This is a genomic window from Pedobacter metabolipauper, from assembly GCF_004362715.1.
In the GTDB taxonomy this organism is placed as follows: domain Bacteria; phylum Bacteroidota; class Bacteroidia; order Sphingobacteriales; family Sphingobacteriaceae; genus Pedobacter; species Pedobacter metabolipauper.
In genome coordinates, this window is record NZ_SNYC01000005.1 from 59,452 (window position 1) to 117,122 (window position 57,671).

Here is a 57,671-nt window from a genome sequence, read left to right on the forward strand (position 1 = left end):
CGTTCCGTTCCAAAGGCTTTGAATGGTAAATCCAGATCCTGCCAATGCAGTTTGATCCGTTGGAAGCACCAATGGCTGAAAGGTATTCTTAGGAATCTCTATTTCGAATTTTGGGGTTAGCGCTAGTTCTAAGGTGTCTGATTTATTGCTCCATCGGTCTCTGATAAACATCGCAAATTTCTGTTCCCGTGATTCCAGACCGCGCGCAGCAAAGTTTCCGCTAACAGCAGCGGTATAAAATGTAGTTAACGGCGCCCAGGTACCGTTGCCTGTCGTGTCCCGCATGACAATTATTGCAAGATCAGCCCTGTCTGGATTTTTAAATGATACATTTACGCCTCCAAATGTAGCGGCCATCACTGCCGTTTTATATACAGACAGTACAGGCGGAGTTTTTGGGATCACAGTAACCAGTGTAGCTTCTGAACTTTTCTCATTCTTACCTATACTGTATATTTTAACTTCGTGCGACAGCGTATCGCCAAAACCTACCAACTTTAGGGTATCGGTAAAACGCGATGATTTAGCTTCCCTGAATACGCCTGGCTGTATTTCATATACCGCCTTAACATAGGACATATTTTCATCAACCGGAAGCTTGTAGGTAAGTATTGCACCTCCTGGCGTTGAAGTAGATTTTACAGAGTTAACCTGGGCTGGTGCCGGCAAGTTTTCATCCACAAAATCAAGCCTTCCCTGCTTCGAACATCCATATAAACAAAGGATGGTGAAAATTACAGCTATTGAATATATTCTTTTCATGTTTTCTCTAATTTTAAGTCAAAAATTTATGCCTACCAACCAAGATTTTGAACCAGGTTTCTGTTACCGGTAATGTTATTGTCTGAAATTGGCCAGAAATAGTCTTTAGTTCCAAAGCTCTGGTTGAAAACTACTGTAGTTCTGTAATAGGCCGCATCAGTGGTCTGTGAAAGATCCCAGCCTTTGATTGGGTTGTTAAGTTCCCTTTCAGAATCCTTCCAGCGACGCAGATCCCAGAATCGTTGCGATTCGAAAGACAGTTCAATTAACCGTTCTTGTTTGATAATCGCCCGCATACCATCCTGGTTGTTGGGTTTCTCCGGATTGGTTGAATAGGTTGACCATGATGTTTTCAGGTCTTTAAGTCCGGCACGTGCCCTGATCAGATCTACATATTTGTAAACTTCAGTGCCAGGCCCCTGTGCCTCGTTAAGTGCCTCTGCATATAACAGGTATAGATCAGAAAGGCGCAATAACGGGTAAGGATAATCTATTACAGAGTAGTCGTTTGAATTATTAACAACATTCTGGAAATTGATCAGCTTTTTAATGTAGTAACCGGTTACGGTATTAAAGCCGTATTTTCCCTTACCATTTTTTTGCTTGAACTTGCCTTCGATGTAAAATAAGTTTGAAGCGTTTTTGTCATCATAGCGGCCTTGTCCATAAAAAACACCGCCGTCAAATCCAAGGTCTGCGTAAAAACGAGGTTCTCTGTCAAAATGCAGTTTTGCAGTTACATACCCGCTGCGGATATATAGTTTATCTGCGTTAACAGCAGTTCTCACCCCATATCTTCCTGAATAATCCCATGTTTTATCTTCATTAATTGGCACACCATTTTGAGAATAAAACATCTCCGCGATTTTTAACGTAGGTGAAAGCTCTCCTCTCGTGGTTGTTCCATCCAGATAAAGGCCATCCCACCAGGTAGACACTAATTGTTGTAAACCCACTGTTGTTGACTGTGTATTGGCCCAGATAATTTCACTGTTCCATTTTTCAGCTACACTGTTTCTAATGCTCAATTGCGTTATGATGGTATCAGTTAGTGCATATTGCTGAAACGCCGGGTTGTATTTATAAAGTTTGAGCCCTTGTGCCTCACAGAGGTCTATAGCTTCTTTACAAGCAGCAGCTGCTGCTTCCCATTTAGCCAATGAAGGCGTAAGGTTAAACAAAGATGCTCCGTCTGCACCTTTTAGGTTGGCCTGATCTGTATTTCCGTTAAAGAGCGGACTTGCAGCAGTTACTAAAACCTTTGCCTTTAGTGATAACGCAATGGGACGGGTTGTACGGCCCGCTTCTGTCGATGGACTTAATATCGTTAAAGGCAATGCAGGTGCCGCCTCATCAAGCAGCTGGGTAATGTAGTTGAAACAGGAATCTACAGGCTCACGGAATACTTTTACCTGGTTAACGTCTGCCGATATTGGCAGGTTTGTTTTGATGAGTGGAATTGGCCCGTACATTCTTACCAGGGAGAAATGGTAAAATGCTTTTAAGAATTTCACTTCTGCAATCCACCGTAACCGCTCTTCTGTTTTCAGATCCGGTACATTGTCAATATTTTCCAGGAAAATATTGCAATCCCTGATGCCCTGGTACATTGGTGTCCAGCGATCCCCTAACGGGTCAATTTTCCTTTGAAAGCCCATGGCCATATCTAAAAATGCGGCACGTTCAGGAATGGACCATAGTTCATCTCCCCCTACCATGGCAGGGTCATCGGCCAATGTCCCGCTTTTTGGCATAAATGAGTAGCAGGTGAATAAGAATTTCTGTGCCTGCGAACGCATCGTAAAGGCGTTATCTATGGTTGCGATGTTATCAGGAACGACATCCAAAAACTTTTTGCAGGAGCTGATGACGGTTAATACAACCAACATGCAGATTCCATGTGTTATAAATCTTTTCATATTATTTCATTGATATGTTTAATCCAATATTAAATACGCGCTGTACCGGATAGCCAAGTCCGCTACCGCCCATTTCAACATCCCACAAATCGAACTTACTGATGTTAAACAGGTTGCTTGCATTCACATATACCCTGAAAGCTGATGTATGTAGTCTCTTTTGGATATTCCGTGGAATTTTGAAGCCCAATTCTACCTGCTTTAAACGAAGGAAGGAACCGTCACGCATGAACCAGGTACTTAACTGGTTGTTGTTATTGTTAAGTGTAGGGCTTAACCTTGGCCAAAGGGCATAAACGTCTCTTGAATCTTCTGACCAGTGACTGTCTGCATAGGCCTTAAGTAATTGGGTTTGATTATTGAAAGGAGAAGTGCTTGATGGATCGATCCAGAATGACTCATTGGCTAAACCCTGAAAGAATGCAGAGAAGTCAAAGTTTTTGTAACCTGTTGAGAAACCAAAACCATATACTGTTTCCGGCACTGTTGGATTTCCTATTGGTACCATATCAGCTGTTGTAATCTGCCCGTCACGGTTAACATCAGTATATTTGATGTCACCACCTCCATATACCCCGAAGTTTTGTCTCGGAGAGTTTGCCGCTTCGGCATCATCTACAAATAGTCTTTCAGCAATGTAACCAAATTGCTGGGAAAGTGATTTTCCTACCCGTGTACGATAGTACTCGTCATATACCGGCTCTTCATAAACTTTAAACTTGCTCTTTGCATAGGTAAAGTTAGCGGTAGCCTGAAACCAGAAGTCCTGGCCAATGCTCTTCTGGTATTCCAGGGAAATATCAGTTCCTTTACTTGATGCTTCACCGACATTAGATCTAACATCTGCGGTAAGTCCCATGGTAACAGGAATTGACGCCCGGCTCATCAAAATGTTCTTGCGTTGTTCTGAATAGAAATCTGCGGTAATCTTAAACTGGTTAAACAAACCCAGCTCAAGCGCAAGATTTGTCTTGGCAGACCGTTCCCAGGTAATCTCATCGTTAGCATACCTGGATATATCTACTCCGTTTAATGCAAAAGGATTACCCTGGCCGTTACCGAAAATAGCATATCTTGAAGCCGCATTCATATCCACATTTGACAAGTAAAAGAACCTGTCAGCTGCTGATCCTATTGCATCATTTCCAACAAGACCATATGTTGCCCGCAAACGGAAGTTGTTTACTACTGGTTTAATGTTCTCAAAGAATTTCTCGTTAGATACACTCCAGGCTACACCATAGGAAGGAAAAAATCCAAAACGGTTTTTCTCTGCAAACCGTTCTGATCCATTGTAACCAAAGGTGTATTCTACATAATAGCGACTATCATAGTTGTAGGTAGCACGTCCGGAGAAACCGACATTTCGGAATGGAAGTGATTGCTGAAGATCTCCGGCATTGGCATTGATGTTGTTCTGCATCATATACACAAGCAAACCGCTAAATCCATGTTTCCCAATGTTTGTATTATAACTCAGATTGGACTCTACGTAAAAGGTGGTATTGAGTACTTTAGGTCCTTCCGTATATCCAAGATACTCAGTCGCTGTGTTTTCGTTGATATTTGTGATGCTATAGGTATCATTTGACGGATCATAACCGTTTAAAGTATAGTAGTAAGGATTGTATGACCTTCTTACATCAAAATATGAGGTACGGTTGGTGTTCATCATTACCCTGAAATTAAGGCCTTTCGCCAAAGCAGATAAGTTTTGCTTTAACTCCAGTTGTGCCAGCATCAACGATCTGGAAGAGTCTTTATAACCACTCGTCAGGTCTGCATAAGGATTAATATAACCACCATTCTCGTAGTTTCCATACATGATGTGCTTCACAAATGCGTGCTGTGCATCAACGGGATAGTATTGCGGAAATAATACCGGATTGGAACGCATCACTTTTTGATACATGTCAGCTCCTCCATCTACCGGGCCGGTATAATCGTCAAAATTACCGCTTAACCTCACAATCATCTCTGTTGATTTGGTTAGATTGATGGTGATGTTGGATCGCAGGGAATAACTGTTCAAACGGATATTACTATTAAAATTGTTCCTTTTATCAACCTTCATCATTCCATTATCCTGGTTCAATGCTCCGGATATAAAGTATTTAGCAACGTCACCACCACCTGTAACATTCAGGTTATAGCGCTGGTTCATGGTATAATCCTTAAATACCAGATCTCTCCAGTCATTGGCGGGATAAACGATAGGATTAACACCAGCGGCAGTGTTGGCAATCTTTTCTTCGCTATATAGAATAGTCCCCAATGGATTACGTGTCAAAATGGCTTCATTAGACTGTTGCATATAGGTAATGGGATCTGCAAGTTCAATGTTTCTGACTGCTGATGATACAGAATTTTCTGCACGGAAGCTAACTTCTGCCTTACCGGCTGCACCTTGTTTTGTGGTGACCAATATAATACCGTTTGCTGCCCTGGCACCGTAAACAGCAGTAGAAGTTGCGTCTTTCAGGATGGAAAAGCTGGAGATATCATCAGGCTGCAAACGTGCCAGATCTGTAGTGGTCAGTTCCACACCATCAATAAGTATTAACGGCGAATTTTTGTAACCAAATGTAGTTACCCCACGAATAAAAAAGTCGGCATTGTCCATACCCGGCTCACCGCTGCGCTGAAAGCCGATAATACCGGCTGCTCGTCCCGCAAGAGCTGTGGTTAAGTTACTTGAAGGGATTTTCAGATCGGATACCTTTATAGAAGTTACCGCACCTACTAAATCTGCTTTCTTCTGTGTTCCAAATGCGACAACGGCAACTTCTTCGAGTGCATTTTTGGCATCAGGAACTAATTTTACATCGAGTGTTTTACGTTCACCGATAACGATCTTCTGGCTTGTATAGCCGATATAAGAGAAGATCAGCACTTCAGTATCCGTATTGACCAGTATGCTGTATTTTCCTTCTTGATTACTCATAACCCCGCGTTTTGGCACGGAGCCCTCAACAGAAATTGTTGCATTTGGTATTGGTAAACCTGTCTCATCCAAGACTATCCCGGTTACTGTACGCGGAGGTAAATTTTTATTAAATAACTCTATTTTTCCGGAATTAAGTGCGAACACAAGGTTGCAGGTAATTGACAGACATAAGAGGATCAGTATTTTCTTCATACTTTGCTCAGTTTAAATTTTAACATTTTAAAGGAGTTCCTAAATTGATTGATTAGTAGCACATTGAAATAAGGACTGTGATACCTGATGTCGGCTAGCTTCTCCTTATCCGGTTCTAAATAAGGAGCGTACTATCGAGATTGCTGGATAAATTTTAGATCATATACGCCTTCCTTTCATTAAAGCAGTTTGTAATTTTTTGGCAATAGACAGTCCCTCCAATGAATTTCATTGGTATAACTGTCCTATTAAAATGTGGTTATAAAAAAGGTATCCGGGGTTTACGGATCTGGAAAATCACTTGTTCTCATCAGCACTTGGTTTAGTTTGTTTAGTGGTTTAGTATCACAAATATAACTGACAGAGAGAATGTTGATTTTAAATAACAGGGTGATTGTTTGTAATTTTTGGCATTTATCAATGTCCGTTTGCTTTACCCGGAACAAAATTTTATCATCACTGCTTTTTACGTTACTTTTGTTGGATTGAAAAAGCATTTGGGTTGTTAATTACCAAGTGTATCCCGGTATTCCTTTGGGGATACGCCTGTCTTATCTTTAAACACTTTGGAAAAATAGGATACCGTTTCAAAACCTGTTTGAAACCCGATTTCACTAATGTTTAGCAATGTTGTCTCTAATAATTGTTTCGCTCTTTCTATGCGAATGTCTATATAGTATTGATTTGGTGACAGCCCGGTAAACTTTTTAAATATTTTTCTAAACAGAGAATAACCCATTGGCAGCTGACTTGCAACAGTCTCCATATCGAGGTTCTCCTCTGTTGATTCCTGAATGATGAATTTTGCTTTGCTGATCAGTTTTTGCTTAATGTCGTTATCATTACACATCAGATTTCTTGACATGTTATGAATTACGCCTAAGAGCTGAATGGCTATTCCAGCAAGCTGCTGGTGGTATCCGATATGGGCATGTTTAACCGCTTGCATCAGATCAGCGAAAAGCCTGCGCACATCACTGCTAAATCCAATTTTCATAAGGGATGTATCCGGGGTAAAGATACCACTGCCCATGAGTTCTTTAGCGTAGCGGCCGTTAAAGCCGACCCAATATTCTTCCCATCCGGAATTAAAATCCGGCTTATAGCGATGCCATACTCCGGGATATAAAAAAAAGCATGATCCTTCGGTGACTTCCACCGATGGATTTAATGAAGATCCGTACTGGCCCTTTCCCTTCGAAATATAAACGATGTAAAAGTCGTCAAGGATACGTCCCCGGTTCCATGTTAAACCATGTGTTTGCGGATGGTCCATATTTGGATAATTCTGGCTGGGTCCTACTTTTGAATAACCCAGGCTGGTTACATACATTCCCCAAGACTCTTCAAAATCAGTAATATTTAAATACTTAAAATAATTTTCTACCATAACTAAAATTATATCCCTCCTTAAAATAATTTAAACTGCATTGATCTATTGATAGCCCGGGTTTTGCTGAAGGCTTCCACCGCTGGACTGAACTTCTTTAAATGTTAACGGAATGAGGTATAAGCGTTCATTCCATACTTTTTTCAACAGATCTATCCGGTTATAAGTAAATGTTCCATCTGCATTTTTTACCACCTGCATACCCTGTATGGGTTTTATCTCTGTTTGCGGTGCTATTTTCCACCTTCTTACATCATAAAACCTGTGCCCCTCCATAGCGAGTTCTATCTGACGTTCGTGAATGATCCGCTGAAATAGTCCAGTTCCCTTTTCGGTAACAGCAGGCATATTTACCCCCTGACGTTCCCGGACTTTATTTACATACGCTCTTGCTTCATCTTCGTTACCCAAATTATATTGGGCTTCGGCATAAGTAAGATAGATCTCTGCCAGGCGGAAGAAGTGCCAGGGATAGGTATAAGCAAACTGATCGGATATAACCAGTGTTTCATCTAAATATTTATAGTTAAAATAACCTGTTGGTGAAGCATCCCTGCTTGATCCATCGGCACCGCCGGAATAAGGCTGAATGGTACGTCCCTTGTAGGAAGAACCATTATACATCACGCTCGCATAAAATCTTGGATCGCGGTCTGCATAAGGAAGCTTTGGATCATACTTATTTTCAGGATCCGGATTTACAGCTCCATTAATGATTGGCAGGATGCCATTCTTCATTTCGTAGGCATCCACAAGATTCTGAGATGGTGCTCCGAACGAGTTTCCGCCGGAGCCCACCGGTGCAAACAGTTTACCGATAATATTTGAATTGTCTGTAGAGAAGTACCTTGAAAAAATCGCTTCGTTATTGGCATCACCAATGAACAGTCCATGATAGTTGGTATGAAGATTATATCTTTTGCTACTGATCAGTTCAAGAGCCTGATCGGCTACTGCCTGCCACCGTGATCTATCATTGGCCGCATTATTTTGCGGGCTTGCATTGTACAATAACACGCGGGTTCTTAATGCCCTTGCCGCATCTGCGGATGCGCGGCCGGCGTCTGCACCATTTTGTTGATCAGGTAATACGGTAACCACATCATTCAGATCCTTCAAAATATAAGCTACACATTCACTATAGGTTGCCCGTTTTATTCCGGTCAGATTGTCACTGAGGTTATAGACCTTTTCAATGATGGGTACCCCACCATAGTTCCATATTAGTTTGGCGTAGATAAAGGCCCTCAAAAATTTCACTTCCGCTATCATTTTAGCTTTAGTTGCTGCATCGATCGGTGTCTGGTCTATTTTCGCAAAAAAGATATTGATATTCTGGATTGCGGTGTAGCCGGTTTTCCAGTAATTATAATAGGTTGACAACTGGTCTGCATTGCTGGGGCTTATCTGATTTAAACCAATAATGTGATATCCACCCTCATCGTATTGATTATAGGCCTCATCGCCAAAATAGGTAATGTCATTGTTCATTCCATGCTGCAACGCGTTATACTGGGCGTTAATGAACAATTGCGGCAGTGCAGCATTTGACCAGATCTCCTCTTCAGACAGCCGGTCATTTGGCGTAATGTCCATGATGTTTTTCTCGCAGGCACTGCAAATCAATACAACCGTGATGATAAAAAATAGCTTTTTCATGTCGCTTGATTAAAAGGTTATACTTGCTCCCATATTTAATAGCCGGTTTTGGGAATATCCCCATCCGGAATTGGTCTGTTCCGGATCTATATTTACATTCCTGAAGTGGTCTTTGACAAAAAACAGGTTGGAACCACTCAGATAAATGCGCGCTCGTTTTAAACCTGCCTTTGCCAGGATACTTACAGGCAGGTTATAGGAGAACTCAGCAGTTTTCAGTTTTAGGAAGGATGCATTTTCCCAATTGTAAGTTGTTCCGGTGGCTTGCAACGCACTGGATAGGCCAGGTTTTGGTTTTGAGCCATTTGGATTTTCAGGGCTCCAGACATCCTGGGATAAAAAAGTTGGGAAGTTACCCCAACCCACGGGATCATAAGGATAAGGGTTAAAACGTGGACTAATGGCATGTGCCTGGCCCTGAAAGCCGAGGAAGAGTTCGAATGCTTTGTAACCGAAGCGAAAGTTTAGCCCATAGACGATCTCTGGGAATACACCGTATTTTTGGCGAACCATGTCAAGTGAATTGATGATGCCGTCATTATTTACGTCACGTACAATCAAGTCGCCAGGACCAGAACCATCCCTGTGGGGTGTAGCTGCCACTTCTGCTTCGTCGTTAAAAACGCCGGTTACTTCATATAACACCGGACTTCCCAGGGGTTTTCCTTCGGCTTTTTGCCAGGCTACCGTTCCAGGAACCTCATCCTGAAACTGTACCGTATTTTTAGCATAAGTAAAGTTACCCGACACCATATATTTGAACTTATCTCCAATATGGTATGTGTGTGACAAGCTGGCTTCAATCCCTTTATTTTGTACACGGCCAATGTTCTCATTGGGCAAAGTTAACCCGGTATAATCCGGTACGGAGGCGTTTCTCACGGCCAGAACATTACTTCTCGTCGTTTTAAACCAATCGATCTCGGCATTTAGCAACCCCTTCAACAGACCAAATTCAAGCCCGATATCTGTAGTTTTTGCTACTTCCCAGGTAATATTTGGATTGGAGGCACCGGTTTGCACCAGTCCCTGGCTTGTAATGCCGTTAAAGACGTAGTTATCACCATAAGTGTAAGAGGTTAAATACTGGTAGGCACCCACTTTATCATTACCCAGTTCTCCATAAGAGGCACGTATTTTTAAATAATCCAGAATATTCAGATGCTGCATGAATTGCTCTTTAGCGATATTCCAGTTGCCCGAAACACCCGGAAAAAAACCATATCTATTTCCCGGAGGAAAATTCTGCGAACCATCATACCTAAACTGAAACTGAATGTTATAGCGGTCATTGTAGGAATATTGCGCCCTGCCGAAATAATTATCACGACCGGTTTTTGCCGATGATCCATCATTATATTGATAGATCTTATTGGCACTGCCTGCGAATAGTTCTTCCAGCGTACCTGTAACATACATGCTACGGCCAGCTGAGAGGTTATACGCTTGGGTTGAGCTTTGCTCGTAACCAACAAATGCGTCAACCACATGCTTTTCTGAAATTGTGGTTTGATAAGACACTTTGAAATTGGTAGTGAGTGTGTTCATTCGCGGAGAATTTACCCCCAGATTTGGTGAGGCGGTTACGGCGTTTTGTTTTTGCTCATATACACCAGTTTCTTTGTTCAATAAATAATAATACGTGATCCCCGACCAATTTTTGATATAATGCTCATCGTTATCATACGCATAACTGCCCTGAAGTGTAAAACCTTCTAAAAAAGGGACTTTATAATCTGCCGTAGCTGTGCCAAAGAAGGTATTGTTTTGGGTGTTGGTATAACCATAATTGGGATCCCGGGCCATCAATACGGCATTGTTACCCCCTCTACCGGGGCCAATAAGTCCGTTGGGATAAATGGCATTTTCAAGCGGTACGCCGAGGTAAATGTGTGCCCAATCAAAACGGCTGTTTTCCAAGTCGCGCTTGCGCCCTGAAAGATCTAAAGATACCTTGAAGTCATCCGTTACATTAAAATCGAGGTTAGATCTGAAGGAATATTGTTTATTGTAAGTGAAGCCCTTAATAAACGGAGAATTAGCATCCAAATATCCTGCGGATATAAAATACCGGGTATCTTTCCCGCCGCCAGATATCGAAACATCTGCCTTTTTCTGTGTAGACCAATCTTTAAAAATAAGGTCGGCCCAACTGGTGTTCGGATGGTTTAACGGATCGCCTCCGTTCTTATAAAGTTCGAGATCCTGAGCAGTATAGGGTTCTGGCAAACCTTTGATCCTTTGTTCGAGGTTGGCCATGGTAGCAAATGTATAGGCATCTGCGGATTCAGGAATCCGCATCTGTTGTGACAGGCCATGGTTATAATCAAATGTGATTGAAGGTTTACCCTGGTCCCCCCTTTTGGTGGTAATTAAAATTACACCGTTGGCTGCACGGGAGCCATATATTGCAGCAGATGCATCTTTGAGTACGGAAATAGATTCTATCTCATTTGGGTTGAGGTAGCTAAACCCGGCATAATCGCGTACAATGCCATCGATTACGTATAATGGATTGCTATCACCAGTCGTACTTTTACCACGGATGAAAATTTCTACCTGTTCCGCTCCTGGTTCTCCTCCACGGGCATTAATCACTACACCGGGGATCCTTCCGGCAAGTCCGGCGCCAAGATGTGCTGACGGACTCATGGCTACATCTTTTGCGGAGACCCTGGAAATGGCCCCGGAAATGTTTAATATAGATTGTGTACCATAGCCTACAACTACAATTTCATCCAGTTTACCGATTTCAGGCTTCATAAATATGTCCAGAATTGCTTTCTTATTTATAGCCACTTCCTGCATCTTGTAACCAACAAATGAAAACACGAGGGTACCTGATGCTTCGGGAATACCGATCTGATACTCACCCTGAGCATTTGTTGATACTGAATTGCCGCTTTCTTTGTGCTTGATTGTCATACCTGGAAGTGGGTCATTTTTTTCGTCAACAACTATCCCCCGTATTTTTACTGATGCCGGATTGGGGTAGTTTCCTTCATCAATGGTATTGTCTTTATCTATAATAATGATCGTTTTGTTGTCTATTTTATAAGTTAATGGCTGGGTCTTAAATAACTCACTAAGAACCTCCTGAATTTCGCCTTGCGAGATCTTCAGGGTTACCCTTTTGCTTTGCTCAATTTGATCATCTGTGATTACAAAGTTGTAACCTGTCTGTTTACGTACTTCCTTAAGTATGCTGATCAAGCTGGTCTTGGTTTTATTTATTGTAATTTTTTGTGCAAACACGGATGCATTAATATGCATCAAAGCAGCAACCATGAACATGATGGTTAGTCTCATTATGAGCCTTATTTTAAGGTGAAAACTTATCAGTCATACCGGTTTAACAGTATTAATCTATACATTTGTTTAGTTTGGTGGTGCAATATGCCCTTACTTACCAGGGAACAGGCCATTGCGAAACAGTTGAATAAAGTAAATTGTGCTAAACAGAAACCAGGGCCCGTTTAACCGGGCCTTGGTTTGTTCAGGGTGGTTTATGGTTTAGTTTGCTCTCATATTTTACAGTTCTTTTGGTTATTTATTTTTCTCATTGTTCAATGTATATCGTTCGGTCTTTTAATTTAAAATGGGCTTTTCCGGTGGATTCAAGGATCTTCAGTACTGCAGAAATATTCTCAAACTTAGAGACCCCGCCATTAAAGCGTACATCCGGAACATTACTGCCATAAACAACATCCACATCATACCATCTTGCCAGTCGCTTCATGAGCATTCGGATCGGCTCACTGTCAAACATAAACTGGTCATTTTTCCATGCAAGCGCAATTTCCGTATCTACATCATCAATCTGCAGACGATTACGCCCGATACTGATCACCTGCTGGCCGGGATATATCAGGGCTTTTGCATTTCCGGATATTGCCATGATACTGCCTTCTATGAGCGTCGTTTTGCTTCCTCCGTCATCATGGTAAGCATTCACGTTAAAGTGTGTGCCCAGCACTTTAATATTTTGATCGTCTGTTTGTACAATAAAAGGACGGACGGGATCTTTAGCTACTTCAAAGTAGGCCTCCCCTGTTAATTCGATTTTGCGCTCTCCTGACTTTCCAAAGTTTATGGCGTATTTCAACGAAGAAGCCGCATTGAGCCATACCTTTGTACCATCAGGGAGAACCACTCTATACTGCCCTCCGTTCGGTGTTTGCAATATATTTACGCCATTATCTGATAAATGGTTCTGCTGCTGAACGCGATCGTATTCAATCTGGCCTTCTGCTGTTTTGCGTATATTCCGGCCAGCATCCGCACCAATGATACCGCGATCAATTTTGGCCAGCTGGATTTTCTGTCCATTTGAAAGCATTAAAAAGGCTTTGTTTCCACCCGGCCTCACCTCAGTCTCAATCTTTGCCGTTATGATTACAGGTTTTACATTTTGGTTGCTGATAAATAAGTAGGCACTTAGTCCCACTGCCAGCGTAATGCTCGCAGCGGCTGCAATTTTTAGCCATTTAAATCTATGTGGGGTTCTGTTTTGAGATATTTCCTGCTGCAGGTTGACTAAAATACGGTTATACCTTTTCTTATGGTCTGCATTTTCTGCTGCGAATGCTGTATTGTCTTCCAGTTTTTGATGGATCAGCTCTTCCAATGCAGTGGCATCTGCGGTACCGAATAACGCGATCAGTTCAAGCTGTTCGCTGGCATTACTTTGTCCGGATAAAAATTTTTCGTAAAGTTCCTGTAAGTTATTCCCTGTAGCCAAATCGTCTGTTTTTCTATGATTACGAACGAAAATCCGGAAAGGTCTGCTCTGTTACTAATTTTTTTTAAAAAAAGTTGTTTGTAAATGTATCCGAAATGGCGGCAGCAAGAACAATAACGGTAACCGACTTATTATTAGTCAGGTATATCTTTATCGTCTTTGTACCCTTTACTACATGGTCACGTACGGTAGATGTTGATATGCCAAGCAGTTCATTGACCTCTTCATAAGATTTTCCTTCCAGCTTGACCAGGGTCATTACCTTTTTCCGCTGCAGTGGCAGTGTATCAATTGCATCAAGGATTAACCGGCGGTTAGCTTCTTCTTCATAATACGCATCAATTGGATAATGCAACTCGGTTACCGAATTGATCAGATGGTCTTGTAATTTTTTATCAAGCGCAATCCGCCTGTACATATCCCTGGTGAGGTTTAACGCAATGCTATAGACAAATGCACGAAAAGATTTTTCCTGATTAATTGTATCCCGCTTTTCCCATATTTTTAAGAATACGTCCTGGGTAAGTTCCTCTGCGATGTCAGCAGATTTAACCAGATAAAGCAGCTTACGATAGATCGGATCAACATAATGGCTGTAAAGTGTTTCAAATGCCTGCTCGTCGTTATTTCGCAGTCTTTGCAACAGTTCATTTTCATTTATCAGCGGAACATAAGCCATCAATTGGTGTAATAGTTTTGCACTAAATTAGTAAAAATAATAGATATAGATTATTAACCTTATCTACGGGCCGACTTTAGCCGCCATCAAAAGTCGTTCTGTTAAAGCCAGATCTATTCATCAGGAAATTTTATAGAACTGCTGCATAGCGAGTTTTAGAAATGTAGGAATTACCGCCGGATCTGTAGTATACTGATCCCGGAGTTACGCAATAAATACCAAAAAAGACAAACAAATTGAAGATCATTACAACAATATTATAAGATGAAGGCATATTTTTGGATGTACTAATATCACACACAAATCAACTTAAACTATGAGTATGTTCAAACTTTCAACTGGTATTGCCAGCTTGAATTTATTAATGACTAAAAAAAAAACCAGGTTGCTCTTTTTGCTGACCACAATTATTTACAGCAACCTTCTTTTTTGCCCCGTAGCATCAGCCCAGAAAATTGTATATAAGCCAGTTTCCGGAACATTAAGCGGCACTCCTGTCCCGCTATCACCTGATCCTTTGATCAATATGAAGTGGGCATCGCCTAAAGCTACAGATGAGCTGGAGTATTATCATCTGCGTCCGGTTTCATTTACCACAGCTTCAGCCAGAAGTTTTGACACGAAAAATTTTAAGATAAAAAACGAGGTCGTTGTTAATGGCGAGGGAGATCTCATGTTCGATTTTGGAAGGGTTAGTGCTGGCTGGCTCGAATTTGAATCTGATGACCTGACTGACTCTGTATTGATGAGCATCAGTGAATATAATGAGCCAGCGATTGTTAATATCGGAACGGCTCACCCGTTCAAAACCGCTTCTGTCGTTAAGGATGGGAACACTTACCGCATACATCTGAACAACCTTTGGTATGAGGGCGTTCGATTCGGATGGATCCACGTGGTATCTCATAAGAAACAATGGCATCTTAAAAATTTAAGATTGGTTTGCCAGATCAAACCCACTAATTATAACGGCAGTTTCGCCTGTAGTGATCCTGAGTTAACAAAGATATGGTACACTGGTGCCTATACCGTAAAACTCAACTTGCTGAAAGATTATTTCGGCGCTATACTTATGGACCGGAGTGACCGTCACTCCTGGACTGGCGATGCCTTTCCGGCGCAGGCTGCTTCCATGGTGGCTTTTGGCAACTTCGATTTTGTAAAAAAGAATATCCATAACACGGCGAACCTTAGTAACGATATAGCCAGCTATGCACTTTACTGGGTGTTAAGTTTAGTAGATTATGTAAACTATACAGGTGATACCGACCTGGCAAAATATTACCTTGATAATGCCGGTAAAAAACTTGAACATGCCTATGGGCATTTCGGAAAATCACCCAGAATTGCATTTTATGGCTGGGACGAACGTTTGGGAGGTGGTTTTGAAAACCCAAATGCTGAGGCTCAAAATGCCTACTCCATGCTATCGATACGGGCATGGTCTGAATTTGGCAAATTGATGCGGACCATAGGTAACTTAAAAGAGGCGGACAAATATGAGGGTTATGCTACAGAAAAGATCCAATCTCTTAGAAAAGAAAACGCATGGCTTAGCACATTTGGATTGCACGCTGCTGCAGATGCGATCAATACCAACCTGACCACTCCGGAGGAAAACAACATATTATTCAATAAAAATTTTACCGATCGGGTTAACCGAATTTCTTATTCTTCCTTTAACGAATGGTTTATCATTTCTGCTATGGCCAAATCCCAGCGTTTTGATGAGGCGATCAGTGCAATTAAAGACAGCTGGGGCGGACAGATCCGTTACGGAGGAACTACTTTTTTTGAGGTATTTCGTCCGCAGTGGAATGAGATTCTTACTACTAATGATGCACCTCCTAATAACCAGGCCGGTTACACCAGCTTTACCCATCCCTGGAGTGCAGGCATTGTAAAATGGCTTTCTGAAGAAATTCTTGGAATAAAACCGCTTGAACCTGGATTTAAATCTTTTTCTATAGTGCCCCATTTGGGTAGATCATTAACTTCAGTGAATGGTGGAATTCCGACAGAAAAAGGACTTATTTCAGCTAGTTTCGATACTAAATCCGGAATCTCAAGAGTTAAGGTACCTGCCGGAACTATGGCAAAAACGATTGCCTTGCCGATAGGTAAAAATGTACCGTCGTCGCTAAAGATCAATGGAAAAACAACAGCGATCTCTATTGAGCATGGTGAAAATGAAGATTTTTTGATTCTCAATAATCTTGAGCCTGGAGAATATCTGTTTGAAGTGAAATATAAAAAACAGGTTAAACAAATAGCCCTTAAAAATACGCCATGGATATATAAGGTTCATGGTATTGGTCAGGACAGCACAACGAGAGGCAACTGGAAGGGAACTTACGGTGGTGATGGCTCGATTCTTTTCAACTTATATAAAAAAGGACAGCATGTTGAAAAATTACCGGCTTACCTGGGTAAGATAAAACTATCAAGATATGCAGATGTGCACCGCGATGTTCAGGACCCTAACATAGCACTGCTACAAGACAGCGCCCGAACCAATGACTTTGGCGCAATTGCCACTAAAAATTATAATGTCTGCGAACAATCCATGACTATTGATCTTCCGGTAACTGACAATGGTACTCACCGGGTTTCCTTATATTTTCTGGATCAGGATAATGTGGGACGACGCTCTGCCATCGAGATATTTGACATGAATACACTTAATCTGATTGGCCCAATGATCTATGTGAAGAATTACAGTAAGGGAAAATATGTAAGTTTTGATGTTCAGGGTCCAATTCGGCTCCGGATTAACCAGGTTAGAGGAATTAATGTGTCTTTAAGCGGGATATTCTTTGATAAGATAAAATAAGCAAGATGTTAAAAAAAAGAAACCAAGTTGCCCCGATCATGATCGTTTTGTTCCTGGCTATATCATCCTTCGCTTTTGGGCAAGGCCTGCGTATCGAACAAAGTAATTGTGAGTATCGGGTAAACCCTGAAGGTATCGATGTAATTTCTCCGAGGCTTTCGTGGGTTATGGCGTCTGATTTACGCGGCGACAAACAGACGGCCTTTCAAATTATAGTGGCTTCTAACCTGAATGCCTTAAAGATGAATAAGGGTGATATATGGGATAGCGGAAAACAGGTATCAACGGAAAACAATAGGGTGTATAAAGGCCAAAAACTTCTTTCAGGTAAACAATATTACTGGAAAGTAAGAGCCTGGGATAGCAAAAACAAGGTTACACCATGGAGTGCAAATGCGTACTGGAGCATGGGGCTGCTTACAAAAAAGGAATGGAAGGCGGTGTGGATCACAGATCCGGTTCTCGCTGATCCTAATAATTTCTCTTTAACACCAATAAATTGTTACAGAAGCCTTACCACTGAAAATCAGTACCAGGAAAAATGGATCATATTGGATTTAGGCACTGAGCAAGCCATAAACGCAGTGAATATAATCCCTGCACGTTCTGTTAATCAAAATATAGACTTTCTTAGCTTTATGTATCCGCTGAGGTATAAAATACAGGTATCGGCAAATAAGAACTTCCAAAATGCGAAAACAATTATTGATCATACTTCAGCAGATGTTCTTAATCCACGTGAAGCAAACAATATCATAGCGTTTCAACCCGTAAAGACACGATATATCCGGCTTTTAGTAACCAAACTGACCAGATGGGATGTAAATCTATATGGACTTGCGTTAGGCGGATTTAACGCGATTTACAATAAGAAAGTAATTGAAGAAAATGTAACGGCAGACTGCTCGGATGCGATTGAATCAAAACAGTGGTCTAAGAAATTTCTCTTGAAAAAAGAGAACTTGATCACAAATATACCCGATCCAATTGCTCTTGCTGTTGGCGTAAAAGAACTGTCCGATATCGCGCCGGTGAATAAGGTTTCCCGTGTACCGACACTGCGCCGGGAATTTAGTCTTGCGGCAAAAGTTAAACGCGCAAACTTATTTGTGACGGCACGCGGTTTTTATGAGTTTCATATTAACGGCAAAAAAGTAAGCGATCTTTACCTTTCTCCGGGGGTAACCGATTACAATAAAAGAATCACGTACCAGACTTTCGATGTGACGCAGATGCTTAAACCAGGAGGCAATGCAGTTGGGGCAATGCTGGGCTATGGCTGGTATGCCGGGCATATGAATCTTTTTGAGAACCGTAATATTTACGGACACTACCCCTTGTTGATGGCCCAGCTGGAAATAGAACTGGAGAATGGTAAACATATTACTATTGCCACCGATAAACAATGGAAGACAACGTTAAAAGGGTCTTTGCTTTGGTCCGACTTATTGGATGGCGAAGCCATTGATCAGCGTCTCGCGCTTACCGGATGGGACAAAACTAATTTCGATGACAAAGATTGGTCTATTGCTGAAGCCAAACAACTGGATGATACCAAACTGGTTGGGCAGCGCAATCAGCCGGTTAAAGAAATCAGGGAACTGAAACCTGTTGCGGTAAAAAAAATCAGCAAAGGTGTTTATGTCTTTGACTTTGGGCAAGAAATTGCAGGCTGGTGCCGTTTAGTGGTGGCAGGCAAAAAAGATACGCATATCCGAGTAAGACATGCTGAAATCCTTAAAAAGAATGGTGATATAGACATGAGTAATCTCTGGGGAATTCCGCAGCAAGAGGATTATATTTTAAATGATGATAAGACTCAAACACTAACACCACATTTCACGTATCACGGTTTTCGTTATGTGCAGGTAAGCGGCCTGGAAAATGAGCCGGATCCAAATACGATTACTGCAATAAGTATGCATAACAATGTTCCGGAGGCGGGTGAATTTGAATCCTCGAACCCGTTATATAACAAGCTGATGGAAACGGCCATCTGGACACAAAGAAACCTGATGTTTGATATGCCAAATGGTTGTGCGGCAAGATCTGAAAGATTAGGCTGGACAGGCGATCTGCGCCCATGTGTACAATCTCTTATTTACAATATGGATGCTGCTGCTTTCCTGGAGAAATATGCACAGGATATGCGGGATGACCAAACACCGGATGGGCGTTTCACGGATATTGCGCCGCAATTTCATTTGGAAAACACGAATATATGTGTCGGATCTCCAGGTTGGGCAGACGCTGGTGTTTCTATGCCATGGCAGGTTTACGTTAATTATGGTGATAAGAGAATACTTGAAGAGCACTATCCTGCAGCGCAGAGATGGGTGGATTTTCTAAGTTCAAAAAACCCTAATTTCCTTTGGGAAAATAACCGTGGAATGGATTGGGGAGACTGGCTTAGTACTGGTCCGGCCACGCCTCGTGTTCTTGGCTCTACGGCCTTTTTTGCACACGATGCAGACCAGTTATCTAAAATGGCCGGGGTATTGGGTAAAAAGGCAGATGAATTAAAATACCGGCAATTGTTTAACCAGATTAAGAAAGCTTTTATGAGCAGCTTTGTTAACCAGGATGGTTCTATTACCGAAGCTCCGGGTAAAGCGGATGTACAGGGCAGTTATGCACTTGCTTTATATTTCGATTTGCTGGATGAGCCTATTCGCTCAAAAGCAGCAAATCGCCTTGCCCAGATGATCGGCGAGAGCAAAGGTCATTTAACTACCGGTTTTTGGTCGAGCATAGAAACGCTTCTTGCTTTATCAGAAAACAAGCAGCACCAATCGGCTGTGCAGGTAGCAAATACAGAAACCCAGCCTTCATGGGGTTATATGCTCAAAGCCGGTGGTACCACCTACTGGGAATCTTTTGATGCAGACAGACGAAATCTTTCTCTCAATCACTGGACTTACAGCTCCATTGGAGAATGGTTATGGCGCTATATTGCCGGGCTCAATGTAGATGAGAATAATCCGGGTTATAAACATTTTACGGTAAAACCACATGCTACATCAACAAACGACTCCTGTAAAGTTGCCTATCAGTCTATTAACGGCGCAATCAAAATTAACTGGAAACGTTCAGTTGATAAATTCACTATAGAAGTTACTGTTCCACCTGGTTCAACAGCGACCGTGTATATTCCGTCAAAAGGATCAAACATTACGGAGTCGGGCCTCCCTATTAGTCAATCAAAAGGATTGAAGTTAGTTAAACAAGAAAATAATGAGGCTATAATGAATATCCAGTCAGGAACTTATTATATCTCGACTGCACTTTAGCGGGTAAATTAGTATTTCAGAAGGCCAGCTAAGTTATGCTTTAGCTGGCCTTTTTGTATTCAGCAGGAAAAGGCTATCCGGCAATAAACAACCATGATTCGCTAACGATCGGCAAGTTTGAACTTCTGAACAAAGTAAAGTTGAACTTCCGAACAAAACATCCAGCAGATTTAAACCGCACCTTTGATGTAAATAAATTCATTTATGGAAAGTTTAACAAAAAATCAAACCGTACTGGTAACGGGCGGTACCGGTTTTGTCGGAATCTACTGCATTCTTCAATTATTACAGCAGGGTTATACTGTAAAAACAACAGTACGCTCATTGAACAGAAAACAAGAAGTGATCAGCTTGTTACAGTCTGCCGGGATGACGTCCCTTGAGCAGCTTTCGTTTGTTGAAGCAGACCTTGGCGCGGATGATCACTGGAACGACGCGGTTGAAGGCTGTATGTATGTATTGCATGTGGCGTCGCCTTTTCCGGCCGGTGAACCTGAAGATGCGGACGAACTGATTATTCCGGCCCGTGACGGTGCATTGCGTGTACTAAAAGCTGCCCGCAATGCTGGTGTAAAACGTGTGGTACTCACTTCTTCTTTTGCGGCCATTGGCTACAGTAAAGACACTAAAGACCATGTTTTCACTGAGCTTGACTGGACAGATCCTGAAATTGCTTCCGGTGCTTATATCAAGTCTAAAACCATAGCCGAAATGGCAGCCTGGGATTATATGAAAAACGAAGGCGGAGATATGGAGCTAACGGTGATCAATCCGGTCGCCATTTTTGGACCAGTGATGGGACAAGACCATTCTACGTCTGTAGGGTTTATAAAGTCGCTATTAGAAGGCCACATTAAACAGACCCCTGGTTTTACCTTTGGAGTGGTTGATGTACGTGATGTCGCTGCCATTCACCTCCTGGCAATGACCCATCCCGAGGCAGCTGGCGAACGCTTCCTTGCTACTGCATCTGATGTTGTGAGCATTTATGATATTGCGCAGTTCATCAAAAAGGAACGGCCTGCAGCAGCGTTGAACATTGCTGAACTGGAGCCGCTTGATCCATCGGCATATACCGCGATGTCTAATGAGAAAGCGAAAAGGATATTGGGCTGGAAGCCGCGCAGCAAAGAAGCTGCAATTCTTGCCAGTGTGGATAGTTTGGTAATTTGATGTATTTTTGAGTCTAAATCTAACATGCCTTGAATACGACCCTCCTTCAATCCTGCCATTTGGGTCCGGGGATTTCTCCGGAACAAGTGACACCGGAGCATTTCTTTTTATACCTTTTAACAGGGTCGATGGTGGTTTATAATGGCGACAAGCATTACGAGATTAACCCTGGCGATTATGGTCTTGCCCGTAAGAACCATTTGCTGCGGTATACCAAACATCCCGGTGATGGCAATTTCAGGACGATCGTTGTTGCCTTTGATGAACCTTTTCTGAGAAGATTTTTAAAAAAGCATCCTTTCCAAATTGGAATCGCCGGGAACGACGATTCCATCTTGTTCATCCGGGAAAACAGGCTATTGAGCAGCTTTATCCAATCTCTAAAACCTTACTACCTCGGATCTTCTGAAATTGATGAAACTTTTGCAGAACTTAAAAGAGAGGAACTGTTGTTGATCCTGCTTAAACAAGACCCTGGCCTTGCGGCCATCTTGTTTAACTTTGGTGCGCCTCAAAAAATAGACCTGAAGGCATTTATGAACCGTAACTTCAGGTTCAATGTAAGCCTGGAGCGTTTTGCGTTTTTAACAGGCAGAAGTTTGTCTTCCTTTAAGCGCGATTTTCAGCAATTATTTAATGATACACCCGGACACTGGCTAACCAAAAAGCGGCTGGAAGAAGCATACTTTCTGATCTATAAGCAAAGCCGGAAGCCGAAGGATATTTATATGGAACTGGGTTTTGAAGATCTGTCCCATTTTTCTTTCGCTTTTAAAAAGCAATTCGGGCATGCGCCTACTGCTGGTTTGTGATTAAATCTGTGTACGTCCATAGGTTGGATTGTGACAACTTTGACGATAAGGCAGGTAAAACGAAAGAGCAGCCTTTTTCAGACCGCTAAACTCCGGATAAATTAGATAACTCAATAAGGAGCGCGTAACCGAACGTATTTATTTAACGCCAACCCAATGCAGGTGCAACATGCTCCAGGATAGCGGATAGTATATGTACATTATAATCAACACCCAACGTGTTCGGTATGGTCAGAAGCAATGTATCTGCTTCTTGTATAGCTTCATCCGCGGCTAGCTCCTTAATCAGCTGATCAGGTTCGGCTGCATAGCTTTTACCGAAGACCGCCCGTTTATCAGCTTCGATATAACCAAAACTATCTGCCCCTTTCCCCTGCTGTCCGAAATAATACCTGTCCTGATCGTTAACCAGTGCAAAGATCGAACGGCTTATTGAAACCCTTGGTTCGCGCTCGTGCCCAGCTTTCTTCCAGGCTTCCTTATACAGCCTGATCTGTTCTGCCTGCTGGATATGAAAAGGTTTACCGCTTTCGTCAAATTTCAGCGTTGAACTTTGCAGGTTCATGCCGTTCTCGGCTGCCCAAACTGCAGTTGCATTAGAGGCAGCTCCCCACCAGATACGTTCCCGAAGTCCATCAGAATGTGGCTCCAATCGTAACAGACCCGGCGGATTCGGAAACATCGGATTGGGATTGGGCTGGGCAAACCCTGTACCCTTTAGTCGATCTAAAAACTCCAGGGCTTTTTTACGGCCCATATCTGCATCGGTTTCTCCGGGATCAGGTTGATAACCGAAGTGACGCCAGCCTTCGATAACCTGCTCGGGTGAACCCCGGCTAAGACCAAGTTGCAATCGGCCACCGGAAATCAGGTCCGCAGCACCGGCATCTTCTATCATATATAGCGGGTTTTCATAGCGCATATCGATCACGCCTGTTCCAATCTCTATCTTGCTTGTTTTTGCCCCAATAGCGGAAAGCAATGGAAATGGCGATGCCAGCTGTCGTGCAAAATGATGAACCCTAAAATAAGCACCGTCCAAACCTATTTCTTCCGCAGCAACACTCAGATCTATAGATTGCAGTAACGTATCGCCAGCGTTACGAGTTTGATATGAGGGATGATCAGACCAATGTCCGAATGATAAAAATCCTATTTTTTTCATTGATTAGATGATTTAAAACCAAATATAGGAATACGTAGGCTGTGAGCAGGTCACGGCTTAGTCATAACGATTGGCCAGGCATTCAATATTATTCAGCTGTTTTTTACCATCAGTTTTGTCTTGCATTCATTTTACAAACGATCTGAAAAATTAAAATTCTTCTATATTTTAAAACACGTTCCTGGTTAGGAATGTTTATTTGGTATTATGGAAACTACAAAACAACTCATTGAAAAGATCAACAAGCTGTTCATCGACAATGACATGGAGAAATTCATGGATTATCTTGCTGACGATATGGTTTGGGAAATGTACAGCTCCACTTCGGGCCATACTACCCTTAAAGGAAAAGAAGAAATAGGTAGTATGGACGCAGGAAATATGCCGGAAGAGATGAATTTCCGTTTTGAAACCGTAATTGTTGAAGGAGACATTGCCATCGCAAACGGAAGCAGCACGGGAACGACCAAAGATGGAAAGCCCTATAAAGGAAATTTTTGCGATATCTATCAGTTCAAAGATGATAAGATTATCAAAATGACTTCTTACGTGATTGAAAGTATTGGATAATTATGCGATTTATACCAGCTTACTAATCCTTCTCTGCTTTCTAAACTGAAAAACAGAACCTATTACAAACAAGACAAAAAGTACAAGAAGTGTTTGGCCGACAATTGGATCTGTAGGTGCCTTAGCTAAAGGATGCCCAATAGGGACACGAGTAAAGGTTTCGTTAACCGTAGGAACCAATGATAAAAAAAAGCTAAAGGTAAGAAGCGCATTTTCAAAATAACGGGCGCTGTTATTCTCTTTCCTTTTGCTGTAAAGAAAGAAGGCCACCAGGATTAAAACCACGATGAACAAAGCGAAAATATGTCCCGGATTAAATCCACCTTGTTTTGATAAACCTAAAGCGGTTAGTGAGGTAATAAGTGTTAAATAAAAATAAATTTTCCCGGTGAGCTGACTTAGGTCAATTTTACCATTCCTTATAAAACCTGCAACTGCGGCAACGATAGCAATAACACCTATGGCCGTATGAAAAATTCCTAAATTTGATAGTCCCATTTTTTTAATTTAATTGTTGATACAAAGTTGCCGTACTTGAGGGACATCGGCTTTGCAGATTAGCCCAATGATTTGGCAATTTGGCTCAAAAAAACCCCATACGTTTTGTAGTGGAGGGTTGATTACCACACGGCCGGTATCATACAGGCGTGTTATGTGAAGTAAGATGGCTTTTATTTAGAAGACTGGCTGACCCGATAATTGGTTGGTGTTAGATGGTATTGATCATGAAAGCTTTTGGTGAAATTGGCCAGGTCGTTGAAACCGCAATCAAAAGCAATGTCTGTAATACGTTCATCAGAAATTAAAAGTAATTCGGCAGCCCTTTCCAATCTTTTGGTTTTAATGTAATTGGCCGGCGAATCATCATACAATTTTTTAAATTCCCTTTTAAAGGAAGAAACGCTTAAATTGGTTTTTTGCGCCAGCTCTTCAACATTAATCTGCGAAAACAAGTTGGCTTCTATAATTTGTTTGAACGTATAAATTGTGGGCGAAAAAAGCTGGGAGAGTATGACTTGTATCATTTCAGCGTCTTTCGTTTGCGATAACAAGAGAATGATTTCTTTCAGTTTTAACACCAAAATTTCTTCATTTACTAAAGATGGATTTTCAAAGTAAAAGAGAAGGCCCTCTATGTATTTTTGAATTAAAAAATCATTGTTGACTTTTCCGCTTGACTGATTTGTGATCCTGTCATTTTTCTGAAATATCAACGGAAGTTCTCTTTCATAAATTTTCTTTAGGATGTCCGGATGGAAAGTAACGATTACAATTTCGCCATTGTTGTTACTTGAATCACTTAATTGCTTGCCTGAGTTGATACAATTGAGTAACAATGCATGATTAGCAGGTATTGTGATATGATCATCGTCAAATTGAAACTGCGTCTCACCTTTCAACATGTATAAGAAGCAAGCTTGTTCTGCTACGGGAAATGAAAATTCAAAAGGAGACTTTAAATCCAACTTTTGAATAAATGTTTTCCCAAATAACTCAATTTTTTTATAGTCGATAATCATCTATCTTCCTGTATTTTAATTATAGCTCGAATGGAAAGGCCTATATTTGCATCCTCAATTCTCATTCAACGCGAAGCCTAATATAGGCAAAAACGTTGAATGAGATTGTTATTGTATTGTAATGGTTAGGAGACCAGATAAGCTTCCGAGCTAATGGGCAGATTCAATACTTTGGAAATTAAACAGTTCTGTTCTGCCCCTTTTGTAATCGTTTCAAATTCTTCTGCAGTAATGCCTGGTACGTTTCCGGTAATGGAGAGATGTACCCCGGTAATTCCAGCGTTATCCATTGATACTGTTGCTTCAGTATCCAGCGAAGTTGGTGTCAATCCTTTTTCCGTCAAAGCATAACTTACTGCCATGGTAAAACATCCGGCATGTGCTGCTGCTAACAATTCTTCGGGATTGGTTCCTTTTTCTTCCCCGGTAAATCGCGTTTTAAAACTGTAATTTGTCTGTTTTAGAACTTCGCTTTGGGTAGTTAACTCACCTTTACCTTCTTTTATACTACCTGCCCAATGTGCTTTTGCTGTACGTTTCATGTTTTATACTTTTAAATTGATTGTCGATATTGACAATACAAATTTGCAGTACAAAGAGCAAGAAGACATTGCGAATAAGGCCAATTATTTGGCAATTTGGCTCATGTAATAATTTGGATGATCCGCTCTCAAAATTGGATGGTGCGGTGTGTAATTCGAATGGTGCCCGACAAATGGGGTTAGGAAAACTACATGGTGCCGCGCCATCCAATGCAAACCAATCTATATTTTCTTAATATCTTCACCTAACTTTTCAAAGTAGCTATTGACTGATATGGGATTTCCCCGATAGCTGTCAATGCTTTTCTGTATCCATAGCTTTATAGATTCACGTATATCTTTTGTCAATAACTTATATTGTTGACAAGAGGAGATAATTTCACAAAATTCGCTGTAAGTACGTATTGACTCTGATTGGAAGGTCTTCTTAACCTGTTCGCTATTTAGGCCTGGAAATACTGTTTTCGATAAATCCTGCATTTTTGTTAACGTTGCCTTTTCCTCTGCGTATAATTTGGCGGTGTCTAGTCCGCTATAGGCATCTGAGCAAAAGCGTTTAAATGCTTTGGATAAACCAATCGAATCATTGGCAAAAGCATAGTACATACACCTGAAATAATTTGCTTCCCGTTCTTTAGCATATCCATCGTTTTCAAAAAAAGAATTTAAATGGATGAGCTTTTCGAGCTGTTGATCATTACGGCTTTTTCCAGCCTGCGCTAAATCAGTCTTGAGTTTGCTTCTCAAAGTCATCCAGGTGCCATCGATAAACCCAAGTTTGAATGGATATTGACGATATTGTTTTAAAAAAGCTTTAAAGGTTAAGGAATTCTCATCAAGAATGACAGGGGCGTTTATCTTAATGATCCTATTTACTTTCTGCGAACCGAGCGAATCCTCTGGAACCAAAGAAAGATACTTTTCAATTAGTTGTTCAATATCTTGAGGTCGTTTATCAAACGGTATGCTGGTTAAGTAAGAATATAAAAAGTCTGCATCATATTTTCCTGATGCAAGTTTCATTCTCTTTTGTACATCTTCTTCATTATATGATTGTACAGCTGCAGTCTTGCCTTCCATCAAAAATTTGGAAACTGGCATTGATCCTTTTGCATTATATATCACCTTGCCATTTTGATCAAAAAATAGATAGGTAGGGTAAGCATCCACGCCTTCGGTTTTAGCAAAGGCCGTTCCCCAACCTTTTTCAGCATCAACTTTCACATTTATAAATGTGCTGTTGTAATAATCAGCCACCTCTTTTTTGTTAAAAACTTCAGCGTCCATCCATTTACAAGGACCGCACCATGTTGTATATACGTCTACGAACACCTTTTTATTTGCTGCTTTTGCCTTCAAAAGAACTTCATTCCAGGATTTTGCATCGGAGATAAATTGTATCGATTGAGCCTGCAACGTAAATGTAAACATCAATAAGATGCCAAAAATGTGGTATTTTCTCATACTAGATTGAAGATAGGTATTATAATTACCGCCGCAAACCAGCTATCATATGATTAGGGTTATAGCTTTAACGTGGGCGTTCCATAAATGTAAATAAGTTAAAATTAGGTCATAGTAATATTGCTATTACGAGATGAAAGTGGAGTTCATCGGTGATTTCGGTCACGAGACCGGCGGCCTTGTTATTCTTTTTAATGAAACTGGTTTGATCAAACATGTAGAAGCCTATTTGGATTAACGATTAATCCGGTACAATGCTTTTAACTGATTGACCGGAGTCTTAATGCAAGATCCAAATACTAATTTTTGACCAGTACATTGGTAAAATCGGATACGGCCTTTGCAAATATTTGTTCACTGATCTTCCAGGGTAAACTCTTGCCGATTAGTTTTATAGCGATCAATCCATGTAAAACTGACCAACACGTGTAATAAGGTGCCAGCGGGAGGTCGCCAATAACCTCGCAGAATAACGAATCGATCTTAGCGGATGCTTTTTCTAATCCATTTGGATCAGAACGGGTTGTTCCAACTCCGAACATGAGCCGGTAAAGCTCTGGTTCATCTGACGCAAAATCCCAATATGCCTTGCACATGAGCAGGAGTTGTTGCTTAGGTACGGCACTGGCTGATCTGGCCTGCATTAATTCACCGGATAACACCACGAATCCATATCGGGTCAATCCAAGTAATAACGCTGCTTTGTTTTCGAAATATTCATAGATGACCGGCGGGGTATAGCCTATCGCTTCTGCTATTTTGCGCATGCTTACCGAACTCCAGCCCGATTTTTTACTGATCAGGAGCGCGGCCCTAAGTATCTTACAGTAAATACTTTTCCGATGACTGAAGGTTAGTTTATTAAATCTCATATTTAAAGTCAGCAGGCAAATGTATATTATAGAACAGTCGTTACAAAATCTGCATCCTTAATTTAAGGTCAAATTAAAATGACATTATTTTAGAACAAGTGTTTTAAAATAAATTTATGTTTGCAAAGAATTATGGCAAGGAACCTGGAATTTAACGAAGAAGAAGCAACCAAAAAAGCGATGGAGGTCTTTTGGAAAAAGGGCTACAGTGGCACGTCTATTCGTGACCTGTCTGAAGCGATGAATGTGCATGTTAGCAGTATCTATAATACCATGGGCGACAAACACCAGTTGTTTGTTACGTGCATCCGTAATTACACCCAAAACCGGATGGAGGATGCGCTCAAGCATGCCGCTAAAATCAAATCACCGCTTGAAGCAATCATCAGTTTTATAAACGCTTCCGCAAACACTATTGTTTACAGTGACAACAGCTGTTTGGCCATCAAGACAACTTTTGAAGTGGCGACCTCTGATCCAGATGTTCAAGACGTGCTTCGAAAAGATAATGAATTCACGCATAAATTCATATCGGACCTGATCCATAAAGCAATCGAACTTAAGGAGCTTGCTGTGGATACAGATGCCGAAACATTGACGGATTTTATTATCAATACGTTTACAGGCTGGCATGAGTCCTATATTCTGCACAAGGACCCGATCAGGATCATGCGTATGGCCAAATACCTAATTGCACAGATCTCCCACTAAAGAATTAACTCATTACAGCTAACATTGAAATACGCTAATAAAGAAGGGGCATAATTTTAGAGCGTTTGCTCCAAAACTAAAGGTTAGCCGTTGAAAACCGAGTCCTAACCCGGCTTTAATTCTAGAGTGACTGTTCTAAAATAAAAGAAGACAACTAAATACAGAGTAAAACAATATATATATTAAAATAATCAACATGGAAAATAAAGAACTGACCGGCAAGATCGCTTTGGTAACAGGTGGAACCAAAGGGATCGGGAAGGCGATCGCTGACAGGTTGGCCCAGGCGGGAGCTACCGTGATCATCACCGCAAGGAATGCACCGGCCGACAACAAATACGGGCACCATTTTATCAAGGGAGACCTCGCAAATGCATCGGAAGCTATGACGGTCATCAGCAGTATTCTCGAAAAATTCGGTAAAGTTGATATACTGATCAACAACATGGGGGGATCTAACAGTCCTTCGGGCGGCTTTGGTGTCCTTACTGACAAGCATTGGGAAGATGAGATCCAACTGAACCTGCTCGCCCCCGTACGTATTGACAGAACAATATTGCCGGGGATGCTGGAAAACAAAAGCGGGGTGATCATCCATATCTCTTCGATCAGTGGCATATCACCTCTTTACGAATCACTCGGCGCTTATGCCGTAGCTAAGGCAGCGCTGATCAATTACAGCAAAAGCCTGTCAAAAGAGGTTACACCTAAAGGTGTGCGGGTGCTTACTGTATCACCGGGCATGGTTAAAACCGAAACCATGGACAGTTTTTTGGGCACGCTTGCGGAATCTGCAGGTACAACCATCGACGAGATCACCCAAAATTTGATGGCAAGCCTGGGCGGCATCCCTATGGGCAGGATGGCAGATCCTAAAGATGTTGCTGAGCTTGTGGGCTATTTGGTATCTCCAAGAGCGTCATACCTTAGTGGCGCAAACTATGTAATAGACGGTGGAACAATTCCTACCATTTAATTTAAAATCAATTCATATAAATTATTCTAAACGTTAAAAAAATGAATCAGTCAGCTTATAAGATCAGCAGTGAAAGAGAGATCGAAAATTTAATCGCGCGTTACACTCACCTTTTAGACAAGGGAGATCTTGCGGGAGTTGGTGCCTTGTTTGCACATGGCAGAATCGGTTCCCTTGGCGCCTATACAGATGGAGCGGATATTGAGTCTATGCTCAGATCTAATCTTCAGATCTATTCTAATGGCACGCCGCAGACCGCACACGTGACTACGAACACAACAATCCATATTAACGAGGACGACTCCTCAGCGACCGCGAAGTCGTACCTTATTATTTACCAGCAGGATACCGAGCGGTCTTTCCCATTACAGGCGATCATGACCGGAACCTATGACGACATTTTTGTACGCATTGATGGCAAATGGCAATTTAAAGAAAGAAGTCTTTCGATGGGCTTTGCGGGAGACCTGTCACACCACGCTAACCCAGATGGACCCTCTGCCAAAATATTGAATGACAATGGATAATTTGAGAACTGCCCTGGTAACCGGTGCGAACAAAGGCATAGGATTGGCTACCGTGGAAGGACTGGCCAAAGAAGGTTATAAAGTATGGCTGGGATCGAGGGATCATTCCCGCGGTCAGGCAGCCGTGGAAAAACTTCGTTCGAAAGGTCTGGATGTAAACCTGCTTTTGATCGATGTTGCCGATGACAACAGTGTAAAAGAGGCTGCGCGTGTTTTGAATACGCAAACTGCATATCTGGATATCCTGATCAATAACGCTGGCGTAGCGTTGAACCTGAAAAGCCTTCCCAGTGATGAGCAAATGGACGTGATCAGGGAAACATTTGAGACAAACACTTTTGGGCCGATCCGTGTAACGCAGGCTCTGCTGCCCTTATTGAGGGCTGCCATTGGCGCGCGGATAATCATGTTAAGCAGTATCGTTGGATCTATTGGCCTTAGTTCCGACCCAGATGTTATTTATGGACAGGTCAATTTCATGGGTTATTCCAGTTCAAAAGCTGCGCTGAATATGATCACCGCAGCCTTTGCTAAAGAACTTGGGCCGTCGGGTATCAAAGTATATGCTGTTGAGCCGGGACATATACGGACAGATCTCAACGACAATACCGGAAGTTTGACTGCCGAAGAGGGCGCATCTGTACCACTGCGATATGCAACGATGAATCTGGACGTTTCCAACGGTGGCTTTTTTGGACCCGAAGGGATACTGCCATGGTAACCCATCAAGTATAAATTCAATAAATTATAAGCATTTAAATCATTATGAGTAAACAAATGAAGATCTCTGAAGTAATTGTGAGGTCTCAAAGGATCAGGGAGCAATATCATCAACTGGAAGTAGAACATCATGGAAGTGAATGGACCATCGAAGAGGACGCTTTGGCGTTTCTGACCGATGCCGCGCTGGTAGGACGACTAACCATGTCCCTGCAGGGACGTTGGCCGAAAGAAAATACATTACCTGAACTACACCATAAACTGGGCGAGACGATCTGGTGGGTGATCATCTTGGCCGACCGTATGAAACTCGATATCAATACCGCTTTAAACGACTTTTTGACCAAGACCGAAGATTTACTGATGAAATAAATTGTAGTACTGAACTTTTAAAGAAAATATCATGAATAAATTAAAGAATAAGGTTGCGATAGTAACTGGAGCATCTAAAGGCATTGGTGCCGCCATTGCCAACCATTTTGCGGCGGAGGGCGCAAAAGTTGTGGTTAACTATTCGTCGAGCAAAGATGGAGCCGAACATGTTGTAAAGACTATAATCGATGCAGGCGGTATAGCTATTGCTGTGCAGGGCGACGTGTCGGTGGAAGCTGATATACGCAGACTGTTTGAGGAGACTAAAAGTGCATTTGGCAATTTAGACATTTTAGTGAATAATGCAGGGGTATTTAATTATGCAGCTATTGAAGACGCTACAGTTGAATCTTTTTACCGGCAATTCAATGTCAATGCTTTGGGTTCCCTGCTTGCTATTAAGGAATCTCTAAAATTATTTGGAGACAAAGGAGGAAATATCATCAATATCAGCTCCGGAGCAAGCAGAACGCCGGTGCCGACAGGATCTGTATATTCGGCGACCAAGGCAGCTTTAGATGCAATAACGGTATCCTTGTCCAAAGAATTTTCAGGCAGAAACATCCGCATCAACTCTATTTTGCCGGGTGCTATTGAAACAGAAGGCACACATAGTAACGGATTTATCGGAAGTGAATTTGAAGCGAAGATCGTTGCGAATACTCCTCTTGGTCGTACAGGACAGCCAGAAGATATTGCTAAGGTAGCTGTATTTTTAGCCTCTGATGATTCGGGTTGGATCACTGGTGAGAAAATAGCTGTTTCGGGCGGCATTTTCGGGCTTTAACGAGTTCGTTGACTTCAACAGAGTTTTACGCAAGCTAAGGACATCGAACCAAAAAAAATATTAGGAATACCTATAACAAATAGATTGCAAGCATGCTAATATAAAAATTACTTTAAAATAGTTTTTTTTGCACCGTGAGGGTGCCCATATAGGGTTCGAACCAAAAAATGGCCACCATTGCGCCTATTCGATGATTTAAAAATCGCCTAAAAACAAAAAAGCCCTTTAAGATATCTTAAAGGGTTTTCGGGTCATTTATGGTACAAATTTCATCACGTTTTATTGCTGATTTGAAGCAGTTGGCCGATTTAAAAGGAAAAATGGATGAAATGGAAGAGCTTGGAAAGTTCTTAAAGCGCTAAACAATTTTTGTCCACGAAAATGATTTTTATATGGGTTGAATTCATCACTACTAGTGACGTCATAATATCACTAGTAGTTTATTTTTTCAAAAGTTCAAATAGCTCGATATTGATATATATGGTTTCCTTCCAGACTTTTTTAGAATGCAATATTCCGATCTTTTCTAATCCGTTAAGGTATTTAGAAGCTGTTATCCTTGAAACATTAAGTCGATCGATAACAAATTCTATTTTACAGTATGGTTGTTCAAATAACAACTCTAATAAGTCCTTATTATATAGCTTAGATGCTTCTTCCTTTATTTTATTCTGTAATTTTGAAAAGAGCTGATTGATTGATTTAATCTGATCAGTGGTTTGTTTAGAAGTTTCCTCGATAGCTTTTAGGATAAATAATATCCATTCCTCCCAATTACCCTTGGTCTTAACTTCTCCAAGTAATCTATAATAATCAGGTTTATGTTTTATGATATAATCACTTAAATAAAGTACAGGACTATCTAAAAGCCCGTGCAGACACAAATAAAGAACATTAATAATTCTTCCCGTCCTACCGTTACCATCATAAAATGGGTGTATGCTTTCAAACTGGTAATGTTGAACCGCTAGTTTAATCAATGGAGAAAGTACATCAGTTTCGTTTATATACTCCTCTAAGTTTTTCATTAATGTAAGGATTTTATCATAATCATCGGGTGGAGTGTAAATAACTTCACCAGTAATAGCATTTTTTAATGAGGTTCCAGGCAATTTTCTTAGTCCTGCTTTGTTCTCTTCCAGTGTTTCCTGTATAGCTAATACTCCGTTTATATTCAAAAATCCTTTTTGAACGATCACTTTAAACCCGGTGAGCATAGCTTCCCTATAGCGTAGAACCTCCTTCGTAGCATGATCTATCTGCGGGCCACTTGCAGATAATGCTTGATAGAGCTTATCATGGGTTGTAATTACATTCTCAATTTCAGAACTCATACGAGCTTCTTTAAGTATTACTGCGTTCAGAAGTATAGAAGAATTAGGGAGTGTATAGGCTAGTCCTTTTAATTCCGAAAGGGCTATTGAAGATTGAACGACTTGTCTTAAAACAGGAATGGTCTCCACTTTAATTTGATCAGGAGGCAATGGCGGCAATTCATTAAAAGGTACATCACTTCTCAATTTGGCCAATTTTTTCATGCAAAGTTTTTATATCCGAGACTTTTATCATGTAAATATAATTTAATTTTCTATACATGACAACTTAATCATGCAAAGATTATATACATGACGTTTTGAAGATTATAAAAGATACTGATCGATCGACCCCATAGATAGCGTGCGGAAGAAGGGACTCGAACCCTATAAACAAAAAAAGCAGCCTTTTCAGACTGCTTTAAAAACTTGGGGTGGAATATGGGGCTCGAACCCACGACCCTCGGTACCACAAACCGATGCTCTAACCAACTGAGCTAAAACCACCATGTGTTTTTCAACGCTACAAAAGTACAATTTTTAACAATTTAATCAAATATTTTTCAACTTTGATTCACATTTTCTTTTAATCAATTAAAATTCAGTTTGTTGAATTATCAATTCAATATAAATAACCGTTTACAAATTGATTATACCGCTTAAAAACATAGATTTGCTAGTAATATGATTGAAATTTATACCGACGGAGCAGCTAGTGGAAACCCAGGACCTGGAGGATACGGATTGATTTTACGGTCTGGCGCACACTATAAAGAAATGAGTGCCGGCTTTCGTTTAACCACCAATAACCGAATGGAACTGTTGGCCGTTATTGTTGGTTTAAATGCATTAAAGACTCCCGGACAGGATGTAACTGTCTTTTCTGATTCTAAATATGTAATTGATTCAGTAGAGAAAAAATGGGTATTCGGCTGGCTTAAAACCGGTTTTAAAGGTAAAAAGAATAAAGACCTTTGGATGCGTTTCCTGGCTGTTTATAAATTACATCACGTTAAATTTGTCTGGGTAAAGGGACATAACAGTCACCCGGAAAACGAGCGCTGTGATGAGCTTGCTGTAGCTGCTTCCAAGAACAAAGCAGCCCAGACTATTGATGCTGAATTTGAGGCTGAAAAGAACGCCCAAAGACTACTTTAAGCGTTCTTCCAGAAAGATTCGATCTCTTCCAATGATTTGCCCTTGGTTTCTGGCAATAGCTTATAAACTGTAATAAAAGCGATCAGACAAAAGAAGCCAAACACACAGAAGGTTACTGAAGTTCCGGCTTCACGCAGCAGTACTGGTGTGAGCTGCCCAACAATGGTATCTGCTACCCACATCACCATGATACTCAATCCCATCGCCTTTCCACGGATCCTCGTTGGGAATATTTCTGATGCTACCACAAACTTTAATGGCCCGATGGAAAACGCAAAACAAGCCAGGAATACGGTTACACTAATGATGAGGAATATACTGGAAGTTTGTCCGAGTGAAAAGAACAATGCGGTTAAAAATAAACTGATGGTAGCACCTACCGTTCCAATCAGGTAAAGCGGCCTTCTGCCCCATTGGTCTACTTTCCAGATCGCAACAAAGGTAAATACCAGGTTGGCCACACCAAAGATGATCTGCCCTAAAAATGAATTGCTCAAAGCGATCCCTGCATCATTCAATATGGATGGACCATAATAAATGATGGCATTGATTCCGCTTAGTTGGGAAAATAAGGGCAGCAGGACACCTAAAAGCAATGCTTTTCTTAATTTGGGCGTAAACAGTTCTTTATACGTCCCTCCTTCTTCAGCTTCGGTATCGGCAGCATTGACTTCTGCAGATCTATCCTTTCCATTGTTAATTTTGGTAAGCAACGCGTAGCCTTCTTTATTTCTGCCCTTTTTAATAAGCCATCTCGGACTTTCGGGCACGAAAAATAAACCTATCAGAAATAACAAGGCAATAAAAATACCGATGCTGAACATGCCACGCCAGGCTTCCTGGATATAAACCAGATCAAACATCTGGGATATTGATGCCAATGCATGCTGCTCTGAATAATTTAACAGCAATGAATTGGTGATATAAGCCAGAAGAATCCCTACAGTTATGGCGAGTTGATAACAGGTAACCAGTCTGCCGCGAATGGCCGCTGGTGCAATCTCTGAAAGGTATAACGGTACAACGATAGATGCAATACCGACGCCTACCCCGCTGATTAGACGCGCTGTAATTAACCATTGCAGCGAACCGGCCAAAGCACAGCCTACTGCGGAGAAAAGAAACAGGACCGCGGAAAGGAACAAGAGCTTTTTACGCCCCAAGCGATCGCTCAGATCGCCTGAAAAGGCTACACCTATAATACAACCAACTAATGCAGATGACACGAACCAGCCCTCTTGCAATGGCGTTAAATTAAATTGTTTCTGTACAAAGGGAAGTACTCCCGAAATTACCGCCATATCAAACCCAAAGAGCAATCCGCCGAGTGATGCGACTACAGTAATTAATGCCAGGTAAACTTTATAATTATTGATCATGAGATAAGCTATTAATTCGTGTTATTTTTAAGGAATGCTTTGATCACTTTAGCACGTGCTGTGCCATGATTAATCAGTTTATATCGTTTTGTTGCTGCAGGAATGATAAACGTTTCTGCATAATTGAACCTGCTGGGTACTAATTCTTCAATCTCCACAGAGATGGATGTTCCTTCTACCAGCATCAGCACATGGACCCCTTCTCTGGTTTCTATGGTGACTTCGGTATCAAACTCAATCCGTTGCACATCATAGAAATGTTCTTTATGTGTAGGTAAATGTATCAATTTCCAATCACTTCCGCTATCGATGACCGATGGATGGGCAATTAATTCTTTAGGTACCACCTCTCCCTTACGTTCAAACCTGAGGTTATTAAATGCATGGCCGATGTTTATTGGCCGTGGATTTCCATTGAGGTCCAGCGAGAGCCAATCGTACATTTTAAATGTAAAAATGTAGGGTGTTGCACTGATCTCAAGCACCATATTATTGACACCTGAACTGTGAACGGTTCCATTTGGAATTAAAAACAGATCGTGTTTATGTGAAGGGAAACTTTGTACATACTGCTCAATATCGATCTCCTTTTTATTTTCCTGGCTGCTTTCCAGTACCGCCCTGAATTCATCAGGATTTATACTTTCCTGAAAGCCCAGGTAAACTTTTGCACCTGGTTTACAGTCCATAATGTAATACGTCTCATCCTGTGTAATCGTTTCGCCAAACATCTCCTGGATGTATTTTTTTGAAGGGTGACACTGGATGGATAGATTACCACCATCAAAGGTATCGAGAAAGTCGAAGCGTATTGGGAAATAAGGCCCGAAGGTTTCAGCATGTTTACCCAGTATGGCCTGGTATTCGGTCAGCATTAGAAAGTCGAACGATACTTCTAACAGGTTTCCATCACTTTCAAACAACAGTCCGTTCTCTGGCGTGATCAGTTCAAAAGACCAGGCATAATTTACCTCATCGGTATTGATGCCTTTGATGTGTTTCTTAATCCATTGCCCACCCCATGATCCTTTTTCAAACCAGGGACGAACACGAAATACAGAATGGCTTAATTGCTTTAGTCCGGCCAGCAGATCAGGCTGAAACAACCAGGTTACTTCATTGAAGCGTTGCCCGTCTGCCACGATAGCAACCTTGTTTAATATGTTAGCCCGGTGCTGATCTAATATCACCCAGTCTACAAAGTAGAACCGCTTGTACATACTAAATGAGCGCTCTGCAGCATGCTGACCAATATTTGTAATGGATTTGGCCCGCATCCGGTACTGGATTTCGTTTTTAGGGATGTCAAAATAGATGACCGGCACGTCCCAATTGACTAACGCAGCACCTGTTCCAACAACAATGTTAATTACGGCTTCCGGATCTGGCTGAAGCGATGACAAGGCTTCCAGGTTATAAAAATCTTTAAGCTCCAGCTGGGTTCTTGTGCCCCAAACGTCATCCTTTGCGCCCAAATAAGGTGTAACCAGTTTATTGATCTCTGCTTCCGGCTTTAAGAAGTTGCTGCTTTGCTGCCATTTTACAGATAACCCTTTCAATTCCAGCTCTTCCTGAACCTTGCGGATGATCTGATCAAAGAAGATACCTCCATAACCATCAATGATCACTGTCTTTTGTTCAATGATCCAATTGGTTAGGCTTTCATATCCGCTAAAGATCTTTGAACTGCCCAACGTATGGAATGGATTTAGATTTTCAGGGATCCGGGATCCCAACAAGGGCTGTGTACTTACCCTCCATTTATTTTCTTCCGTACTTACGGGAGTATGTATATTGCTATTTTTTAAATTCTGTAAAGCTTCGGGCATGTGTTTATTGGTCATTCCGCTAATTTAATATTAATATGTACAAACATATTAAAACAAACAAAACAGTTACAAAACAACAATAAAGCATGATAAATAAGATGTAACTCTATAAATATTTTAATACGAAAACAAACATGTACAAACATAGTGATTTAATAATCCTTTGCAAATATATTTTCATATTATTGTAAGAGAAATTATATACCCTTATGAAGATATCTCTTAATCATAAAAGCCCAATCCCACTGCACATACAGGCAGAAGAATTATTGCGGAAAATGATCAAAGATCCCCAGTTTCAAAACGGCAAATTACTTCCCAATGAAATTGACCTTGCCAAACAACTTGCCATTTCACGGACTACCTTACGCCAGGCCTTAAACAAACTGGTTTATGAAGGCTTACTGATTCGCAAGAAAGGTGTGGGCACTAAAGTTGCCGATGCCATGATTAGTTCTAAATCGGCAAACTGGTTAAGCTTTTCGCAGGAAATGAAAGCCCGCGGCATTCCAATCAAGAATTTTGAGCTTCATGTAAGCTGGATCTACCCGGAAGAGATCATTGCCAATTTCTTTAACATCAAGACCGATCAAAAGATCTTAAAACTGGAACGCTTAAGAGGCAGACCTGAAGGCCCTTTTGTATATTTTGTTTCTTATTTTCATCCCCGAACCGGGCTAACTGGTGAAGAGGATTTCAAAAGACCTCTTTACGACATCCTGGAAGCTGATTACAACATCATTACTGAACTTTCTAAAGAGGAGATCAGTGCCAAAGCTGCCGACAAATTCATTGCTGCAAAACTGGAAACTGAACCCGGAAGTCCGATCCTGTTCCGTAAACGTTTTGTGTACGACCAGGCTGAACGTCCTGTTGAATACAACCTGGGATATTACAAAGCGGACAGCTTTGTATATTCTGTGGAAAGCAGAAGAGGTTAATCGTATTGGGATCATCTATATTCCGATGATCCCAATTTATTATTGCATTACGGTATTGAAATATTTATTAATCAATTCCCCATGCCATATTCGGCTTTTCTCCCATTTCCAACACGATCTTACCGCCTTTTAACAGTTCTGATGCCGGAAACTTAAATGAGGTTAAGGCTTTACCATTCAATGTTGCTTTCTGTACATATTTATTGATCCTGGAAACATTTACAGCTTCGATAGTAAACGATTTACCTCTTCCGTACTGCTCGCCCAGATCTATGGTTACTTTGGGAAAAATCGGACTTCCGATTTCATATACCGGATCTACACTACATCCCCCATCGGTTTGAAACAATCCTAGAGAAGCCATAATGAACCAGGCACTCATTTGCCCCTGGTCTTCATCACCCAGATATGCATTGGCGACATCAAACCCATAATATCGGTCTATAATGGCACGGCTCCAGCGCTGTGTTAACCAGGGTTTCTTTACCCAGTTAAACAGGTATGCAAAATGCATTGACTGCTGGTTTCCCTGTATGACCGGGTAATCCCAGTATTGATCTCCCGGTGCATTGAAACGTAGTTTATCACTTTCTCCAAATCCCCATGAAAGGCGGTCTATAAATTTATCTACACCAATCTCATTGGCCAGTCCGGGTACATCCTGGGGCACAAAATAGGTTAATTGCCATGCATTTCCTTCTACATACTGCTCATTTGCGCCAGATTTAAACGGATCAAAGTCTGGAAACCAGGTTCCGTCAGATTTACGCATCCGCGCATATCCGGTTTCTTTATCTATTGCATTTTTCCAGTAATTGGAGCGGATCGTAAATTCATCTGCAATGGTTTTATTTCCCAATGATTTTGCAAACTGCGATACCGTCCAGTCGTCATATGCATATTCTAAGGTATTGGAGAACCTGCCTTTATCGTATGGCACAAATTTATATTTCATGTACGACTCCAGGTCCCGGTTTCCGGCAAAGCCCAACCCTACTTTTTGTGCGGGTGTGGTCTGCATTTTATGTACCGCTTCTAACGCTTTCTCTGCATCAAAATCCCGGATTCCCATCTGGTATGCACCCACTATTAACGGAATTTCATGTTCGGCAACCATAACAGGTACATAGTTCATCCCTGCTGGTCCTTTGGCGAGCCATCCATTGGCATCGTACATTGCCAATTGCGATTTTACCCATTTAGACGACCATTCCGGCGTAACGAGATTCCAGAATTGATTTAAGTTCCAGAAGGTATTCCAAAACGCATCGCATCCCAGTGCCAGCGCTTTTGGATCTTTTAACTGCTGGATCTTTTGTGTGGCATCTACCCATCTTCCATCTACATCACTCCAGGTATTCCTGCTTGCGAGTGCGCGGTACATATTGCTGTAAAAGCGGATCTTTTCTCTTCTGTCATTCGTGGTGATGGCTACACGGCCAATTAGCTTATTCCATGTTGCACGTTGCCCGTTCCGCACTTTATCGAAACTCCATCCGTACGGTCTGGTAATCTCTTCCTGCAAATTCTGGCTTGCATTTTCGATACTCACTAAGGATATTCCGGTACGCACCTGCACCACCTGGTTTTGACGGGTATCAAACTCTACATAAGCTCCTGCATCTTTCAAATTCCCGGTATTGATCAAATCCTTATCGGTAATATCATCATTAGACCAGGTTCCGAATTTCCGGATCGGCTGATCAAACTCTATGACAAAATGAACCGTATAATCCTGGTTTACATCGCCCGACCATGCATTTGGTGTAAACTGCTTACTGTATCCTTCTATGCGATGGTCGTTTATTTTACGAAGAGAAACTCCTTTTAAGCTGTAGCCATATTCTGCAGGGATTTGCAGATCGATCATTACCCTGGAATCTGTTGCTTTTGGGTAGGTATAGCGCTGAAAACCTGCGCGTGTTGTTGCGGTAAGTTCTGCTTTAACGTTGTAATCTGTGAGCATTACTTTATAATAACCCAATGGCGCCTCTTCTGTAGATTTATCAATCTGTGAACGATAGCCATCATTGGTTTTACGCTGATCTCCTACTTTAATTTTCAATGGTCCGTTTACCGGAAGCATACCTAACCCAGCCATGGTCCATTCATGAATGTGACTAAATACACCTACGCTTTCATACGTGGGATCATATCCGCCCATCCATCCGGGGTTTTGATTATCCGGACTTAATTTTACCATACTGAATGGTGCCCATGGTCCCGGAGCGATCATCCACCTGGAATGTGCGGTTCCCATTTTAGTATCTACATAGTCTGCGGGAGTAAATTCCTGTTTCGCTGTTCTTTTAACAATACCGCTTTCCAGTAAATGTCCATCACTAAACACTTCATACTTACTTTGTTTCTGTGCCTTTACTGCCGGCATCAATACCTCAAACTGGTATCTTGCACTGTCTAATTTATCTTTAAATATAGCGATCCCGTCCAATTTAACGCTTAGGTTGGGGCGACCGGATAAATGCTGCACATCTACCAGCAGCGGCTGATAGCGTTTGCCATTTTGGGCAATCTCATAATCTGCGGGTTTTACACTTCTTAAAAACAGGTTGTGGTTAGTCAGCAGCTTTGTGCTTTGCGGTCCTTCTAACTTTACCTGATCAAATACCATCCATGCCCCATCAATAGAAGTGAGCAGGATCTCATTACCACCTTTCCGCAGCATTTCTGGCTTAAGCGGGAAGGACAGCTGATATTCTTTTACGTTGTTGAGCTTACCTTCAATGCTGGCATCTGCATTTCGTTTTGGCAACTGGGTTACAAATGCTTTTCCATTTACGATCACCTTAAATAGCGGCGGCAGGTCTCCATTATAACCAACCAGGTCTACCACAAAGTTCCAATTGCCTTTAGCTGGCAAATTTGCCAGTGCGAACAGGATATTTGCATTGTGTGTACGCAGACCGGATGTATGTCCGGTGCCTCCCCAGCCATCTTTCGGGCCAGGCAATACATAGGACCAATCTTTTTCTGCTTTTGAGGTTCCAATGAGAAAGAACCGGTCTTCCCATCCAAAATCATGATCCAGAAACTGCTTATAACCAGCTGGCGCAAGTGCCATTCCGCTGCCGCTGTTATCTGCTGTTCCAATTTCCCAGATCACTTTATTTTGTCCCCTAACTGACCCCATCATGAAGCACAGCGTCAGGATTATCAGACCAGTTGTATTCTTCAAATTATTTCGGTTCATTTTGATTGTCATTTGATGATTGTAATGTATTAATTATGTTTTACTTGTGTGTTACTTTTTGAAGCTGTACGATGGCTGCCCACAATACCCCGGCTTCTCCCCGAAAGCTAGAAGACCCTTGTGGCCGGTTATCTGGCGTATACCATTCATAAAATCCCTTGTTTTTAAGCACCCGCTCCAACATTGGAGCAAGAGCTTCAGATGCTTCATTAAGGTAGTTGTACCTAATGAGCTGAGACACCATTCTTGCGCCAAACCAGGTCCAGTCGCCACCATTTTGATAAGAATAAGGCCCCATACCTGTATTTTTAAAAAAACCTTGAGGGTACACCGGGTAAATCGTCAACCCGATTGATGAAGCCTTAGCCTGCTTCACGTTATTCTGCATTTGTTGATATACAGTTTTAACCTCTTTTCTACTTAAAATACCTGCTTCAATAGCTACAGCCGTTCCGCCATGATAATGAACCTCACTTTCATTAAACGTGGATGGAAACGGAGAGCCACTTAAATAAATATGGGGCCTAAATTTTTTATGCTCCGGATCCCATAGGAACTTCCGGATGTTCATTTCTAAGTTTTTATGAACACTAAGCCAATACTCCCGTTCTTTTTTAGGGATATCGGCAATGCTTAAATAATCGTTGATCGCGATGAGAAACATTGCATTGTCATAGATATCAATTGCGCGGTGCGTATCTTCATTGATCTCAACACCCCAGTTGTGTTCCGGCTGCACATCTCCCCAGTCTACCGTTGTTGCGCCCCACAGTAGTCCATGTTTTTCATCAAACCGCTTTTTAAGCAAAAAATTCATGGCCTGTTCCAGGCGTTTTTGTACGGTTACTGATGCTACAGTGTCGGTTAAAATACTCCGGTCGCCGGTATTGCGGATATATTTCGCGATACTTTGCACCAGCGAACTTTCCTGATCCGTTTCTACCGTATTTTTATGTCCGGAATAACCGGGGGCCAGTGCAGAGTGATAATAATTATACCCTACACCTGCATCCCCGGGTGTAGGAACATATCCATCAAGGATGCCACCGTCTGGTTGCTGAAACTGAAAGAATCTGATTAAATGCCGCTTGATCACCAATTGATCGTTTACTGCGCAGGCCAGATCCATAAAGGTATTTAGATCACGGATCCATACTTCTGCATACCCATCACCTGCGGTAAAACCCGATTTAATCAGCTTTTCTGCCTTTGCTTTTACCGTGTCTGCCATTTGCAGAACAGATAGTGCATGGATTGCGGTAGCTGGTGGTTGCGATTGGCGGGCAAAAGAACTTTCACAAAAGCTGAAAACTCCAATGATCCCAATCAGGGTCTTTTTGAAAATGGCTGCGCTGTAATTGATCATATGTTTTCTTTTTCTCCTGTTTCTACTTAGCTACACGATCGCGTGTGTAAAATGTAAATTCGCCCATGGCCTGAAATGCTCCATTGCCCCAGTTTGAAAGCACTTTAATGCGGATGTAACGGGTTTTTGGGATTCCATCTGGCATGACAAACTCTTGTCCGGCTGCTGCTGCTGCAATATCTGCTGCAGTATTGGTGCCTACCGGAGATCCTGACGGCTTAATACTTACACAGGTTCTTAATAAGGTCCAGCTTGCCCAGCTGCCATCTGCTGCCGGACTGTCGCTTCCCCAAATCTCAAACGACTTCACTGCTTCCAGTCTGAAGATCCGGTCCTGCGGCATATAATACAGGAAACGGTTTATTTTTGTGGATACGCCGGTATCAAACGTAAACCATACCGGTAGTGCCACACCCGGTGTGGTGGCAAAACCACTACCGGTGTATACGCCATTCCACAATGCAGGCATTAACCAACCGAAGCCTCCTTCTAATACATCGGTTGGAAGGATCACTTCCTTAAAGGCCGATTTTGGCAGTTGCCTTTCAAATGGAGGCAATGCATTTAAGGTTAGTGTTAGAAATTCCGGAACGGTATAAGTATCAAAAGCATTGACATCATATTTGTAAGTAGAGCGGTACGACAAGGTACTGCCAGCCAGGTAATCTTCCGTTATTTTGGTAATGGTCTGGGTTGCCGGTACGATCACACTAACCAAATCGCCATTCTTTTTTGCATAGCGGATCTCTGTGCTGATTAGTCCGGGATTGGGCTCATTCCAGGTAAACACTAAGGAATCTACCTGTGCGCTCGGCACTGCAGAATTTATTCTGCGGTTAACCAATGAGCTTTCATATTCGTTGCCATACGCAATTCCGGACACATTTCTAACCACAGAGGAGTTGTTCTGGCTATCGTAGGTATACACCTTAAAGTTATAGGTTCCTGTTTCCAGGTTTGGGATAAGCAGGTTCACGATATCTGATGCTGCCGGCCGTGCCACTGCAACCTGCGCAGAATCGGAGCCATCGTTCCAAAATACTTTAATTTTGGTTACCGACGCATCACTACCGAGATTCATAAGCAGGTTGATCCTGTTTTTCCCTGCCTGGGCAATTACGGTATCCAGGGTACCGGCATAGATAATTTCACCGCCTTCCTGGAACTTTTTATAATCATCTTCTTTGGTGCAGGATGCCAGGAAGGAAAGGCCTGCTACAGCTAAAAAAAGAACTTTTAGATATATTTTCATGTTGAATAGTTTAATTGATGGATTAATGTGAATCGCCAAACATGCGGATCTCATAGACGCTGACATATGGTGTATTGCCCCAGTTCTTTAATGTTTTGAACCGGATGTAACGTACACGAGGCGCATCTAGCGGGAATGCAATCGTTGCACCTTCTGTAGCGGCTGTTATATCGGCCTGCGACAGTTGGGGTGCCGGTAACCCGGATGGTTTTACCATGGTAAAAGTGGTCATCAGGGTCCAGCTGTCGTCAAAGCTTCCATTTGGATTTGGGGCGTTTGACCCATAGATCTCTACGACCCTTGGATTGTGTTCATCAAAATATTTACTCGGTTTCATGAAATAGACCAGGCGGCTTAATTTGGCTGTTACTCCCAAATTAAAGGTAAACCACTGCGGCATCACATTACCGTCTGCACTGTGGTACCAGCCTCCGGTTAAGTTGTCATCAAATAAACCGGCATAGGTACCGCCGTGTCCGAGTGTAGCATCGGTGGGCAAAGTAAAACCACTCATGGCTGTGCGCGATAAGCGTTCTTCAAACAGCGGCGTCAGGGTTACATTCAGCGTATCTGACTTATTTCCCCAACGGTCACGTACCGAGATGCCGAATTTGCGTTCTATTGCTTTGAAGCCCCTTACAGAGAAAGAAACATCTTTCAGATCGGTATAAAAGGTTTGGGCAGGCACGAAGTTTTTTAAGGAATCATCCGTCAATACCACAACAGCTAAACTTGCATTCTTTGCATTCTCCATCGCGATATTGATACCTCCAAAGTCGCGGTTGGTACGAAGGGTTTCGAAGGCGATCTTATAAAGCGGCTCCAAAGGCTTTACCGTGATATCTATCGGTGCAGATCCATTTTCGCCTTTATCCACAGCCGTTAAGGTCACGGTATATGAATCCGTATCAGCGAAGCCTTCCAGGGTGATCTTGTTGTTGTAGCGGCTTACTTTTGTTTCGCGGACAATACCATCTTTCGTCGTATATTTTGCTTTTACGTAGGCCAGGTCGGGATCTGTAGGCGCTGTAAAGGTTACGGTAGCTGCACCATTCAGGTTGGTTACAGAAAGATTGCTTACCGGACCGGGAGCAACACCGTCGTTCTCCACGGGTTCCAGTACATTTTCTTTGCAGGAGTTCATTGTTAACGTAAATAAACCAATGCAGCAGATCAATAATATTCTTTTCATTATCTTATGTTTTTAATATATAATCAGCCAATTTTTTTACCATCCTGTATTTTGAACAAGATTGGAGTTGATCTGCAACTCCCTGTCGCTGATTGGCCATAAATAGTCTCTTGGTGCCACAAATGTTTGATTGAAATCTATGATCCGCTGGTTATAGTCCGTGAAATTATCACGACTGATGTTCCAGGTATAGATTGGGTTGTTTAAGGTTGCTGCTGCTGTTTTCCATCTGCGCAGATCCCAGAAACGATTGGCTTCAAATGCCAGTTCTATTCCGCGTTCCCGACGGATAATATCCCGCAATCCTTCTACCGTGCTGTATTTATTTTTAAACTGTGCTTTGGCATAAGTTCCCCATGAAGATTCTACCGTACCCAATCCTGCCCTTGAGCGGATCTCGTTCAGGATGGGCAGTGCTGCTGTGCCATTACCTGATTCATTCAATGCTTCTGCATACAGCAGCATCAGATCTGCAAGACGCATGATTGGCCATGGATAACTTTCTACGGTGATCCCTGCGGCGCTGGCTGTCAGGTTCCAGTTCACTACCTTTTTGGTGTAATACCCAGTGATGGAATACAGACGGGTATTCTTTTTACCGGAATTTTCCAGTGCTTTACTTCTTATTGCAAATGGTGCCAGGACACTGGTATTACTTTTCATATACCACTTGGCGCCATCAAAGGCCATATCCGCATAAAAACGGGGCTCTCTGTCAAAATGAAGACCTGCAGTTTGATAATCAGGGATCAGGTACGGGCTATTTGCCGGCGTGGCTTTGGGCTTAAAGCGGTTCGCGTAATCCCAGGTATCATCTTCTTCTATAGGCACTCCGTTTTTTGTATAGAACAATTCGGCCATTTTGAAAGTTGGTGCCAGCTGTCCCTTTAGTTCTTCCTTATAAATTGCAGGTTCCAACTGCGGACAAGCAAAAAGCTGCAGCCAGTATGATGGGGCTGCATTCCCATCTTCCCTGCTGGTGCTGCCCCAGATCAGTTCCGTATTCCACTTTTGGGCAACAGCATTCCTGATGCTCATTTCTGTTGTAATTTCAGGTGTCTGCCCCGTTACAGTTCCTGCAGGGAAAGTATATAACCGAACTCCCGCTGCTCCTGCTGCATCAACAGCAACACGACAGGCTTCTGTTGCCCTGGTCCATTTCTTAGGGTCGTAAGTTTGGTTGAAAAGTATTTCTCCATCTTTATTTCTTAAATTCCTGAAGTCGGTATTCCCATTGAACATCGGACTCGCTGCAGTAACCAATACTTTGGCTTTGATGGACAGTGCGGCTACTTTTGTAATGCGGCCCAGCTCATCTGCCTGGTTTAAGATGCGGCTTGGCAACCCTGTAAATTCATCGCCAACTACGGCTTCGTCAATTAATTTTGTAATATAGTTGACCACAGAGTCTACCGGCTGCCGTTTTATTTTTACAGCTTCAGGATCTGCACTAACTGGTAAGTTTTCATCTATGACCGGGATTGGACCGTACATTCTAAACAGGTACCAGTGGTAGTATGCTTTTAAGAATTTAACTTCTGCAATCCAGCGGTCTCTCAATAAAGGCTGAAGGTCGTTTACCCTATCGATATTCTCCAGCATGATATTACAATCACGGATGCCCTGCCAAAGCGAGCGGCCATCGAAAGCACTTACGCTTCCGGTTCCGCTGTTTTCGCCCCAATAGTTCATGTATGGTGCAGACTTGTTCTGGCGTCCTCTTGCAATCAGGTATGGATCTATTCTAAAAAAATCAAAGATGGGATCTTTATAAAACCAGAGTTCATCTCCCGCATTAAACCCGGGATTGCTGTCTGGATTTCCTTCTCTTGGTAAAAATGAGTAACAGGTAAATAGGAATTTTTCCGCTTCAACGCGGCTGGTAAATGAATTATCCAGTGTAGGCAGATTATCCGGAACAATATCCAGGTAATTTTTCTTACACGCAGAAAGCGATGTAAGGAACACCATTGACACCAGGGCTATATTTTTTATAACTTTCATGTTTGTTGTTTTGATTGTTAGAATGACACGGTTAAACCAGCATTAAATACCTTTTGAACCGGGTATCCGAGTCCATTTCCACCTTGTTCAGGATCCCATAGCTTAAAGCCGGTAATCACAAACAGGTTATTGGCATTTACATAGAACCGAAGGCTGCTCATACGCAGTTTCTTCAGGCCTTTTTCTCTGATGTTATAGGCAACTTCCACTTGTTTTAGTCTTAAAAAAGCACCGTTACGCAACCACCAGGTTGAAGGCTGACTGTTGTTGACGTTAACGGTTGAACTTAATCTTGGCCAGAAGGAATAGATATCACGGTTGTCTTCCGACCAATGATTGTCTGCAATAACCTGTAATAACCCATTTTGGTTACCTCCGCTCAGTGCGAACGGTGTTACTGCTGCGGGATTTACGAAGATGGACGATCTTGCCGAGCCCTGGAACTGCGCACTAAATTCAAAGTTTTTGTAACCTGAGGAGAATCCAAAACCGTAGATGATCTCCGGACTGGTTGGATTACCGATTCCGCTTACCATGTCCAGACCAGAAATGATACCATCGCCGTTTAAGTCGCGGTATTTAATATCCCCGCCCCTAACAGAAGTACTTGCGCCACCGAAACTTTGTACCGGTGAATTTCTAACGTCTTCATCATCTACAAACAGCCGCTCTGCAATTAAGCCATAAGCTGCAGACAAGGAATGTCCCACCTTTGACAGGTAATACTCATTGGCCGGAAATTCTGGTTCTTCGTTGATTTCCAGCTTGCTGGTAGAGAATGTAAATGTTCCCCTGGTGTTTAGCCAAAAATCACCAAAGGTATCGTAGTAGTCCATGCTCACATCTACTCCTTTTGCAGATGCTGCCCCGACATTGGCCCTGCTGATTGCCGTTAAGCCCATGGTAGTTGGAATATTGGCCCGCGGCATTAAGATATTGGTACGGTCTTTTTTGTAACCTTCTACCACTAAATTAAATTTATTGAGGAACGTCAGATCTACTGCAAGATTGAGGTCTTTTGATTTTTCCCAGGTAATCTCATTATTTGCATACCTGGAAATTACTACTCCGTTACGGGTGTAAGTAAAGTTTTCGCCAAAGGTTGCGGAGCGTGCCGCATTGTTCAGACTAACATCCGACAGGTAGAAGAAACGGTCGGCAATACTTCCAATCTGGTCGTTACCAACCAGGCCATAGCTACCGCGGACCTTAAACCGGGATACCACATTTCTAAGCGGCTCAAAGAATTTTTCATTACTGATGTTCCATCCTGCCCCTACAGAAGGGAAGAAACCATAACGGTTATTTTCTGCGAAACGTTCTGATCCATTATAACCAAAGTTGGCTTCAAATAAATAGCGGGTATCGTAATCGTACGTTAAACGTCCGGATACGCCTAAATTCCTTGAAGGCAAAGCGCCTTGTAAAGTGGTTGCGTTTCCATCCAGGTAATTTTTAGCGATACCTACCAATAAGGCTGAAACGTTGTGTTTCTGACCATAAGTGTGTGCATAGGAGATATTGGCGTTGATTTGTGCGGTGGTATTTACTGTTTTTGCTCCCGGTGTATAGTTCAGATATTCAGTTGCGGTAAGTTCATTGAGCAGTGCAATGTTGTATCCCTTTGCATTTTGATCAGTTGGATTCGCCGAATAAAAGAACGGATTGTATTGTCTGGACAGATCAAAATAGGAATACCGGGTGGTGTATGCCATTACCGAAGCCTTAAGACCGGGTGTAATGAACTTGAAATCCTGGTTCAGCTCCAGCTGTACATTCAGGGTTGAAGTGTTGTATTGCTGAAAACCGGAAACCATGCTTGCATATGGATTGTTGTAATAGCCACCTGATGTTTGATCTGTTAGCAAGGCCCCACCAAAAAGCGGGTGATTATCGAATGGTGAATCTGAGGGGTTAAAAAGGGCAGGAAACTTTACCGGATTTGCGGTAAGCACACTGTTAAATATCGCTGACCCTCCGCCAATTGGACCGTTAAAATCATCAAAACTCCCAGATGTACGTACCACTGCTTCTGTGGTTGACGTTAGGTTTACGTTCACATTGGAACGAACGGAATAGCTTTTTAACTTAATATTGTTGTCAAAGCTGTTGATGGCATTGCTCTTTAATACGCCATTGTCCTGATTAAATGTTCCGGCAATATAATACCGTGCTACCTTACCCCCGCCACCAACATTTAAGTTTAGGCGTTGGTTCTGGGTATGGTCTTTGATCAACAGGTCCATCCAGTCGTTATTCGGATAGAGCAATGGGTTATCTCCGGCAATCGTATGATCAATCTTATTTTCCAGGTATGGAAGCGGGGCAATGGGATTGCGGGTTAGTGCAGCTTCGTTGGCCAGTCTCATGTAGGTAATGTTGTCTGCCATTTGGAAGTTCTGGGTATTCGTTGAAACGGAATTCTCAAAACGTACATTAAATTTGGCTGTTCCTTCAGAACCTGATTTGGTAGTAACCAACACCACACCGTTTGCACCGCGTGCACCATATAACGATGATGCTGCAGCATCCTTTAAAATGGAGAAAGATGCAATATCATCTGGCTGCATCCGTGCCAGTGCATTTGGCGTAGACTCCATATTGTCTATCAGGATAAGCGGATCTTGTTTTCCGGTACCGAAAGAGGTAATGCCACGAATAAAGAAGGCCGCATTATCTGATCCGGGTTCGCCACTGCGCTGATAGGCGATAAGTCCGGGTAAACGCCCTGCCAGCATGGTCGTCAGGTTACTTGTGGGCCCTTTTAGCTCTTTAGGGTTGATGGTAGTGATGGAACTAACCATACTTTCCCTTTTCTGGGTACCAAAGGCTACAACAACGACCTCATTGAGGGTAGAATTTTCTTCTGCTAAAGTTGCATTAACGATTTTGCTATCGTTTACAGGCAATTCTTGTTTAACGAAACCGATAAATGTAAATACAAGCGTTCCTTTCAGATTGGGTGCGTTTAGTGCATACCTTCCAGCGGAGTCTGTAGTGCTGCCTGCTGCCGAGTTTTTAAGCACCACACTTACTCCGGGTAATGGCAATCCCTTTACATCGGTTACTTTACCAGAGATGACCACAGGAGTTTGCGCTGAGGCCTCGTTTACTGAAAAAAGTAACGGTAAAAGGTAACAGAGGTATTTCACTCTTAAATAAGTAAAAATTCTTCGATACATGGTGGTTTAATGGTTAGTTTGACTGGTTTAAATGATTAAATATGTAATTAACGTTTCATTTGTACATACATAGTTACATATTAATTTTAAACTCGCAAATTTTTTTTTGGGCGCGCGTAGGTAAAAGGTGCACAAAAACACGAATAAACAGCACTTAAGCCAAAAAAACGAAGATTTCGCAGCGTAAATTATTTTTTTCAACATGTTAATACATATTAAAAAAAATGAACAGGAATAAAAAAAGAATGAGATTAGTCCAGCGGGTGGGCAATGGCCCTTGCACTATCCATTTCCGAAGAATACTCTGCCATCAGATCTTCTGCCACGTCGACCATGCTGCTGGATCCAATAAAAATAGCTGTGCGCTGATGCAGAGTCGTCGGCTCGATCTCAAGGATCCTGTTAAAGCCATCTGAGGCCGTTCCTCCGGCCTGCTCTATAATAAATGCCATCGGGTTACATTCATAGAGTAACCGCAGCTTTCCGTTTGGCGAGCTTGCGGTGGTTGGATACATATAGATCCCTCCTTTGATGAGGTTTCGGTGAATGTCTGCCACCATGGAGCCGATATACCGGGAGGTATACGGGCGACTGGTTGCTTTATCTTCTGCCTGGGCATATTTAAGGTATTTTTTTACGCCTTCCGGAAAATGTACGTAATTACCTTCATTAATGGAATAGATGCTGCCATTGGCGGGCACTTTCATATCGGGATGCGACATACAAAACTCACCGATAGAAGGATCGAGTGTAAAGCCATTCACTCCTTTTCCGGTGGTGTATACCAGCATAGTAGATGATCCGTAGATAACGTATCCTGCGGCTACCTGTTCTGTTCCTTTTTGCAGGACATCCTGAATGGTTGCTTCACCATCTACGGATTTTCTCCGGTAAATGGAAAAGATAGTCCCTACGGCTACATTGCAGTCAATATTTGAAGAACCATCCAACGGATCGATGCAGACGATATATTTCGCATTTTTAGATACCGGAGAATCTATCTTTACAAAATCATCCTCTTCTTCAGTGGCTACGATACAGCATTCACCACCACTGGTTAGGGCGCTGATAAACTGTGTATTTGCGAACACATCTAATTTCTGCTGACCTTCCCCCTGGATGTTCACCGTTCCGGCGGCTCCAAGTATGTCAACCAGTCCGGCTTTGTTCACTTCTCTGTTTACTATTTTTGATGCGATCCCGATATCCCTTAAGAGCCTTGAAAGTTCGCCTTTAGCGTATGGAAAATCTGCCTGTTTTTCAATAATAAACTGACCCAGTGTTTTTATGCCTGACATATACTTAGTGTATTTTTTACGTTATCTATCGCCTATTTCTATGGCCGCTAAGTTATGTATTTTTCCTTCTGAAACAGAAAATTTAATTAAAGTTTTAACACGATGCCAGCCAGAATTACCCGCAGCACCGGGATTTATATGCATACAATCGATTTTTTTGTCGTACATCACTTTTAAAATGTGTGAATGGCCCGCTATAAATAATTTTGGAGGCTTAGTGTATATTTCACCCTTTACCTGTGGTGAATATTTCCCAGGATAACCGCCAATATGCGTGATCCAAACGTCCAAATCTTCTATGCTAAATCGTAAATGCTCCGGATAGAGGCTACGGATCTCTTTGTCGTCTATATTTCCATAAACACCGCGCAATGGTTTAAAATCTGCGAGCCGTTCTGCTACCCCGGATCCGAAATCTCCGGCGTGCCAGATCTCATCACAATCGTCAAAGTGTTTGAATACCGCATCGTCAAGAAAACTATGGGTATCGGAAAGTAATCCTATTTTAGTCAAGATTTTAAAGGTTTAAGGGTTATTTATATTTTACTGGATTTCTAAGTTCCGGTAAATCGCTATGTTCCGGTTTAATGGTTATTACATTCAGCTAATATTTACACGTTCTACAAAGTTGGTTAATACTTGAACCATTTAACAGCATGTATTAGAAACAGGGCCAAATGTGATTTTATTGAATAACTAAACCAAGTGCTCTAAATACAACCTGACGAACAGAACCAATCTTTTAGCCTATCAATCTTACACCATCACTTATGTGATGCAAACAACAAATTTAGCAATTAGGAACACAAATCCAGGAATATTTAAGGTGCTAAAAGGCCAGGAAGAAATCTTTAAGCAGTGTTTTATAGGCCTGGGTATAAACCCCCTGATCCTGATAGATGTAAAACATTTCTGATTTGTACCTCTGCTCCAATGCAGACAGACATATAATATGCCGAATGATGGGCTTTTGCTCATCTGAGCAGACATTGATCTGCCGACAAAGTGACAATCCATATTCCCTGGCTTGCTTTACTACATACTCCGCTTGTTTTACAGGTAAGATCAGCCATGCTTTTCCATTCTCTGTAAGCAGTTCCGCAATTTTCTTTACCAGGATTTCAAAAAAAAGCTCATCTGCATGCCTGGCCAGCTGCTTTCTCTTTTCCGGGTTTTTAAGGTCATTAACAAAATAAGGCGGATTTGAAACGATCAGATCATATTTCCGTCCCGGTTCATAGCTTCCAATATCGCCATGAGATGCCTTAAGGCGGTCTGCAAATTTGGAATTATTAAAATTAAATGCTGCTGCAGATGCCGCTGATTCATCAATTTCAACCGCATCTATTACTGCTGCTGGAAAACGCTGGGCAAGCATCATCGCGATTACGCCTGTTCCTGTTCCTACATCTAATACCCTTAGCGGACTGTCCTGCTGGGCGATGGCACCCAGGATCACACCATCCGTATTGATCTTCATGGCACAACCGCTCTGGCTCACTTCGAATTGTTTAAACTTAAAAATGCTCCCCATACCTGTGCGATCCCGTTAATGCCTGCTACCTGTTGTGTTTCTGATTAAGCCAAAGCTAAGAAAATCGTATAAAATGATGGTGTTCCATCTCTGTTTTAAAATTTTAACGCTAAATTTGCGGCTCAAAATAGTACAATGATTTATTTTTTCTCCAATCAATCCAATACACTATACGCTTTACAAACTGCGTACGACCTATCCACTACTGATGTTACTAAGCTGCAATGGTTATTTGGTGGTGCTAAACTGCAAAGAGTGACTGCTTTAGAAGGCTTTTTTGTTGGTCCGCGTGCTGCAATGATCACACCATGGAGCACCAATGCGGTAGAAATTACACAGAACATGGATGTTCATGGAATTATCAGGATTGAGGAGTTTACACGGGTTGACGATACGTATAGCGATTTTGACCCAATGCTTTCTCAGAAATACAATGAACTTAACCAGGACATCTATACCATAAATGTACAGCCAGAAGCAATTTTGGAGGTGACAGACATTGCTGCTTATAATAAACAGGAAGGTCTTTCTTTAAGTGATGAGGAAGTAGATTACTTAAATTCCCTCTCTAAAAATCTTGGAAGAGCACTTACCGATTCTGAAGTATTCGGTTTTTCTCAGGTTAACTCTGAACACTGCCGCCATAAGATCTTTAACGGAACATTTGTTATTGATGGTGAACAGCAGCCTTCTTCGTTATTTAAGCTGATCCGAAAGACTTCTGAAGAAAACCCTAATGATATTGTTTCTGCTTATAAAGATAACGTTGCGTTTATTAAAGGACCAACGGTTCAGCAATTTGCACCTAAACGTGCCGATGTGCCGGATTACTATGCAATCAGCGATTTTGAATCGGTGATCTCCATTAAAGCAGAAACGCACAATTTCCCAACTACTGTTGAACCTTTCAATGGTGCAGCTACCGGTTCTGGTGGTGAGATTAGAGACAGGCTTGCCGGTGGACAGGGTTCATTGCCTTTAGCAGGTACCGCGGTTTATATGACTGCGTTATCCAGACTAGAAGATAACCGTCCATGGGAGAAAGGTGTGGAAGAAAGACAGTGGTTGTACCAAACCCCTATGGATATTTTAATCAAAGCTTCTAACGGAGCTACTGATTTTGGAAATAAATTTGGTCAGCCTTTGATCACCGGTTCTGTGCTTACCTTCGAACATGAAGAAGATTCGCGCAAGCTTGGTTTTGATAAGGTGATCATGCTTGCCGGCGGTGTTGGCTACGGTAAAGCGAGTCAGGCTCAGAAGAAAGAGCCTAAAGAAGGCGATAAAATTGTTATTCTTGGTGGTGAGAACTACCGGATCGGGATGGGTGGTGCCGCAGTTTCTTCTGCTGATACCGGTGCCCTGGGTTCTGGCATTGAACTGAACGCCATTCAGCGTTCTAATCCTGAGATGCAGAAAAGAGCTGCCAATGCGGTTCGCGGGATGGTTGAAAGTGAATATAACAGCATCATTTCAATCCATGATCACGGTGCTGGCGGACATTTAAACTGTCTTTCTGAATTGGTTGAAGCTACTGGTGGTAAAATTGACCTGGATAAATTACCTGTTGGTGATCCTACCCTATCTGCCAAAGAGATTATCGGTAACGAGTCTCAGGAACGGATGGGTTTGGTTATTGGAAAAGATCATATTGATACGTTACAGAAAATTGCAGACCGTGAGCGTTCTCCAATGTATACTGTTGGTGATGTAACCGGTAATCATCGTTTTACATTTGAATCAGCTACTACAGGTGCTAAACCAATGGACCTGGAGCTGAAAGATATGTTTGGCAGTTCTCCGAAAGTAATTATGGACGATAAGACGGTAGATCGTAAATATCAGCCCATTGCTTATGATGCCTCAAAAATAAATGAATACCTGGAGCAGGTCTTACAACTGGAAGCTGTGGCTTCTAAAGACTGGTTAACCAACAAGGTTGACCGTTGTGTGGGCGGCCGTGTTGCCAAGCAACAGTGTGCTGGTCCGTTACAGCTGCCTTTAAATAACTGCGGTGTAATGGCTTTGGATTTTCAGGGTAAAGAAGGTATCGCGACCTCTATTGGCCACGCGCCACTTTCTGCATTGATTGATGCCGCTGCCGGTAGCCGCAATGCGATTGCTGAATCTCTTTCTAATATAGTATGGGCTCCGTTAAAGGACGGCCTTAAAAGTGTTTCTCTTTCTGCAAACTGGATGTGGGCCTGTAAAAATGAAGGTGAAGATGCCCGCTTGTATGAAGCAGTTAAAGCATGTTCTGACTTTGCCATTAGCCTGGGCATCAATATCCCTACCGGTAAAGATTCTTTATCGATGAAACAGAAATATAAGGACGATGAGGTGATTGCACCTGGTACTGTAATTATTTCTGCTGCCGGTAACTGCGACGACATCCGCAAGGTTGTTGAGCCAGTATTGGTTAAGGATGGCGGTGCTATCTATTACATCAACCTTTCTAACGATGCTTATAAATTGGGTGGTTCTTCTTTTGGACAGATCCTGAACCGTATTGGTACAGAAACTCCTGATGTTAAAGATGCCGCACAGCTTAAAAATGCTTTTAATACCATTCAGCAGCTGATCCGTGATGGAAAGATCCAGGCCGGACACGATATTGGTAGTGGTGGTTTAATTACAACCCTATTGGAACTTTGCTTTGCCGACCGTGATCTTGGTGCTGCTATTGATCTTACTGCACTTGGTGAGGCTGACAGTATTAAACTACTGTTCTCTGAAAATATTGGAATCGTTTTCCAGGCTGCTAATGGTGTTGAAGAGATTCTTTCTGCAAATGGTGTTGCCTATTTTAAGATAGGTGAAGTTTCTGCTACGGCTACCCTGCAGCTTAAAAATGCTTCAGATTCATTGAACTTTGACATTGATCATCTACGTGATGTTTGGTTTAAAACTTCTTACCTGCTTGATCAAAAACAAAGCGGACCAGTTAAAGCCAAAGAACGTTTTGACAATTATAAGAACCACGTTCTTAAATACAATTTCCCTGCTCATTTTGACGGCAAAAAACCGGCATTTGATTCTTCTAAACCAAGGCTTAAAGCTGCAATTATCCGTGAAAAAGGCAGTAACTCTGAGCGCGAACTTGCTAATGCGATGTACCATGCTGGTTTTGATGTAAAAGATGTTCACATGACCGACCTGATCTCGGGAAGGGAAACCTTAGAAGACATCCAGTTTATTGGTGCGGTTGGCGGATTTTCCAACTCTGATGTTTTAGGTTCTGCTAAAGGATGGGCCGGAGCTTTTATGTACAACGAGAAAGCACGTATTGCACTAGAAAACTTTTTTAAACGCCCGGATACATTATCCGTTGGTGTTTGTAATGGATGTCAGCTTTTTGTTGAGCTTGGCCTGATCAATCCAGATCATGC

Annotated in this window: 40 protein-coding genes and 1 tRNA gene (2 of these 41 only partly in view); 14 read left to right on the plus strand and 27 right to left on the minus strand. The window is 42.0% G+C overall.

Annotated elements, in window-relative coordinates; genetic code table 11:
• From ATK78_RS12680 to ATK78_RS12715, 8 genes are all read right to left on the minus strand, one after another.
• Window positions 1-762 carry the 5' portion of a DUF5000 domain-containing lipoprotein gene (locus ATK78_RS12680; RefSeq protein ID WP_133576504.1) on the minus strand. It extends 423 nt beyond the left edge of the window, so only the first 762 of its 1,185 coding nucleotides appear in the window; it begins with the start codon at window positions 760-762; the stop codon falls past the left edge of the window.
• A 32-nt stretch (window positions 763-794) separates the two neighbouring features.
• On the minus strand, window positions 795-2,681 hold the full coding sequence (locus tag ATK78_RS12685; protein ID WP_133576505.1) for a RagB/SusD family nutrient uptake outer membrane protein: 1,887 nt from the start codon (window positions 2,679-2,681) through the stop codon (window positions 795-797).
• Between the two features lies 1 nt (window position 2,682).
• Window positions 2,683-5,820, minus strand: coding sequence for a SusC/RagA family TonB-linked outer membrane protein (locus tag ATK78_RS12690; protein ID WP_133576506.1), 3,138 nt, complete (start codon window positions 5,818-5,820; stop codon window positions 2,683-2,685).
• Between the two features lie 505 nt (window positions 5,821-6,325).
• Entirely contained in the window at window positions 6,326-7,210 is an 885-nt protein-coding gene (locus tag ATK78_RS12695) for an AraC family transcriptional regulator (RefSeq protein ID WP_133576507.1), read from the minus strand.
• A 45-nt stretch (window positions 7,211-7,255) separates the two neighbouring features.
• On the minus strand, window positions 7,256-8,869 hold the full coding sequence (locus ATK78_RS12700) for a RagB/SusD family nutrient uptake outer membrane protein (RefSeq protein WP_133576508.1): 1,614 nt from the start codon (window positions 8,867-8,869) through the stop codon (window positions 7,256-7,258).
• 9 nt (window positions 8,870-8,878) lie between these two features.
• Window positions 8,879-12,178 (minus strand): TonB-dependent receptor, encoded by a 3,300-nt coding sequence (locus ATK78_RS12705; RefSeq protein ID WP_133576509.1) that lies wholly within the window; start codon window positions 12,176-12,178, stop codon window positions 8,879-8,881.
• Between the two features lie 250 nt (window positions 12,179-12,428).
• Window positions 12,429-13,610 carry a FecR family protein gene (locus tag ATK78_RS12710; RefSeq protein WP_133576510.1) on the minus strand — a complete coding sequence of 394 codons (1,182 nt, stop codon included), beginning with the start codon at window positions 13,608-13,610 and terminating at the stop codon, window positions 12,429-12,431.
• Window positions 13,611-13,674: 64 nt separating this feature from the next.
• Complete coding sequence (locus ATK78_RS12715; RefSeq protein ID WP_133576511.1) at window positions 13,675-14,289, minus strand: RNA polymerase sigma factor; 615 nt, start codon at window positions 14,287-14,289, stop codon at window positions 13,675-13,677.
• A gap of 364 nt (window positions 14,290-14,653) precedes the next feature.
• Between ATK78_RS12715 and ATK78_RS12720 the strand changes: the two genes are divergently transcribed.
• The 4 genes from ATK78_RS12720 (at window position 14,654) to ATK78_RS12735 (ending at window position 22,397) form a co-directional block, all read left to right on the plus strand.
• Window positions 14,654-17,122, plus strand: a complete 2,469-nt coding sequence (locus tag ATK78_RS12720; protein WP_166664875.1) for an alpha-L-rhamnosidase C-terminal domain-containing protein — start codon at window positions 14,654-14,656, stop codon at window positions 17,120-17,122.
• A 5-nt stretch (window positions 17,123-17,127) separates the two neighbouring features.
• Window positions 17,128-20,412: a family 78 glycoside hydrolase catalytic domain gene (locus ATK78_RS12725; protein WP_133576513.1), complete on the plus strand. Its 3,285-nt coding sequence runs from the start codon at window positions 17,128-17,130 to the stop codon at window positions 20,410-20,412.
• Between the two features lie 204 nt (window positions 20,413-20,616).
• A complete protein-coding gene (locus ATK78_RS12730; protein ID WP_133576514.1) occupies window positions 20,617-21,585 on the plus strand; it encodes an SDR family oxidoreductase in 969 nt (322 codons plus the stop codon).
• Between the two features lie 29 nt (window positions 21,586-21,614).
• A complete protein-coding gene (locus ATK78_RS12735) occupies window positions 21,615-22,397 on the plus strand; it encodes a helix-turn-helix domain-containing protein (protein ID WP_133576515.1) in 783 nt (260 codons plus the stop codon).
• A 142-nt stretch (window positions 22,398-22,539) separates the two neighbouring features.
• Here ATK78_RS12735 and ATK78_RS12740 read toward each other — a convergent pair whose 3' ends face one another.
• Window positions 22,540-23,562 carry an LLM class flavin-dependent oxidoreductase gene (locus tag ATK78_RS12740; RefSeq protein ID WP_133576516.1) on the minus strand — a complete coding sequence of 341 codons (1,023 nt, stop codon included), beginning with the start codon at window positions 23,560-23,562 and terminating at the stop codon, window positions 22,540-22,542.
• A gap of 207 nt (window positions 23,563-23,769) precedes the next feature.
• On the opposite strand from ATK78_RS12740, the gene ATK78_RS12745 reads away from it, so the two are divergent.
• Complete coding sequence (locus ATK78_RS12745) at window positions 23,770-24,132, plus strand: nuclear transport factor 2 family protein (RefSeq protein ID WP_133576517.1); 363 nt, start codon at window positions 23,770-23,772, stop codon at window positions 24,130-24,132.
• A gap of 9 nt (window positions 24,133-24,141) precedes the next feature.
• Here ATK78_RS12745 and ATK78_RS12750 read toward each other — a convergent pair whose 3' ends face one another.
• The 5 genes from ATK78_RS12750 to ATK78_RS12770 all read right to left on the minus strand — a co-directional run bounded on the left by ATK78_RS12750 (window position 24,142) and on the right by ATK78_RS12770 (window position 28,530).
• Window positions 24,142-24,630 carry a hypothetical protein gene (locus ATK78_RS12750; protein ID WP_133576518.1) on the minus strand — a complete coding sequence of 163 codons (489 nt, stop codon included), beginning with the start codon at window positions 24,628-24,630 and terminating at the stop codon, window positions 24,142-24,144.
• 173 nt (window positions 24,631-24,803) lie between these two features.
• Window positions 24,804-25,652 carry a helix-turn-helix domain-containing protein gene (locus ATK78_RS12755; protein ID WP_133576519.1) on the minus strand — a complete coding sequence of 283 codons (849 nt, stop codon included), beginning with the start codon at window positions 25,650-25,652 and terminating at the stop codon, window positions 24,804-24,806.
• Between the two features lie 125 nt (window positions 25,653-25,777).
• Window positions 25,778-26,194 (minus strand): OsmC family peroxiredoxin, encoded by a 417-nt coding sequence (locus ATK78_RS12760; RefSeq protein WP_133576520.1) that lies wholly within the window; start codon window positions 26,192-26,194, stop codon window positions 25,778-25,780.
• 222 nt (window positions 26,195-26,416) lie between these two features.
• Complete coding sequence (locus ATK78_RS12765) at window positions 26,417-27,658, minus strand: thioredoxin family protein (protein ID WP_133576521.1); 1,242 nt, start codon at window positions 27,656-27,658, stop codon at window positions 26,417-26,419.
• A 299-nt stretch (window positions 27,659-27,957) separates the two neighbouring features.
• Window positions 27,958-28,530 (minus strand): TetR/AcrR family transcriptional regulator, encoded by a 573-nt coding sequence (locus ATK78_RS12770; RefSeq protein ID WP_133576522.1) that lies wholly within the window; start codon window positions 28,528-28,530, stop codon window positions 27,958-27,960.
• A gap of 132 nt (window positions 28,531-28,662) precedes the next feature.
• Between ATK78_RS12770 and ATK78_RS12775 the strand changes: the two genes are divergently transcribed.
• The 6 genes from ATK78_RS12775 to ATK78_RS12800 all read left to right on the plus strand — a co-directional run bounded on the left by ATK78_RS12775 (window position 28,663) and on the right by ATK78_RS12800 (window position 32,623).
• Window positions 28,663-29,241, plus strand: coding sequence for a TetR/AcrR family transcriptional regulator (locus ATK78_RS12775; protein WP_133576523.1), 579 nt, complete (start codon window positions 28,663-28,665; stop codon window positions 29,239-29,241).
• A 196-nt stretch (window positions 29,242-29,437) separates the two neighbouring features.
• Window positions 29,438-30,217, plus strand: coding sequence for an SDR family oxidoreductase (locus ATK78_RS12780; protein ID WP_133576524.1), 780 nt, complete (start codon window positions 29,438-29,440; stop codon window positions 30,215-30,217).
• A 41-nt stretch (window positions 30,218-30,258) separates the two neighbouring features.
• Window positions 30,259-30,744, plus strand: coding sequence for a nuclear transport factor 2 family protein (locus ATK78_RS12785; protein WP_133576525.1), 486 nt, complete (start codon window positions 30,259-30,261; stop codon window positions 30,742-30,744).
• Window positions 30,737-31,465: an SDR family oxidoreductase gene (locus ATK78_RS12790; RefSeq protein ID WP_133576526.1), complete on the plus strand. Its 729-nt coding sequence runs from the start codon at window positions 30,737-30,739 to the stop codon at window positions 31,463-31,465. The genes ATK78_RS12785 and ATK78_RS12790 overlap by 8 nt, the downstream gene beginning before the upstream one ends.
• Before the next feature lie 44 nt (window positions 31,466-31,509).
• Complete coding sequence (locus ATK78_RS12795; protein ID WP_208112361.1) at window positions 31,510-31,836, plus strand: nucleoside triphosphate pyrophosphohydrolase family protein; 327 nt, start codon at window positions 31,510-31,512, stop codon at window positions 31,834-31,836.
• Between the two features lie 31 nt (window positions 31,837-31,867).
• Window positions 31,868-32,623, plus strand: a complete 756-nt coding sequence (locus ATK78_RS12800; protein ID WP_208112362.1) for an SDR family NAD(P)-dependent oxidoreductase — start codon at window positions 31,868-31,870, stop codon at window positions 32,621-32,623.
• 440 nt (window positions 32,624-33,063) lie between these two features.
• Here ATK78_RS12800 and ATK78_RS12805 read toward each other — a convergent pair whose 3' ends face one another.
• Together ATK78_RS12805 and ATK78_RS12810 are read right to left on the minus strand one after the other, a co-directional pair.
• On the minus strand, window positions 33,064-34,161 hold the full coding sequence (locus tag ATK78_RS12805; RefSeq protein WP_133576529.1) for a Fic family protein: 1,098 nt from the start codon (window positions 34,159-34,161) through the stop codon (window positions 33,064-33,066).
• Between the two features lie 205 nt (window positions 34,162-34,366).
• Window positions 34,367-34,443: transfer RNA gene (locus tag ATK78_RS12810), tRNA-His, on the minus strand.
• A 177-nt stretch (window positions 34,444-34,620) separates the two neighbouring features.
• Between ATK78_RS12810 and rnhA the strand changes: the two genes are divergently transcribed.
• Window positions 34,621-35,094 carry a ribonuclease HI gene (gene rnhA / locus ATK78_RS12815; RefSeq protein ID WP_133576530.1) on the plus strand — a complete coding sequence of 158 codons (474 nt, stop codon included), beginning with the start codon at window positions 34,621-34,623 and terminating at the stop codon, window positions 35,092-35,094.
• Here rnhA and ATK78_RS12820 read toward each other — a convergent pair.
• The gene (locus ATK78_RS12820; RefSeq protein ID WP_133576531.1) at window positions 35,091-36,473 is read right to left on the minus strand and encodes a sugar porter family MFS transporter; all 1,383 of its coding nucleotides are present in this window, start codon (window positions 36,471-36,473) and stop codon (window positions 35,091-35,093) included. The two genes, rnhA and ATK78_RS12820, sit on opposite strands and share 4 nt — an antisense overlap.
• Window positions 36,474-36,484: 11 nt before the next feature.
• On the minus strand, window positions 36,485-38,317 hold the full coding sequence (locus tag ATK78_RS12825; protein ID WP_243732518.1) for a class I mannose-6-phosphate isomerase: 1,833 nt from the start codon (window positions 38,315-38,317) through the stop codon (window positions 36,485-36,487).
• A gap of 194 nt (window positions 38,318-38,511) precedes the next feature.
• Between ATK78_RS12825 and ATK78_RS12830 the strand changes: the two genes are divergently transcribed.
• Window positions 38,512-39,243: a GntR family transcriptional regulator gene (locus ATK78_RS12830; protein WP_133576532.1), complete on the plus strand. Its 732-nt coding sequence runs from the start codon at window positions 38,512-38,514 to the stop codon at window positions 39,241-39,243.
• A 67-nt stretch (window positions 39,244-39,310) separates the two neighbouring features.
• Here the strand turns inward: ATK78_RS12830 and ATK78_RS12835 are convergent, their stop codons facing one another.
• From ATK78_RS12835 to ATK78_RS12875, 9 genes are all read right to left on the minus strand, one after another.
• Window positions 39,311-42,454, minus strand: coding sequence for a GH92 family glycosyl hydrolase (locus ATK78_RS12835; RefSeq protein ID WP_208112363.1), 3,144 nt, complete (start codon window positions 42,452-42,454; stop codon window positions 39,311-39,313).
• A 40-nt stretch (window positions 42,455-42,494) separates the two neighbouring features.
• The gene (locus ATK78_RS12840; RefSeq protein ID WP_243732519.1) at window positions 42,495-43,820 is read right to left on the minus strand and encodes a glucosidase family protein; all 1,326 of its coding nucleotides are present in this window, start codon (window positions 43,818-43,820) and stop codon (window positions 42,495-42,497) included.
• Between the two features lie 22 nt (window positions 43,821-43,842).
• Window positions 43,843-45,072: a DUF4998 domain-containing protein gene (locus tag ATK78_RS12845; protein WP_166664876.1), complete on the minus strand. Its 1,230-nt coding sequence runs from the start codon at window positions 45,070-45,072 to the stop codon at window positions 43,843-43,845.
• A 22-nt stretch (window positions 45,073-45,094) separates the two neighbouring features.
• Window positions 45,095-46,264, minus strand: coding sequence for a DUF5000 domain-containing lipoprotein (locus ATK78_RS12850; protein ID WP_133576534.1), 1,170 nt, complete (start codon window positions 46,262-46,264; stop codon window positions 45,095-45,097).
• Between the two features lie 36 nt (window positions 46,265-46,300).
• On the minus strand, window positions 46,301-48,268 hold the full coding sequence (locus ATK78_RS12855; protein WP_133576535.1) for a RagB/SusD family nutrient uptake outer membrane protein: 1,968 nt from the start codon (window positions 48,266-48,268) through the stop codon (window positions 46,301-46,303).
• Between the two features lie 17 nt (window positions 48,269-48,285).
• On the minus strand, window positions 48,286-51,420 hold the full coding sequence (locus ATK78_RS12860; protein WP_208112364.1) for a SusC/RagA family TonB-linked outer membrane protein: 3,135 nt from the start codon (window positions 51,418-51,420) through the stop codon (window positions 48,286-48,288).
• A 281-nt stretch (window positions 51,421-51,701) separates the two neighbouring features.
• Complete coding sequence (gene fbp / locus ATK78_RS12865) at window positions 51,702-52,748, minus strand: class 1 fructose-bisphosphatase (RefSeq protein WP_133576537.1); 1,047 nt, start codon at window positions 52,746-52,748, stop codon at window positions 51,702-51,704.
• 21 nt (window positions 52,749-52,769) lie between these two features.
• On the minus strand, window positions 52,770-53,261 hold the full coding sequence (locus tag ATK78_RS12870; protein WP_133576538.1) for a metallophosphoesterase family protein: 492 nt from the start codon (window positions 53,259-53,261) through the stop codon (window positions 52,770-52,772).
• A 316-nt stretch (window positions 53,262-53,577) separates the two neighbouring features.
• Entirely contained in the window at window positions 53,578-54,282 is a 705-nt protein-coding gene (locus ATK78_RS12875; RefSeq protein ID WP_133576539.1) for a tRNA1(Val) (adenine(37)-N6)-methyltransferase, read from the minus strand.
• 135 nt (window positions 54,283-54,417) lie between these two features.
• On the opposite strand from ATK78_RS12875, the gene purL reads away from it, so the two are divergent.
• On the plus strand, window positions 54,418-57,671 hold the 5' portion of the coding sequence (gene purL / locus ATK78_RS12880; protein ID WP_133576540.1) for a phosphoribosylformylglycinamidine synthase. The gene runs 412 nt beyond the window's last position; the window shows 3,254 of its 3,666 coding nt (coding positions 1-3,254); its start codon is at window positions 54,418-54,420; its stop codon lies off the right edge, out of view.

Coding starts and splice junctions, on each gene's coding strand:
- ATK78_RS12850 (WP_133576534.1), bottom strand. CDS start 46,264: ATGAAAAGAATATTATTGATCTGCTGCATTGGTTTATTTACGTTAACA.
- ATK78_RS12745 (WP_133576517.1), top strand. CDS start 23,770: ATGGAAACTACAAAACAACTCATTGAAAAGATCAACAAGCTGTTCATC.
- ATK78_RS12695 (WP_133576507.1), bottom strand. CDS start 7,210: ATGGTAGAAAATTATTTTAAGTATTTAAATATTACTGATTTTGAAGAG.
- ATK78_RS12855 (WP_133576535.1), bottom strand. CDS start 48,268: ATGAAAGTTATAAAAAATATAGCCCTGGTGTCAATGGTGTTCCTTACA.
- ATK78_RS12780 (WP_133576524.1), top strand. CDS start 29,438: ATGGAAAATAAAGAACTGACCGGCAAGATCGCTTTGGTAACAGGTGGA.
- ATK78_RS12820 (WP_133576531.1), bottom strand. CDS start 36,473: ATGATCAATAATTATAAAGTTTACCTGGCATTAATTACTGTAGTCGCA.
- ATK78_RS12715 (WP_133576511.1), bottom strand. CDS start 14,289: ATGGCTTATGTTCCGCTGATAAATGAAAATGAACTGTTGCAAAGACTG.
- ATK78_RS12685 (WP_133576505.1), bottom strand. CDS start 2,681: ATGAAAAGATTTATAACACATGGAATCTGCATGTTGGTTGTATTAACC.
- ATK78_RS12825 (WP_243732518.1), bottom strand. CDS start 38,317: ATGACCAATAAACACATGCCCGAAGCTTTACAGAATTTAAAAAATAGC.
- rnhA (WP_133576530.1), top strand. CDS start 34,621: ATGATTGAAATTTATACCGACGGAGCAGCTAGTGGAAACCCAGGACCT.
- ATK78_RS12730 (WP_133576514.1), top strand. CDS start 20,617: ATGGAAAGTTTAACAAAAAATCAAACCGTACTGGTAACGGGCGGTACC.
- ATK78_RS12750 (WP_133576518.1), bottom strand. CDS start 24,630: ATGGGACTATCAAATTTAGGAATTTTTCATACGGCCATAGGTGTTATT.
- ATK78_RS12690 (WP_133576506.1), bottom strand. CDS start 5,820: ATGAAGAAAATACTGATCCTCTTATGTCTGTCAATTACCTGCAACCTT.
- ATK78_RS12775 (WP_133576523.1), top strand. CDS start 28,663: ATGGCAAGGAACCTGGAATTTAACGAAGAAGAAGCAACCAAAAAAGCG.
- ATK78_RS12800 (WP_208112362.1), top strand. CDS start 31,868: ATGAATAAATTAAAGAATAAGGTTGCGATAGTAACTGGAGCATCTAAA.
- fbp (WP_133576537.1), bottom strand. CDS start 52,748: ATGTCAGGCATAAAAACACTGGGTCAGTTTATTATTGAAAAACAGGCA.
- ATK78_RS12705 (WP_133576509.1), bottom strand. CDS start 12,178: ATGAGACTAACCATCATGTTCATGGTTGCTGCTTTGATGCATATTAAT.
- ATK78_RS12785 (WP_133576525.1), top strand. CDS start 30,259: ATGAATCAGTCAGCTTATAAGATCAGCAGTGAAAGAGAGATCGAAAAT.
- ATK78_RS12700 (WP_133576508.1), bottom strand. CDS start 8,869: ATGAAAAAGCTATTTTTTATCATCACGGTTGTATTGATTTGCAGTGCC.
- ATK78_RS12875 (WP_133576539.1), bottom strand. CDS start 54,282: ATGGGGAGCATTTTTAAGTTTAAACAATTCGAAGTGAGCCAGAGCGGT.
- ATK78_RS12755 (WP_133576519.1), bottom strand. CDS start 25,652: ATGATTATCGACTATAAAAAAATTGAGTTATTTGGGAAAACATTTATT.
- ATK78_RS12760 (WP_133576520.1), bottom strand. CDS start 26,194: ATGAAACGTACAGCAAAAGCACATTGGGCAGGTAGTATAAAAGAAGGT.
- ATK78_RS12845 (WP_166664876.1), bottom strand. CDS start 45,072: ATGAAAATATATCTAAAAGTTCTTTTTTTAGCTGTAGCAGGCCTTTCC.
- ATK78_RS12740 (WP_133576516.1), bottom strand. CDS start 23,562: ATGAAAAAAATAGGATTTTTATCATTCGGACATTGGTCTGATCATCCC.
- ATK78_RS12795 (WP_208112361.1), top strand. CDS start 31,510: ATGAGTAAACAAATGAAGATCTCTGAAGTAATTGTGAGGTCTCAAAGG.
- ATK78_RS12835 (WP_208112363.1), bottom strand. CDS start 42,454: ATGAACCGAAATAATTTGAAGAATACAACTGGTCTGATAATCCTGACG.
- ATK78_RS12805 (WP_133576529.1), bottom strand. CDS start 34,161: ATGAAAAAATTGGCCAAATTGAGAAGTGATGTACCTTTTAATGAATTG.
- ATK78_RS12840 (WP_243732519.1), bottom strand. CDS start 43,820: ATGATCAATTACAGCGCAGCCATTTTCAAAAAGACCCTGATTGGGATC.
- ATK78_RS12725 (WP_133576513.1), top strand. CDS start 17,128: ATGTTAAAAAAAAGAAACCAAGTTGCCCCGATCATGATCGTTTTGTTC.
- ATK78_RS12830 (WP_133576532.1), top strand. CDS start 38,512: ATGAAGATATCTCTTAATCATAAAAGCCCAATCCCACTGCACATACAG.
- ATK78_RS12790 (WP_133576526.1), top strand. CDS start 30,737: ATGGATAATTTGAGAACTGCCCTGGTAACCGGTGCGAACAAAGGCATA.
- ATK78_RS12720 (WP_166664875.1), top strand. CDS start 14,654: ATGACTAAAAAAAAAACCAGGTTGCTCTTTTTGCTGACCACAATTATT.
- ATK78_RS12765 (WP_133576521.1), bottom strand. CDS start 27,658: ATGAGAAAATACCACATTTTTGGCATCTTATTGATGTTTACATTTACG.
- ATK78_RS12770 (WP_133576522.1), bottom strand. CDS start 28,530: ATGAGATTTAATAAACTAACCTTCAGTCATCGGAAAAGTATTTACTGT.